Genomic DNA, 54,853 nt, shown 5'->3' on the forward strand with positions numbered 1-54,853 from the left:
GATGAAGTACAGCCCGCGGTAGCCGGTGGCGTGCTCGATCGCCAGGCGGTCGGCCGGCGACTCCACCGCGCACAGCTGCTGGCGGTCGCGGCCGGCGCTGGCGCAGATCGCGCAGGTTTCGGTCTCGCTGAAGTCGCGGCACTGCACGCAATGGCCGACGCGCTCGATCGCCTCGCGCAAGGCCTCGGCCAGGCGCTGCCCGCCCTCGCGCTCGCGCTCGAGCACGTGGTAGGCCATCCGCTGCGCGGTCTTCTGGCCCACCCCCGGCAACACGCGGAAGGCGTCGATCAGTTGTTCGAGCAGGGAAGACATGGGACGGGAATTCGGGATTGGGGATTGGGGATTCGGAAGAAGCGGCCTCGCTGTTGCGATCCCCAATCCCGAATCCCGAATCCCGGCTCCTCAGAACGGCAGCTTCATGCCCGGCGGCAGCTGCATGCCGGCCGTGGCCGAGCCCATGCGCTGCTTGGATTCGGCATCGATCTTGTTGGACGCGTCGTTGAAGGCGGCGGCGATCAGGTCCTCGGCCATCTCCTGGTCGGAGAGGATGCTCGGGTCGATCCGCACCTTGCGGCACTCCTTGGCGCCGGTCAGGGTCACGCTGACCATGCCGCCGCCGGCGGTGCCGGTGACTTCCAGCTGGGCCAGTTCTTCCTGCGCGCGCTGCAGGTTTTCCTGCATCTTCTGCGCCTGTTGCATCAATTGGGCGATGTTGCCACGCATGCGTTCTACTCTTCGTAAGGGCGGATGGAATCGGGGACGACCCGCGCGCCTTGCTGCTGGATCAGCGCTTGCACCGCCGGGTCGCGCATGAACGCAGTCTCGGCCGCGTTCTGGCGCTCGCCGCGTTGCCGGTGCGAGCGCTCGTGCAGGGTTTCGGCATCGACCGCGATGCCGCTTTCGATCACGATCTTCGGCTTGCTGCCCAGCGCATCGGCCAGCGCCGTCGCCAGTTCGCCGAGCGAGCGTTCGGACTGCAGGTATTCGAAGCCCGGCGACAGCGACAGCCGCAGCACGCCGTCGGCATGGCTGACGAAGGCCGCGTTGGCGGCGAGCTGCCGCGACGGCCCGGTCAGGCCGCAATCGGCGACCAGTTCCAGCCAGTCCTCGGCCGCGTGCAGCGCGCGCGGCGCGCCGTTTCCGGGCGGCGTGCGCACAGCGTCCGCGAGCGGCGGCACCATCGCCATTTCCGGCTCGGCCGTGGGCATGGGGGCGGACGCGGACGGCGCGGCATGCGCCGCCGGCACCGGCTGCGCAGGTGCCGGAGCCGCGGTCTCCCATGGCGGGTCCAGCACCGCGGCAGCGGCCGGCGCCGGCGCGGGTGCCGGCCTGGCGGCAGCCGGTATCGGCGCCATCATCGGTGCGGCCGGGGCCGCCACCGTGGCGACGGACGGCGCGGCGGCGGGTGCGGCCGCGGCGGCCGGTGTCGCGGCCACCGGCGCGGCAGGCGTGCGGCCTTGCGCCGTCGTGCCCGGCCCGGACGCGGCCGGCAACGCCGCCGCGCCGGCCGGACGGAACGCCAGCATGCGCAGCACCGCCATCTCGAACCCGGCGCGCGGGCTCGGCGCCAGGTACAGGTCGCGGCGCCCGTTCAGCGCCATCTGGTACCACAGCTGCACGATCTCCGGGCGCAGGCGCTCGGCGAACGGCGCCGGGTCCAGGCCGTCGAGAGCGGCCGCGGCCGCGCCAGGCACCAGCTGCCGCACCTGGATCCGGTGCAGCGCCTCGGCCAGCGCCTCCAGCACCCCGCCCCAGTCCGGCGAGAACTCGGCCAGCGCCGCGACCACCTGCAGCAGCCGCTGCCCGTCGCCATCGGCCAGCGCCTCCAGCATCGCCCCGACCTGGGTGCGGTCGACCGTGCCCAGCATCGCCCGCACCACGTCGTCGCGCAGCGCGCCGCCGGCGTAGGCGATGGCCTGGTCGAGCAGCGACAGGCCGTCGCGCAGGCTGCCGTCGGCGGCCTTGGCCAGCTGCACGATCGCCGAGGCATCGACCTCGATTTGCTCGGCGGCCAGGATCTTGGTCATCTGCCCCTGGATCTGCTCCTCGTCCAGGCGCTTGAGGTTGAACTGCAGGCAGCGCGACAGCACCGTCACCGGCAGCTTCTGCGGGTCGGTGGTGGCGAGCAGGAACTTCACGTGCTCCGGCGGCTCCTCCAGCGTCTTCAGCAGCGCGTTGAACGCGGCCTTGGACAGCATGTGCACCTCGTCGATCAGGTACACCTTGAACTTGCCGCGCGAGGGCATGTACTGCGCGTTCTCGATCACCTCGCGCACGTCGTCCACGCCGGTGTTGGACGCGGCGTCGATCTCCAGCAGGTCGATGTAGCGGCCGGCGTCGATGTCCAGGCACGCCGGGCACTGCCCGCACGGATCGGCGCTGGTGCCCTGCTCGCAGTTCAGCGACTTGGCGAAGATGCGCGCGATGGTGGTCTTGCCGACGCCGCGGGTGCCGGTGAACAGGAACGCATGGTGCACGCGCCCGCTGTCCAGCGCATTGCTGAGCGCGCGGACCACGTGCTCCTGCCCCACCAGCTCGGCAAAACGCTTGGGGCGCCACTTGCGGGCGAGAACGAGATAGGACATCAGGCAACCGTCTTCATCTGAACCGCCATTGTGCCACGCCGGGCCATCCTGATCGTTCAGCGGCCGCGGCCGGCGGTGACCGCCCGCCGCCGGGCCGGGCGCCGACGGGCCGGCGCTTTTTCGCGATCGGGACCGGGCGCGGGCCGGCAAGTTCCCGTCCCGGCAGACCCCTCGCCTTGTTAACGGCGCCCGCGACGGCTAGAATCCCGCCCCTGCCGTCGGCTAGTCGCGCCGGCAGGCCCGGAGAGGTGTCCGAGTGGTTGAAGGAGCACGCCTGGAAAGTGTGTAAGCGTCTAAACCGCGCTTCGGGGGTTCGAATCCCCCTCTCTCCGCCAGATTCGAATTGCGCTTCCCTCGCAGGGTTCCTTCGCCGCCGGCGCAAGAACTCGATGGGAAAGACCGCGCCGCTGGCGCGGTTTCGTCTCTATGGTGGCCCCGTCGGCCCCTCGCGACGCTAGGTCGAAAACCCCGCCAGGGCCGGAAGGCAGCAACGGTATCGATCGACGCGGGCGCCGAGGTCAGCCGGCGGGGTCGCCACCCTAATCTCCCTGAAGCACCGCCGCATCGGCCAATGCGTGCGCTTGTCGCACGCGCTTTGCCTTTCGACGTCACATCATCGCCACGCGGAATCGGCGCTCCCGCTGATGCCCAGCATCCGGGCCAACGCTACGTCTCCGGATGCAGCCAGCCCGCATCGCCCTCGCGATAGCGCTCGTGCTTCCAGATCGGCACGCGCGCCTTGACCTCGTCGATGACGTAGCGGCAGGCGTCGAACGCCGCGCCGCGGTGCGCGGCGACCACGCCGACCCACACCGCCAGGTCGCCGATCGCCAGGTCGCCCACACGGTGCACGCAGCGCAGGTCGAGGATGTCGAAGCGGGCCAGGGCTTCGTCGGCGATGCGCCGGCCCTCGGCCTCGGCCAGCGCCGCGTAGGCTTCGTAGCGTAGACCGTCGACCGCGCGGCCGTCGTTGTGGTCGCGCACCCAGCCTTCGAAGCTGGCATAGGCGCCGGCCTGCGCATGCGCCAGCGGCGCGCGCAGCGCGGCGATGTCCAGGGCGCTGTCGGCCAGGTGGAAACGCTGCGGCATGGACATCGCTCAGCCTCCCGAGACCGGCGGGATGAACACCACTTCGCTGCCATCGCGCAGCGGCGCGTCCCAGCCCACGAAGGCGCCGTCCACGGCCACGCGCAGGCGCTGCGACGGCCAGCGCAGGCCGTGCCGCGCGTCCAGTTCGGCGTACAGCGCGCGCAGGTCGGCGGCCGCGCTGTGCACCTGCTCGCGCTCGATGCCGGCCGCCTCGCGCAGGCTGGCGAAATACAGCACGGTCACCCGCGCGCTCATGCCGCACTCCCGACGTCGCGCTTGCCGCCGCGCTTGCCGAGCAGCCGCACCGGGCCGATCGTCATCGCGTGGGTCAGCGCCTTGCACATGTCGTAGACGGTCAGCGCGGCGACGCTGGCGCCGGTCAGCGCCTCCATCTCCACGCCGGTGCGGTGCACGGTGCGCACCGTGCATTCGATGCGCAGCACCTGCGCCGAGGCCCAGTCGATCGCGAAGCGGCAGCCGTCGATCGGCAGCGGATGGCAGAACGGGATCAGCTCGTGGGTGCGCTTGACCGCCATGGTGCCGGCGATCACCGCGGTGTCGACGATGCCGCCCTTGGCGCTGCGCAGCGCGTCGGCGCGCAGTTGCGCGGCCACCGCGGCGGGAAAGCGCACGCATGCCTCGGCCACGGCGACGCGCGCGGTGACCGCCTTAGCCGAGACGTCGACCATCGTCGGCACGCCCTGCGGGTCGAGATGGGTCAGCGCCGGCGGCGCCTGCTTGGCCACGTTCTTGTTCATGCGTTGCGATGCCGCTCCCACGGCTGGAATCTCATGCGTCGGCGACGCTGGGCGTGCCCTGGTGGAACAGCATCCGCCAGCGATCGTCGCGGCGCCGCCACAGCGAACTGCGCAATGCGCAATGGTGGCCACCGTCGCCGCTGCGCTCGCTGCGATAGGTCAGGTGCAGCAGGTCCGGCGCCAGCCACCGCGCCTGCATGTCGCTGGCACGATGGCGGACCTGGGACGCGCCCGGCAGTTCGGCCAGCACCTCGCGCTTGCCGAAACGCCGGCCGGAGGCGCCGAACTCGACGAAGGCGTCGTCGAGCAGGCGGTCGAGGCGTTCGGCCGACGCGCGCACCGACGCGTCCAGCAGGCTCAGTTCCAGCGCGATCACGTGCTGTGCGGTGGCGTCGTCCATGCCGCTCATCCGCCGATCAGGAACATCTCGACGTGCTTGCCGCGCGCCGCGCGCGCATCGCCGCGCAGTTCGCTGTAGCGATCGCCGCGCTGGCCCCACAACGCCTGCACGCGCTCGGCCAGCGCGTCCTCGCCGCCGCCCAGCGCCGGCTTCAGGTCGGTGCCGGCGGCGGCGAACAGGCAGGTATAGAGCTGGCCGTCGGCCGAGACCCGGGCGCGGTGGCAATCGCCGCAGAACGGCGCACTGACCGAGCTGACGAAGCCGATCTCGCCGCCGCCGTCGACGAAGGCATGGCGCGCGGCGACTTCGCCGGCATAGTGCGGATCCAGCGCGCGCAGCGGCCAGCGCGCGGCGATGCGCTCGCGCAGTTCGGCCGACGGCACCACCCGCTCGCGCTGCCAGGCGTTGCAGGTGCCCACGTCCATGTACTCGATGAAGCGCAGCACGTGGCCGCTGCCGCGGAAATGCGCCAGCAGCGGCAGCACCTGGTCGTCGTTGACGCCGCGCTGGACCACGCAGTTGATCTTGACCGGCCCCAGCCCGGCCGCCACCGCCGCGTCGATGCCGGCCAGCACCTGCGCCACCTCGCCGCGGCCGCCGGACATGCGCCGGAAGGTCGCCGGATCGATCGCGTCCAGGCTCACCGTGACCCGGCGCAAGCCGGCCTCGCGCAAGGCCTGCGCGTGCCGCGCCAGCAGCGAGCCGTTGGTGGTCATCGCCAGGTCGTCCAGGCCGGGGATGCGCGCCAGCCGCCGCACCAGGTCGGGCAGGTCGCGGCGCAGCAGCGGCTCGCCGCCGGTCAGGCGCAGCTTGCTGACGCCGTTGCGCACGAACGCGCGCACCAGGGTCTCGAGCTGCTCGAACGACAGCCGCGAGGCCGCATCGAAACCGTAGTCGTCGGGCACCTTGTCGGCCGGCATGCAGTAGCCGCAGCGGAAGTTGCAGGCCTCGATCACCGACAGGCGCAGGTCGCGCAGCGGCCGCCCCAGGCGGTCCACCGGGGTGGCCGGCAGCGGCGGCAACGGCGGGCGCAGCACCGCGCTCATGGCGCCGGCACCTGCGGCGCGCGCGGCGCGTCCAGGGCCACGCATTCGCCCGGCCGCGCCACGCGGTGGCCGCGTGCGCGCAGGGCCTCGGCATCTTCGGCGCTGGCATAGTGGTACAGCATGGTGCGTTGCAGCAGCTCGGCGGGATATTCCCGTTCCAGGTCGTCCACGCCAGTATGCGACGGATTGCCGTGAAGGCCGCAGTCGTGCGCGACTAGTTCGCCGTCGTCGGCGTAACGGCTCAGCATTTCCGGGATCGGCCGGGTGTCGCCGCTCCACACCAGCGCGCCCGGCAGGCGCAGCCCGTAGGCGGTTTCCGGCCAGTGGTGGCGCACCGGGAACACTTCCAGCCGCACCCCGTCGTGCCAGAACGCCGCGCCGACCGGGATCAGCTGGAACGCGTCCCAGAAGTTGGCGCCGCCCTCGGCCAGCGCGTTCGGGTAGTCGCCGACCCGCCGGTGCAGCAGCGGCACCACCGGCGCCGGCACGTACACCCGCACCTTGCCGCGCCGCGCGGAGAAATACGCGTCCACGAACAGCCGCTCGAACCCGGCCACGTGGTCCAGGTGCACATGGGTCACGAACAGCGCCTGCGGCATCGCCCGGTAGTGCGCCTGGTAGGCGCTCAGGCCCTCGCCGCCGCAGTCGATGGTCAGCCACGGCGCGCCGTCGCGCTCGATGGTGGCCATCGGCGAGCCCAGCTCCACCGCCGACGCGTTGCCGACGCCCTGGAAACGCAGCGCCCAGGCCATCAGTAGCCCCGGTTCCAGGCCAGGTCGTAGGCGCGGCGCAGGCGCGCGTAGTCCTTGTCGACCTCGTCGACGCTGCGCTCGCCGCGCAGCTTCAGCAGCGAGCGGTGCAGGCGCTTGAGGTTGCGCTCGCGCCAGCGCGTGGCCGGGATGCGCAGCACGCCGCGGTCGAAATCGATCAGCCAGCCGCGGCCGTTGCCGTCGAACAGGATGTTGTGCGCGTTGAGATCGGCATGGTCCAGCCCGGCGCGGTGGAAGCGCGCGATCAGCCGCCCGGCCTCCTCCCACGGCGCGCCGCGGCCGGCGACGTGGGCGCGATCGGCCAGCGAGCGCACGCCCTCCAGCCGCTCCATCAGGATCGCCGCGCGGTAGCGCAGCCCCTGGCGCAGGTAGCAGGCGGCCAGCGGCCGCGGCACCGGCAGCTTGCGCGCGATCAGCGCGCGCATCAGCCGGAACTCGGCGAAGCTGCGGGTGCGGTCGGCGCCGGACCACAGGTAGCGGTCGCGGCTCACCTTGGCGGCCAGGCCGCCGCGCCTGTACTGGCGCAGCACGCAGGCGCCGAACGGGGCGTCGACGAACCAGGCGCCGCCGCGGCCGCCCTCGTCCACCGGCCGCGCGCGCTCGGCCCAGTGCGCGGCCGAGAACAGCGCCGGCTCGGCTTGCCGCAGTCGTTGGCGGTCGAACAGAATGGCGCCATAGCCGCGGCCCTCGCGGTACGGCGTCAGCGCTTCGGTGGCGTCGAATGCAACCATTCAGCGAGTCTAACAACACCATGGCAGCAACGCTCCCTTCGCTGTGCCTGTTGCGCCTGTCGGCGCTGGGGGACGTGACCCACGTGGTGCCGCTGGTGCGCACCCTGCAGCGCGCCTGGCCCGCCGCGCCGCCGCTGCACTGGATCATCGACAAGGCCGGGCACAAGCTGCTCGACGGCCTGCCCGGGGTGGTGTTCCACGCCTACGACAAGCGCAGCGGCGTGGCCGGCATGCGCGCGCTGCGCCGCGAACTGCCGCCGCAGCGCTTCGACGCGCTGCTGCAGATGCAGGTGGCGCTGCGCGCCAACGCGCTGTCGGCGTTCGTGCGCGCGCGCCGCCGCATCGGCTACGACCGCAGCCGCTCCAAGGACCTGCACGGCCTGTTCGTCAACGAACGCATCCCCGACCGCCCCGGCATCCACGTGCTCGATGCGATCGGCAGCTTCTGCGAGCCGCTGGGCCTGCGCCAGACCGAGGTGCGCTGGGACCTGCCGATCCCCGAGGACGCGCACGCCTGGGCCCGCGCGCAATGGCCCGACGACGGCCGCCCGGCGCTGCTGATCTCGCCCTGCTCCAGCCATGTGCGCCGCAACTGGTACGCCGACCGCTACGCCGCGGTCGCCGACCATGCCGCCGCGCAGGGCTGGCGGGTGGTGCTGTGCGGCGGGCGCAGCGAGCTGGAGCGCCGCACCGCCGACGCCATCGTCGCGGCCATGCGCGCGCCGGTCCTGGACCTGGTCGGCCGCGACACGCTCAAGCAGCTGCCGGCGCTGTTGCAGCGCGCGGCGCTGGTGATGACTCCCGACTCGGGCCCGATGCACATCGCCAACGCAGTGGGCAGCAAGGTGCTGGGCCTGCATGCGGCCAGCAACCCGCGCCGCAGCGGCCCGTACTCGGACATCCGCTACTGCGTGGACAAGTACGACGCGGCGGCGCGCAAGTTCCTCGGCAAGCCGGCCGAGCAGCTGAAGTGGGGCAGCAAGATCGAATTCGACGCGGTGATGGCGCTGATCGGCGTGGACGACGCCATCGCCGCATTCGAGCGCTACCGCGCCGACCACGGCAGGTAGCGCCGCCGCGCGGCGCGCCGGCAGGCCGTGGCCCTACGGCGTGCCGCGGTAGTCCTGGTAGGACTTCTCTTCCACGTAGCTGGAGCCCAGCGCCAGGTTGATCTCCTTCTTGATCCGCGCGCGCTCGTCGTTCTCGTAGTACACGCTGCGCGCGAGCTTGATGAATTCCTCGTCGAAGGCCTGCGCCTTCTCCTTGACCCGGATCTCGTCCTCGATCACCCACAGGCGCTCGTTGACCGCCTTGAGGTCGGCGCGCAGGCGCGCGATGTCGCCGCCGGCGGCCGGGTGCGCCATCCAGATCTTCTCCAGCGCCGACAGTTCCGTGCGCACGTTGGCCAGCTTGGCCGCATCCTCGATGCGCTCGGACTTGATCTGCAGGATGGCGATCTTGTCGAGCAGTTCGCCGAAGGAAACGGGGGCCAGAATTTCGGACATGGGCACATCCAAGCGATAGGTGGAAGGAAGTGTAGCGGGCGGGCCTTAAAGCCGTGTCGGCGCGCTGCGGCCGGGTTCTCGAAAAGACAAAAGGCCCCTGACGGGGCCTTCTGCGAAACTGGCGGGAAGGGGGGGATTCGAACCCCCGAGGCGCTATAAACGCCTGCCTGATTTCGAGTCAGGTACATTCAACCGCTCTGCCACCTTCCCGGGTGGTCCCCGGCGGACCGGGGGCGTGCATCATACGGTTCCCGCCGCGCGCGGACAAGCGCCGCGTCGCCCGTCGGCATGGCGCCGCCCCTGTCCCGCCATGAACCCCGCCTGCCCTGCGCCGCCGCGGACGATTGCCTGATGTCCGCCCGACCGCGATGATGCCGTTTGAATGACAGGAAGCCGGGCCAGCCGCGGGCGCGCAATGATCGAATTCGGACACCTCACCCACGTCGGCCTGCGCCGCGACCTCAACGAGGACACCTATTACGGCGACAACGAACTCGGCCTGTGGCTGGTCGCCGACGGCATGGGCGGCCATGCCTGCGGCGAGGTCGCCAGCGCGCTGGCGCGCGAGGCCATCGTCCGCGAGGTGCGCGGCGGCACGCCGCTGGCGCAGGCGATCCGCATCGCCGACGAGGAGATCATCCGCGCCTCGCGCCGGCGCAACGACAGCTTGCCGATGGGTACCACCGTGGTCGCCGCGCGCGTGCAGGGCAACCGTTTCGAGGTGGCCTGGGTCGGCGACAGCCGCGCCTACCTGTGGCGCGACGGCAAGCTGGCCCAGCTCAGCCAGGACCACAGCTACGTGCAGGAACTGATCGCCCAGGGCGCGCTGACCGCCGAACAGGCGCGCGCGCACCCGCACCGCAACGTGGTCACCCAGGCGCTGGGCGTCACCGATCCGCTGCATCTCAACGTGGCCACGATGACCGGCGAACTGCGCCCGGGCATGCAGCTGCTGCTGTGCAGCGATGGGCTGACCGAGGAAGTGGACGACCCCGGCATCGCCGCCACCCTCGGCCACGACGACTGCAGCGCGCAGGAATGCGTGGACACGCTGGTGGCTGCGGCGCTGGACGGCGGCGGCTCGGACAACATCACCGCGATCCTGGTGCGCTGCCACTGAGGCGCAGCGCTGCGCGAGCGGCGCGGTGATGTCGCCGGCTGCGGCGACGGGTCATCCACCCTGGCGGCACTGGCGCGCCCACGTCGCGGTTTTCGCGGACCTGCGCAGGTCGCCGCTGCGCGAGCGCGCCTTTTCGATGCTGGCCGCGCCGCGCGGCGCAGGCTGACCGGACCCTCTCCTGCGCGGTGTTGCGGCCAAGCGCGGCGCCGGCACCGCCATCACGCAACCCGCAGCGCGCGCCAGCGAGCGCCGCCGCCGGCGCCGCGACCGCTCAGCCGGCCACGGCCTCCGCCAGCACCGGCTCGGCCGCGTCCCACAGCGCGCGCCCGGCCTTCTTGCGCAGCTTCTCCAGCCGCGCCTCGTGCGCTTCCAGTTCCGAGGCGGTGGGCAGCACCCGCGGCCGCGGCAGCAGCGTCGCCATGTCGAACACCGGGCGCTGGCCGCCGGCATGGTCGCCGGCGCGGTCGTCGGCCAGGGCGAAGCCGATCTCTTCCTGGCCCGAAGTCAGCGCGATGTAGACGTCGCTGAGGATCTGCGCATCGAGCAGCGCGCCGTGCAGTTGCCGGTGCGAGTTGTCCACGCCCAGCCGCTTGCACAGCGCGTCCAGCGAATTGCGCTGGCCCGGGAAGCGCTCGCGCGCCAGCAGCAGCGTATCGACGACCGTGGCGCGGTCGAGGATGCGCCCGTACGTCGCGCCCAGCCGCGACAGTTCGTAGTCGAGGAAGCCCAGGTCGAACGAGGCGTTGTGGATGATCAGTTCGGCGCCGTCGATGAACGCCAGGAACTCGTCCACCACCTCGTGGAATTCCGGCTTGTCGGCCAGGAACTCCAGGGTCAGGCCGGTGACTTCCTGCGCGCCGGGCTCGAAGTCGCAGTCCGGGCGCAGGTAGCGGTGGAAGTTGCGCCCGCTCGGGCGCCGCTCGAGCAGTTCCACCGCGCCGATTTCGACGACGCGGTTGCCCTTCTTCCATTCCAGGCCGGTGGTTTCGGTATCGAGGATGATCTGACGCATGTCGCTCGCTGCAGGATGGGGCGTGGAAAGGATCAGGACGCGACCGCGGCGCCGCCGGCGCGCACCCGCAGCGCCTGGTTGCGCGCCAGCACGTCCACCCGCTCGTTGTCCGGGTCGCCGTTGTGGCCCTTGACCCAGCGCCAGTCGATCGTGTGCCGCTGCGCGGCGGCATGCAGCCGCTCCCATAGGTCGCGGTTCTTGACCGGATCGCCGCCGGCGGTCTTCCACTGCCGCCGCACCCAGCCGGGCATCCATTCGGTGATGCCCTGGCGCACATACTGCGAGTCGGTGTGCAGCACGATCTGGCACGGCTCATTGAGCGTCTCCAGCGCCATGATCGCGGCCATCAGCTCCATGCGGTTGTTGGTGGTGTGCGCCTCGGCGCCGGCCACCTCGCGTTCCAGGCCCTTGTAGCGCAGCAGCGCGGCCCAGCCGCCGGGGCCGGGATTGCCGAGGCAGGCGCCGTCGGTATGGATGTCTACAGTCTTCATGTACGTCCAGGAATCAGATGGAGGCGGCCGAGCCGCGCCAGCGGACCGGCGCGCGCAGCGGAATGGGGCCGATGCCGGCGGCGGTGCGCTTCTCCGCCTGCAGCAGGCACACCGCGCGCAGCGGCGCGCCGGAGGTCGCCGAGCCGACGCCGCCGCGGGTCGGCCAGACCGGCCCGAGATAGCGCAGGTGCTCCACGCACGGCAGCCCGGCCTGCTCCAGCAGTCCGCGCCAGCTGCCCGGCGGCCGCGCCACCAGGCCCTGCCGGCGCCAGCGCAGCCGGTACGGACTCATCGCGTTCAGCGCGAACAGCCACAGCCGCCCGCCCGGCAGCAGCACCCGCTCGCATTCCTCCAGCAGCGCCGCGGCGTCGGCGCCCAGCACGTGCTGCAGCACGATCGCGTTGACGCTCTCCGACGGCAACGGCAGCGGCAGCGTGCACACCAAGTCGCCGGCATAGCCGCGCGCGGTGCGGTGCAGGCGCACGCCGCGCCCCGGCAGCTCGCGCGCCAGCGGCGCGAACGGCACCGGCGCCAGCCACAACCAGGGCTGCGCGGGGCGCCCGAGCAGGGCGTCGAGGATCAGCGGTTGCTCGGCCTGGAGCAGTTGCTGCGCCACCACCGTATCAAACCAGGATGAGACAGCGGCTTGACGGGGGAATGGGGCGGCAGGCATGGTGCCAATTCTATGCGACTGATCGCCCTGCCCGCATTCCAGGATAATTACATCTGGGCGATCGCCGCCGCGGACGGCCGCGCCGTGCTGGTCGACCCGGGCCAGGCCGAACCGGTGTTCGAGGCGGCAGCGCAAGGGCTGCAACCGGCCGCCGTGCTGCTGACCCACCATCACGACGACCACATCGGCGGCGTGGCGGCCCTGCGCGAGCGCTGGCCGGACCTGCCCGTGTACGCCCCGGACGAGCCGCGGATCCCCTTCGCCAGCCAGCGCGTGGGCGACGGCGACAGCGTCCGGGCGCTGGAATGGGAGTGGCGGACCCTCGCCGTGCCCGGGCACACCCGCTCGCACGTGGCCTATGTCGGCCACGGCCACCTGTTCAGCGGCGATACGCTGTTCAGCCTGGGCTGTGGGCGGATGTTCGAAGGTACGCCCTCCCAGATGTTGGGTTCGCTGCAACGGCTGGCCGCCCTCCCGGGCGCCACGCTGGTGTGTTGCGGACACGAATACACCCTGGCCAATGCGGCATTCGCCGTCACGGTCGATCCCACCAACGCTGCCCTGCGGCAGCGCCATCAGGAAGTCCAGGCCATGCGTCATGCTGCCCGTCCCACTGTTCCCGTCACGCTCGCCGGCGAAATGGCGACCAATCCGTTCCTGCGCACCGCCTCGGCGGCGATCCAGCAGGCGGTCGCTGCCCGGCTCGGCCGCAGCGCGCGCGACGAAGTGGAGGTATTCGCCGAATTGAGGCGCTGGAAAGACGATTTCCGCGCATGAGGTCGCTGCTGTTGACGGCGGCGCTGACGCTGGCCATCGCGTCGGCGTCCCCTTCCGCGAGCGCCGCGGCGCCGGTCGGCGCCGCACTGGAGCAGACCGTTGCCGGGCTGAACGCGCTGCCGACGGACCCCGCGGCGCTGCCGCCGGCGACCACCCGTAACGGCCATACCATCCTGGCCAGCTTCCGCGACGGCCTGGCCGACGCGCAATGCGACAACGGCGCCACCGACGCGCGCTGGAAGCAGCAGTTCTCGCGCGCGCCGGCGCGCCTGGCCAACGAGGACGAGGACGTGTTGCCGCTGTTCGGCTACGTGGTCGACGAACTGCGCGCCGCCGACTTGCCGACCGAATTCGCGCTGATCCCGTTCGTCGAGAGCGGCTACCGCCCCGCCGCGCGCAACAGCAGCGGCCCGGCCGGGCTGTGGCAGTTCATCGCCGACACCGCCCGCAACCACGACGTGCCGGTCGAAGGCGGCTACGACGGGCGCCTGTCGGCGGTGGACTCCACCCGCGCCGCGGTGCGCTACCTGAAGACCCTGCACGGCATGTTCGGCGGCGACTGGCGCCTGGCGATCATGGCCTACAACGCCGGCGAGTACCGCGTGCTGCAGTCGATGCGCCGCGCCGGCATGAACGCGCAGAACGCGAAGCCTGACAAGTTGCCCGGGCTGTCGCCGATCACCTACGCCTACGTCGAGAAGCTGCATGCGCTGGCCTGCGTGCTGGAGCAGGCGCAGACCCGCGACGAGTGGATGGCCTCGCTGGACCGCGAGGTGCCGATCCTGCAGGCGCGCACCCTGCCCGCCGGCATGGCGCTGGACGACTGGGCGCGGCAGCAGGCGCTGCAGGGCAATCAGGTCGCCCGCCTGAACCCGGCGCTGGGCAGCGCGCGCAACAGCAGGCGCGCGCTGCCGGTGCTGGCGCCGGTCGGCAGCGGCGGCAGCGCCGCCACGGCCGCCGCCGACGCGCTGGCGGCGGCGCAGGCGCCGATCGCGGCGCCGGCGGCCAGGACCGTTGCCAGCGCCAGCGAGGCCACGCCGCCGCGGATCCGCTCGCGCACCGCGTCGGCGCGCCGCACCCACACGGTCCGCGACGGCGACACCGCCTGGACCATCGCCAAGCGCTACGGCATCACCGTGCAGACCCTGCTGGCGAAGAACGGCCTGTCCGCACGCAGCGTGCTGCGCCCGGGCATGGTGCTGAGCTACGAGGAATAGCGCGGCGTCCTGCGGCAGCGGGACCCACCGACATCCGCGCGGCGCCAGGTTCGACTCCAGCGATACACTTGTAGGAGCGACTTCAGTCGCGACGGGCTTTCCCGGGAAAGCCCGTCGCGACTGAAGTCGCTCCTACAGGATGGCGAGCCGCTGATGGAAGAGCTCCGGCCGTGCGGCCCTGCCACAGCGGCCGCGTCACGCCGCGACCGCGTCGCCCACCCGCCGCGCATCCGAATGCCCCAAATGCCCGGCGCAGGTGCCGGAAACGAACAAGCCCGGCAGGACCGGGCTTGTTCGCATCACGCGTCGGCGCAAGCGGCGCTTACAGCTGCGCTTCCTGCACGCTGACCTTGTAGCGCTTGCGCATCGCGTCGATATAGGCCTTCGCCGCGGCGGCGCCCTCGATCTGGCCCAGCTGCTGCTTGAGCGTGGCCTGCTGCTCGGCCGGCACCTTGCTCAGGTCGCCCGGGTTCACCTTGTTGACCACGAACAGCGCGTAGCGCTTGGCGCCGCCCGGCACACCGTTCGCCGACAGCTCGACCTTGCCCACCGACGGCTTGCCTTCGGCCGGCGGCGGCGCGCTGAAGATCGCGCGGTTGGCTTCCGGGCTCGGCATCGGCACGGTGCGCGGCAGCCCCGGCATCGGGTTGAGCTGCAGTTGCTCCGGGCCGGCCAGCGCCTGCAGCGTCTCGCCCTTGCGCAGCTTCTCCAGCAGCGCATCGGCCTTGGCTGCGGCGGCCTTGGCGGTGCGATCGGCGTGCACCGCGGCGACCACCTGCTCGCGGACCTTGGCCAGCGGCTGGGTCTGTTCCGGCAGGTGCTGGGTGACGCGGATCATCACGTTGTGGTTCGGGCCCAGGGTGATCGGGTCGCTGACCGTGCCGTCCTGCACCAGCGTGTCGGAGAACGCCGCGCGCAGCACCGCCGGCTGCGCGGCGACGCCGCTGGCGTCGGCGCGCGAGAACGGGCCCAGGGTCTGCACCGGCAGGCCGACGTCCTTGGCTGCCGGCGCCAGCGCGGTCGGGTTCTTGTAGACCAGGTCCACCAGCCGTCCGCTCAGTTCGCTGAAGGCCTTCTCGTTGTCGGCCTGCAGCTGCTCGCCGGCGAGCTGGTCGCGCACCTGCTCGAAGCTCTTGCCCTGGCCGCCCTTGATCTCGCGCAGCTGGATCACGTGGTAGCCGAACTCGCTCTTGACCGGGCCGACGATGTCGCCGGCCTTCATCGCGAACAACGCGTCCTCGAACGGCTTGACCATCACGCCCTTCTCGACCCAACCCAGGTCGCCGCCGGCATTCTTGGAACCGGGATCTTCGGAATTGGCGCGGGCCAGCGCGGCGAAGTCGGCGCCGGGCTGCTTGGCCTCGGCGGCCAGCTTGGCGGCCTTGGCCTCGGCCGCCTTCTGCGCGGCGGCGTCCTTGCCGGCGTTGATCAGGATGTGCGAGGCCAAGCGCTGGTCGGGTTCGACGAAGCGCGCCTTCTCGTCCTCGTAGCGCTTGCGCAGCGTCGCCTCGTCGGCCGGCTTGGCCGGCGGCAGCTTGGACGCGTCCAGTTCGACGTATTCGATCGACACGCGCTCGGGCTGCTTGAAGTCGGCCTGGTGCGCGTCGTACCACTGCTGCACCTGCGCGTCGCTGACCGGCGTGGTGTCGGCCGGCTGCTCCGGCAGCAGCGCCAGCTCCACGTCGCGGGTCTCGCTCAGCATCTTCAGCAGGCGCTCGGTTTCCTGCTGGGTCGCGAAAGCCGATTCGCCCAGCGCCGTCGGGATCAACGACTGCTGCAGGCCGTCGCGCACCAGCTGGTCGAACATGGCCGGCGTGCGCGGCGGCGTGCCCGAGGCCAGCGCCAGGCGGTAGCGTTCCGGATCGAACTTGCCGTCGTTCTGGAAGGCCGGGATGGTGCTGATGTAGTCGCGCACCGCGGCATCGCCGATGACCACGCCGGCCTGCTCGGAAGCCAGCTTCACCACCTGCTCGTCGATCAGCTGGTCGAGCACCTTGCGCTTGTTGTCGGCGCTCTCGAACTCGCGCGGATCGAAGTTCTCGCCCTGCCGCTGCCGCTCCTGCTGCCGCTCTTCCTCGAAGCGCGCGCGGAACTGCTCCGTGCTCACCTCGTGATGCTTCCACAGCAACGAGACCGGCCACCACGACGGCGCCGACGACCACCACGACGGCGGCGCCTGCACCTTGGCGACGTTGTTGGCACCGACGCCACCGAGGTAGCTGCTGTCGATGACGAACAGGAACGGAATCATCAACAGGCCGATGATCGCGGTGGCGATCCAGCCCGAGGTCTTTTCGCGGAGTTTCTGCAGCATTGGTTGGGAACCGAGGCCTGTTGGCGAGCCGCGCAGTTTAACCCGCTTCACGCCCCGTCGCGGAATGGCTTGCCGCGCGGACGGCGCCGGCGCCTGGCGCAAAGAAACCCCCGATCGCTCGGGGGTTTCGCGTACAAAACTGGCGGAGTGGACGGGACTCGAACCCGCGACCTCCGGCGTGACAGGCCAGCATTCTAACCGACTGAACTACCACTCCGCTTTTTGAACGGAGGCAGGCGCCAAGGCCCGCGATCTCTTCGTATCTGCGCAGCGCGAGGCGCGGCGGATGCTTCGAGAAACGAAACCCCCGATTTCTCAGGGGCTTCGGTACAACTGGCGGAGTGGACGGGACTCGAACCCGCGACCTCCGGCGTGACAGGCCAGCATTCTAACCGACTGAACTACCACTCCGCTTTTGAAACTTGTCGCTCGGTGCTCTGGTGGGTGCTGAGGGTTTCGAACCCCCGACCCTCTCCGTGTAAAGGAGACGCTCTACCGCTGAGCTAAGCACCCTAGCGAGTCGATTAGTTTACGGCATCCTTCAGCGCTTTGCCAGCCTTGAAGGTCGGATTCTTCGACGCGGCGATCTTGATCGAGTCGCCGGTCTTCGGGTTGCGGCCGGTGCGCTCGGCACGGTCGCGCACCTGGAAGGTGCCGAAGCCCACGAGGGTCACGCTGTCGCCCTTCTTGAGCGCCTTGGTGACTTCGGACACGAAGGCGTCGACGGCGCGACCGGCTTCGGCCTTGGAGATATCCGCAGCGGCGGCGATAGCGTCGTTCAGTTCGGCTTTATTCATTTCTTGATGACTCCATGTGCGGCAGAAAACCGCGGAATTGAGGATCGGATGGCGGCATGGCCTGCCTCGTCCGGGACGAGGCCCCCGATTGATGTTTCACTACCAAGCACGCCCGTTCGCGGTGCTCGCAAGTCGTGCATTTATACCAGCGGCCTCCCACCCGCGCAAGCCGAAAAGCCAGCAACGGCGCGGGTTTCGGCCGCTCGGGCGGGTGCGGTTCAGCGCCTTTCAGTGCTTGACGCGCGCGTTGGAGGATGCTTTCGGCTTGGGCTTGCGCCGCACCGGCGGCGCCTCGCCGTCGGCGGCGGCCTTCGGCTTCAGCGGCGTCTCCAGCGCCAGGTCCAGCACTTCGTCGATCCACTTGACCGGCACGATCTTCAGATCGCGGGTCACGTTGTCCGGGATGTCGGCCAGATCCTTGCGGTTCTCCTCGGGGATGATCACGGTGCGGATGCCGCCGCGCAGCGCCGCCAGCAGTTTCTCCTTGAGCCCGCCGATCGCCGAGACGCGGCCGCGCAGGGTGATCTCGCCGGTCATCGCCACGTCGGCCTTGACCGGCACCTTGGTCAGCATCGACACCAGCGAGGTCACCATCGCGATGCCGGCGCTGGGGCCGTCCTTCGGCGTGGCGCCATCGGGCACGTGCAGATGCACGTCGTGCTTCTGCAGGAAGTCGACCTCGATGCCGAGCCGCTCGGCGCGCGAACGCACCACCGACAGCGCCGCCGACGCCGATTCCTTCATCACGTCGCCGAGCTGGCCGGTCAGGATCACCGCGCCCTTGCCCGGGACCAGGGTCGATTCGATCTGCAGCAGGTCGCCGCCGACCTCGGTCCAGGCCAGGCCGGTGACCAGGCCGACCTCGTTCTGCTCCTCGGCGCGGCCGAAATCGAAGCGGCGCACGCCCAGGTACTTGTCCAGGTTCTTCGAGCCGACGCTGACCCGCGGCTTGTCCTTGCGCGCCGCCGCGCCCTTCTTCGCCGCCGCCTTCTTGGCGACCGGCGCCTGCGGGCCGGCCAGCGCGATTTCCTTGACCACCTTGCGGCAGATCTTGGCCACTTCGCGTTCGAGGTTGCGCACGCCGGACTCGCGCGTGTAGTAGCGCACGATGTCGCGGATCGCGTCGGCGGCGATCTCCAGCTCATCGCCCTTCAGGCCGTTGGCCTTCAGCTGCTTGGGCACCAGGTAGCGCATGGCGATGTTGAGCTTCTCGTCCTCGGTGTAGCCGGGGATGCGGATCACCTCCATGCGGTCGAGCAGCGGGCCGGGGATGTTGAGCGAGTTGGAGGTCGCCACGAACATCACTTCCGACAGGTCCAGGTCCACTTCCAGGTAGTGGTCGTTGAACGCGTTGTTCTGTTCCGGATCGAGCACTTCCAGCAGCGCCGAGGACGGATCGCCGCGGAAGTCCATCGACATCTTGTCGATCTCGTCGAGCACGAACAGCGGGTTCTTGCTGCCGACCTTGTTGAGGTTCTGCACGATGCGGCCCGGCATCGAGCCGACGTAGGTGCGGCGGTGCCCGCGGATCTCGGCCTCGTCGCGCACGCCGCCGAGCGACATGCGCACGAACTTGCGGTTGGTCGCCTTGGCGATGGACTGGCCGAGCGAGGTCTTGCCGACGCCGGGCGGACCGACCAGGCACAGGATCGGGCCCTTCATCTGCTTCACCCGCGACTGCACCGCGAGGTATTCGAGGATGCGGTCCTTGACCTTCTCCAGGCCGTAGTGGTCGGCGTCCAGCGTTTCCTGCGCGACCTTCAGGTCCTTGCGCACCTTGCTGCGCTTCTTCCACGGCACGCCCAGCAGCCAGTCCAGATAGTTGCGCACCACCGCCGCCTCGGCGGACATCGGCGACATCTGCTTGAGCTTGTTGAGCTCGGCCTTGGCCTTGGTCTCCACCGGCTTGGGCATGCCCGCCTCGGCGATCTTGCGCGCCAGTTCCTCCAGCTCGCCCGGCGCGTCGTCCAGATCGCCCAGTTCCTTCTGGATCGCCTTCATCTGCTCGTTGAGGTAGTACTCGCGCTGGCTCTTCTCCATCTGCGACTTGACCCGGCCGCGGATGCGCTTCTCCAGCTGCTGCACGTCGATCTCGCCGTCGACCAGGCCGACCAGCATCTCCAGGCGCTCGCCCACTTCCAGGGTTTCCAGCAGGCGCTGCTTGTCGGACAGACGCACGCCGATGTGCGCGGCGATGGTGTCGGCCAGGCGGCCCGGCTCGTCGATGCCCGACAGGGTCTGCAGCAGCTCCGGCGGCAGCTTGCGGTTGGTCTTGACGTACTGCTCGAACAGCGCCATCAGCGAGCGCGCGATCGCCTCGACCTCGCGCTCCTCGCGCGACTCGGCGGCATCGATCTCGCTGCCTTCGCCCTGCAGCGCGCCGTCGCGCTCGACCACCTTGTCGACGCTGACCCGCGACAGGCCTTCGACCAGCACCTTGATGGTGCCGTCGGGCAGCTTCAGCAGTTGCAGCACCTGCGCCAGGGTGCCGACGTTGTACAGGTCGGCGGCCACCGGGTCGTCGGTCTCGGCGGATTTCTGCGCGACCAGCAGGATGCGCTTGTCGGCCTCCATCGCGTGCTCGAGCGCGCGCATCGACTTGTCGCGGCCGACGAACAGCGGGATGACCATGTGCGGGAAGACCACGACGTCGCGCAACGGCAGGACCGGCAGGTCGAGGACTTCGGATTTGGACTGGGCCATGAGGGTTCCGATGTGGGAGACGGGAATGCGGAAAAGGCGGGCATAAAAATGCCGATGGCCCCGTTATGGGGCCATCGGCTGGATGATGCAAGGGCAGCGGAAAAGCCCCTTTTCTTTCAACCGCTTAGCCGGTCGCGAAGGCCGCGGCAGGACAGCGCCGCGGCCTCACCCGGGCCTCACTCGGCGGAGGCCACCTTCGGCGCCGGCGGCGGGGTCTGGTAGATCAGGTACGGCTCGGACTTGTGCTCGATCACCGACTCGTCTACGACCACCTTGCTGACGTTCTCCTGCGACGGCAGCTCGTACATCGTGTCCAGCAGCACCGACTCGACGATGGTGCGCAGGCCGCGCGCGCCGGTCTTGCGCTTGAGCGCCTTCTTGGCGATGGCCAGCAGCGCGTCGGGCCGGAATTCCAGCTCCACGCCTTCCATCTCGAACAGCTTCTTGAACTGCTTGGTGATCGCGTTCTTCGGCTCGGTGAGGATCTTGATCAGCGCCGGCTCGTCCAGTTCCTCGAGCGTGGCGACCACCGGCAGGCGGCCGACGAACTCGGGGATCAGGCCGAACTTGATCAGGTCTTCCGGCTCCACTTCCGCCAGGATCTTGCCGACTTCGCGCTTGCGCTCGGAGCTCTTCACCTTGGCGCCGAAGCCGATGCCGCCGACGTCGTTGGAGCGCTGCTGGATCACCTTGTCCAGCCCGGCGAAGGCGCCGCCGCAGATGAACAGGATGTTCTTGGTGTCCACCTGCAGGAATTCCTGCTGCGGATGCTTGCGCCCGCCCTGCGGCGGCACCGAGGCCACCGTGCCTTCGATCAGCTTCAGCAGCGCCTGCTGTACGCCTTCGCCGGACACGTCGCGGGTGATCGACGGGTTTTCGCTCTTGCGCGAGATCTTGTCGATCTCGTCGATGTAGACGATGCCCTGCTGCGCCTTGTCGACGTCGTAGTCGCACTTCTGCAGCAGCTTCTGGATGATGTTCTCCACGTCCTCGCCGACGTAGCCCGCCTCGGTCAGCGTGGTCGCATCGGCGATCGTGAACGGTACGTTGAGCAGCCGCGCCAGCGTCTCGGCCAGCAGCGTCTTGCCCGAACCGGTCGGGCCGACCAGCAGGATGTTGGACTTGGCCAGTTCGACTTCGTCGTTCTTCTGGCGGCTCTCGATGCGCTTGTAGTGGTTGTACACGGCCACGGCGAGCGTGCGCTTGGCGCGCAGCTGCCCGATCACGTACTGGTCCAGCACCTCGAGGATTTCCTTGGGCTTGGGCAGGCTGCTGCGTGCGGACTGCGCCTTCTCCTCCAGCTCCTCGCGAATGATGTCGTTGCACAGCTCGACGCATTCGTCGCAGATGAACACGCTCGGCCCGGCGATCAGCTTACGGACCTCGTGTTGACTCTTGCCGCAGAACGAGCAGTACAGAATCTTGTTGCTGTCGCCGGAACGGCCTTGCCGGTCTTCGCTCATTGCTTCGCTTACCCAGTTACCCCACCCGATGAACGGGGGTTCGATTTCGAGAATAGCACAGGGCCGGGAGGACGCTAGCCCGACCCCGGCCCTGCGGAATACGCTGCGTTTTGCAGTACATGCAAGCCTTATGCCGGCTGGATCGACTCTTCCGGACGACGCTCCAGCACCTGGTCGACCAGGCCGTAGGCCTGCGCGTCGACGGCGCTCTTGAAGTTGTCGCGCTCGGTATCGCGGGCGATGGTTTCCAGCGACTGGCCGGTGTGCTTGGCCAGGATCTCGTTCAGCCGCGCGCGCAGGGTCAGGATCTCGCGCGCGTGGATGTCGATGTCGGTGGCCTGGCCCTGGAAGCCGCCCAGCGGCTGGTGGATCATCACCCGCGAATTCGGCAGCGCATAGCGCTTGCCGGCCGCGCCCGAGGCCAGCAGCAGCGCGCCCATCGAGGCGGCCTGGCCGACGCAGATGGTGCTCACGTCCGGCTTGATGTACTGCATGGTGTCGTAGATCGCCATGCCGGCGGTGACCACGCCGCCCGGCGAGTTGATGTAGATGCTGATGTCCTTTTCCGGATTGTCCGCTTCCAGGAACAGCATCTGCGCCACGATCACGTTGGCCATGTGGTCGTCGATCGGGCCGACCAGGAAGATCAGCCGCTCCTTCAGCAGGCGCGAATAGATGTCGTAGGCACGCTCGCCGCGACTGGTCTGCTCGACCACCATCGGAACCAGATTCAAGGCCTTGGTCACATTGTCCACGCGGGAACTCCTGCTTTTGTGTAATCCCTGCACGGGGATGTGCAGGGTTTCGCATCGTGTCGCGCCCCCACGGCTGCGGGGGCTTGGATTGCGTCTCCAACCCACATGCAACATGCGGGCCGCCGCGAAGCGGCGCCTTACTGGCGGATCGCTTCCTGGAACGTCATCGCCTGCTCGGTGTGCTGGGCGCGCTCGGCGATCCAGTCGATCACCTGCTCTTCCATCACACGGCTCTGCAGTCCCCCCATCAATTGGGGGTCGTTGCGGTACATCTCAATGACCTGTTCCGGCTCTTCGTAGGTCGAGGCGATCAGGCGCAGCGTCTCGGAGACCCGCTTCGGGTCCAGGCGCAGTTCGTTGCGGCGGGCGACCTCGCCGACCAGCAGGCCGACCAGCACGCGCTTGCGCGCGGCATCGACGAAGCCCTGGTGGGCGTCGTCCGGCACCTGGCCCGGGTCGCGGCCGGAGCGGCGCAGCTGCTCCACCTGCTGCGCCAGCATCGAGCGCGCCTCGTTCTCGACCAGCCGCGGCGGCATTTCCACCGAGGCGTAGGCGGCGATCAGCTGCTCGCCGACCTCGCGCCGCAGCCGGTTCATCAGGGCGCCCTTGAGCTCGCGCTCCAGGTTGATGCGGATATCCTTGCGGAACTGCTCGGCGTCGCCGCTCTTCACGCCGAAGCTCTTGATGAACTCCTTGTCCACCTCCGGCAGCACCGGCGCGGCGACGTCGGCCGCCTTCACGTGCACCTGGACCTGCTTGCCGGCGAACTGCGGCACGCGCCAGTCGGCGGGGAAATCGACGGTCAGGGTCTTTTCCTCGTCCTTGGACAGGCCGACCAGGCCCTGCTCGATCGCCGGGAACATGACGCCCGAGCCGATCACGCTGCTGCCCTTCTCCACGCCCTCGGCGGGCAGGCGCTCGTCGCCGGCCTGCGACCAGGTCTCCAGGGTCACCAGGTCGCCGTCCTGCGCCGGACGCCCGGCGGGCTGCCAGGTGCGGCGCTGCAGGCGCAGGTTCTCGATCATCTGCTCGATGTCCGCGTCGGTGACCTCGGCGGTGTGGCGCACCACCTGCAGCTTGGCCACGTCGATGTCGCCGAAGTCCGGCACCACTTCGAAGGTGGCCACGAACTGCAGTTCGTTGTCGCCGGCGCGGTCGATGCGCGGATTGCCGGCCAGGCGCAGTTCGTGCTCGCGCACCGCCGAGTCGAAGGTCTCGCGCAGCAGGCCGTCCAGCGCCTCGGCGCGGATCTGCGGCCCGAAGCGCTGCTCGATCACCTTCGGCGGGATCTTGCCGGGACGGAAGCCCTTGATCCGCGCGGTCCGCGCGACTTCGCGCAGGCGGCCGCCGATATGGGTTTCCAGGCGCTCCTCCGGCAGGGTGAAGGTCAGACGCCGTTCCAGGGTACCGGTGGTTTCGATCGAAGCTTGCATGTGGACTCCTGCCACCGGGAGCCCGCGGCTTCCGGCACGATGTAGAGAAATACGGGTTGACGCGGGCACGGGACGGCCGCCGCAGCCGGATAGTTTCGCCTATTCCCGCGATGCCTGCCAGCACAGGCCGGAACGGTCGCGGCCAGACCCTGCGTGGCCACCCGCAATGCGCAGGACGGATGGACCGCGCCCGATGCGCCGGGATGGTGCGAAAGAGGGGACTCGAACCCCTACGCCTTGCGGCACTGGTACCTAAAACCAGGGCGTCTACCAATTCCGCCACTTTCGCGCTGCGGCGCCGGAACGCTCGCCTGGGCATTGTTGCAGGCCTGCCGGCAAAGAAAAAGGCACCTGCCGGAGCAGATGCCTTTTTGTTTTGGTGGGCCGTCAAGGATTCGAACCTTGGACCTATTGATTAAGAGTCAACTGCTCTACCAACTGAGCTAACGGCCCTGAAACTGAGTCGCGCATTTTATGCGCTTTTTTGCTTCGTTGCAACACCCCGCGAAGCAGCGGGTCACGCGATCAATGGGGTGGCTGAGGGGACTCGAACCCCCGACATCTGGAATCACAATCCAGTACTCTAACCAGCTGAGCTACAGCCACCATTGAAACTCTTGCATCTCCCGCCCGGCGCCGGTGTTGGCGCGCCCGACAGGAATCGAACCTGTAACCCCCGACTTAGAAGGTCGGTGCTCTATCCGGTTGAGCTACGGGCGCCCGGGCCGGATTGTCGCATTCCTCTCCGCCGTTGGACATCGGATTGGTCGGGGTAGAGGGATTCGAACCCCCGACATCCTGCTCCCAAAGCAGGCGCGCTACCAGACTGCGCTATACCCCGGCGGAACATCCCTCGCGGCCGAGGCCGGAAAGGTCGGCTATTGTGGGAAGCTCGCGGCCCGGTGTCAACGGCACATTCGCGCCACCGCCGCCTGCGCTATGCTCGTGGCTTGCGGCCGGCACGGGCCAATCGTCTTTATTACAGGGAGAAACAGCAATGATCCGCAGCGGCAACCCCGCCTTGAAGGAATCCACCTTCCTCGACCTCGGCAGCGGCGCGGTCGTCTCGCGCGACGGCGAGGCGATGACGCTGAACGGCACCATCCACAAGACCGGCGCGCTGTTGCTGCTGACCGTGCTCACCGCCGTGTTCGCCTGGAGCCAGTCGATCACGGTCGACGCCGCCGGCAACGAAGCGGTCGCGCCGGGCATCATCGGCTACGTGCTGGGCGGTGCCATCGGCGGCTTCGTCCTGGCCATGATCACCACCTTCAAGAAGACCTGGGCGCCGATCACCGCGCCGCTGTATGCGCTGGTGGAAGGCTTCTTCCTGGGTTCGATCTCGGCGCTGTACGAACACCGCTTCAACGGCATCGTGCTGCAGGCGGTGCTGCTGACCTTCGGCACCCTGTTCGCGCTGCTGTTCGCCTACCGCAGCGGAATGATCAAGGCCACCGAGAACTTCAAGCTCGGCGTGGTCGCGGCCACCGGCGGCATCGCGCTGGTATACCTGGCGACCATCGTACTGGGGTTCTTCAACATCCAGATCCCCTTCATCCACGCCTCCGGCACGGTCGGGATCCTGTTCAGCCTGTTCGTGGTGGTGGTGGCGGCGCTGAACCTGGTGCTGGACTTCGACTTCATCGAGAGCGGCGTGGAACAGGGCGCGCCCAAGTACATGGAGTGGTACGGCGCGTTCGGACTGATGGTCACGCTGGTGTGGCTGTACATCGAGTTCCTGCGGCTGCTGTCGAAGTTGCAGTCGCGCAATTGATGGAAGGCCGGGATTGGCGATTCGGGAGTGGGATTCGTTGAAGCCCGTTCCCTGGGCCGCCAGCTTCAGCACAAGAAAAAGGGCGCCGCGAGGCGCCCTTTTTCGTTGCTGCGGTCGTCGCTGCGCTCAGAGGCGACTGGCGATGGCCTTGGCGAAGCCCATGGTGTTGCCGCTGCCGCCCAGGTCCGGGGTCAGCCCGTCCTTGGCTTCCAGCGTGGCGACGATGGCGTTGCGCAGGCGCTCGGCGTTCTGCGGCTGGCCGACGTGGTCCAGCAACTGCGCCGCGCCCAGCAGCAGCGCGCACGGGTTGGCCTTGCCCTGCCCGGCGATGTCCGGGGCCGAGCCGTGCACCGCTTCGAAGATCGCCGCGTCCACGCCGATGTTGGCGCCCGGGGCCAGGCCCAGGCCGCCGACCAGGCCGGCGCACAGGTCCGACAGGATGTCGCCGAACAGGTTGGTGGTGACGATGACGTCGAACTGCTCCGGACGCATCACCAGCTGCATGCAGGCGTTGTCGACGATCATTTCCTGGAATTCGATCTCCGGGTAGTTCGCCGCCACTTCGCGCGCCACCTTCAGGAACAGGCCCGAGGTCGACTTGATGATGTTGGCCTTGTGCACCGCGGTGACCTTCTTGCGGCCGGTGGCGCGGGCCAGGTCGAAGGCGTAGCGGACGATGCGCTCGGAGCCCTTGCGGGTCACCTTGGCCATCGACACCGCGGTCTCGCCGTCGGCCGACACTTCCTGGCCTTCGCTCAGGTAGGCGCCTTCGGTGTTCTCGCGCACGGTGATCAGGTCCACGCCGGCGCCGAAGCGCGACTTGGTATTCGGGAACGACTTGGCCGGGCGCACGTTGGCGTACAGGTCGAACTGGCGGCGCATGACCACGTTGATCGAGCTGAAGCCCTCGCCCACCGGCGTGGTCAGCGGGCTCTTCAGCGCGATCCGGTTCTTGCGGATCGAGTCCAGCGTGGCGGCCGGCAACAGGTCGCCGTGCTTTTCCAGGGCGACCAGGCCGGCGTCGGCGTATTCGTAGGTGAGGCCGGCGTTCAGCGCGTCGAGCACGAACAGCGTGGCGTCCATGATCTCGGGGCCGATGCCATCGCCACGGATGACCGTGATTGTCTGCGTCATAGGGGTGCGGTTTCCGTACAGAGGGGGAGCGCGCCGACCGGAAGCCCGGGCTGCAGGCGCAAGGAGGTTTCACTGGTAATTATGCCCGAAGCCGGTGAAGGGCCCCAAACCGCCACGGGCCGAAACGCAGCGCGCCGCCCGCAGGCGGCGCGCATCAGCCGATCCGGCAGTGCTCAGGCGTGCGCGTGCTCCGACGGCGCGGCCGCTGCCCCTTCCTCGAGCCTGTCGAGGAAATCCACCGCCCGGCGCAGGTGCGGAATCACGATCGAGCCGCCGACCACCAGGCCGACCGAGAAGGTCTCGAAGAACTCGTCGCGCTGCACCCCGGCCTCCTTGCACTGGGCCACGTGGTAGCTGATGCAGTCGTCGCAGCGCAGCACCAGCGAGGCGACCAGGCCGAGCAGCTCCTTGGTCTTCACGTCCAGCGCGCCGGCCTGGTAGGTCTGGGTGTCGAGCGCGAAGAAACGCCGCACCACCTGGTTCGGCTCGGCCAGGATGCGCTGGTTCATGCGCTGGCGGAACTCGGTGAACTCGCGTACCCGGTCCTGCTGGCCGTCGCCCTCGCCGCCGCTGCCAGCAGCGCTCACGCCCGGGCCTCCGGGGCCTGGCCGTCGAGCAAAGGCTCCAGCTTGCCGGCGCGATGCAGCGCCATCATGTCGTCGTAGCCGCCGACGTGGGTATCGCCGACGAAGATCTGCGGCACGCTGGTGCGGCGCGCCAGGGCCACCATCTTCTCGCGCTCGGCCGGATCCAGGTCGATGCGCACCTCGGTCCAGCTGCGGCCCTTGCTCTTGAGGAAGTTCTTGGCCGCCACGCAGTACGGGCAGATCGCGGTGGAATACATGGTGATCGGCGGGCCGCCGGCCTGGCCGTTGTCGGCCTGTTGCTTGTCCATGGGAAACTCCGGGCGCTGTAAGAGGTCCAAGCCACTATGGTAGCGGGCCGGTGGATTTTCGAGTCCGCTGCCGCAACACTGCGGATTACCCTGGATTCACCCGTCGTTCCCGGACGCCGCCCTGCGGCGCCCCGCCCTTCCCTGGAGCCTGCCTTGCGCCCGCTGCCGCTTGCCTTCGCAATCACCCTGGCGACCGCGCTCGCCGTCGCGCCGGCGCCGGCGCAGGAGAACAAGCTGCCGGACATCGGCTCCTCGGCCGGCGAGCTGCTGACCCCGGCGCGCCAGGCCGAGTACGGCAAGATGATGCTGGCCGAGCTGCGCAACTACGACTACGTGCTCGAGGACCCGCTGATCGGCGACTGGCTGCAGACCATGGGCACCCGGCTCGGCGCCAACAGCGACCAGCCGCAGCAGAAGTACACCTTCTTCATGCTGCGCGACCGCCAGATCAACGCCTTCGCCACGCTGGGCGGCTACGTGGCGGTCAACGCCGGCCTGGTGCTGACCGCCGAGCGCGAGGACGAGGTGGCCGCGGTGCTGTCGCACGAGATCGCGCACGTCACCCAGCAGCACGTGCTGCGCGGGGTGGAGCGGGCGCAGCGCGACCAGGTGCCGATCCTGCTGGGCATGCTCGCCGCGGTGGTCGCCGCGCAGCAGGCCGGCGGCCGCTCCAGCGGCGACGCCACCCAGGCGGCGATCGCCAGCGGCCTGGGGCTGATGCAGCAGCGCCAGATCGACTACACCCGCTCCAACGAATCGGAGGCCGACCGCCTGGGCATCCGCACCCTGGCGCGCAGCGGCTACGACGTGGACGCGATGGCCGGCTTCTTCGAGCGCATGTCGCTGGCGATGCGCGGCAACCAGGGCGGCTACAGCACCCCCGACTACCTGATGACCCACCCGGTCACCACCACCCGCATCAGCGAGGCGCGGCAGCGCGCCGAGCAGATGAAGAAGAACACGGTGACCCTGACCACCCGCGTGCCCGGCGGCACCTTGCAGGAGCGGGTCGATCCCAACGACGTGTCGCTGAGCCAGCCGCTGGGCGCGCCCAGCAACCCGCTGCTGCCCGGCAGCCTGCAGCTGCCGTTCGACACCTACGCGCGCGGCGGCAGCGGCCAGTTCGAATGGGCCCGCGAGCGCCTGCGCGTGCTCAGCGCCAATACCCCGGCCGATGCGGTGCGCGAATACGAGGGCCTGCGCCAGGGCAGCAAGCAGGGCCTCAGCGACGCCCAGCGCTACGGCCTGGCGCTGGCCCGGCTACGCGGCGGCGGCAGCGCGCAGGAGGCGACCAAGACCCTGGAGGAACTGCTGCAGGCGCACCCGGACAGCTGGTGGCTGGGCCTGGCGGTGGCCGAGGCCGAGTCGCGCAACGGCCGCGTCCAGCAGGCCAACCAGCGCTTCGACGCCCTGCTCAAGCGCCTGCCGAGCAACCGCGCGGTGGCGCTGACCTATGCCACGGCGCTGAACGAGCAAGGCGGGCGCGACGCCGGCCAGCGCGCGCAGGCGGTGCTGCGGCCGCTGCTGGCCGCGGCGGCCGACGACCCGGTGTTCCAGCGCACCTTCGCCCGCGCCTGCGAGCTGGCCGGGGACGGCAACCGCGCCGGCGAGGCCTATGCCGAAGCCGCCTACCTGAACGGACGCCCGGAACAGGCCCTGATCCAGCTGAACAACCTGAAGAAGCGCCCGGACCTGGATTACGTCGCCCGCGCCCGCATCGACGCCCGTATCGCCGCGATCACCCCCACGGTGCTGGAGCTGCGCCGTCAGGGCGTGCAGGATCCGGACGTGAAACAACCCTGAAACGCGGTACGGCGGCAGTCACCGAATCGTAATAAAACCGTAGTCTACTGGCGGCCTCTCCTCCCAGTCCCACGGTGCCGTCGTGCAGAAACGCATCCTGATCGTCGACGACGAACCCGCCATCCGCGACATGGTGGCCTTCGCCCTGCGCAAGGGCGACTTCGAACCGGTCCACGCCGGCGACGCGAGGGAAGCGCAGACCTCCATCGCCGACCGCGTCCCCGACCTGATCCTGCTGGACTGGATGCTGCCCGGCACCAGCGGCCTGGAACTGGCCCGGCGCTGGCGCAAGGACGCGATGACCCGCGAGGTGCCGATCATCATGCTCACCGCGCGCGGCGAGGAGAACGACCGGGTCGGCGGCCTGGAAGCCGGGGTCGACGACTACGTGGTCAAGCCGTTCTCCGCGCGCGAGCTGCTGGCGCGGATCCGCGCGGTGATGCGCCGCACCCGCGACGACGACGAGGACGGCAGCGTCTCGGTCGGCAGCCTGCGCATCGACGGCGCGGCGCACCGCGTGTTCGCCGGCGACGCGCCGGTGCCGATCGGCCCCACCGAGTACCGCCTGCTGCATTTCTTCATGACCCACCCCGAGCGCGTCTACAGCCGCGCGCAGCTGCTCGACCACGTGTGGGGCGGCAGCGTCTACGTCGAGGAGCGCACCATCGACGTGCACATCCGCCGGTTGCGCAAGACCCTGGAGCCGTTCGCGGTGGAGAACATGGTGCAGACCGTGCGCGGCTCCGGCTACCGCTTCTCGTCGTCCATCTGATTGCCGCCTTCGCCTGCTATAAACGGCGGACGGACAGATCCATTGCGACAGAGCGCGCCCCCGATGCCCCGCCACATCCGTTCCGCCTGGTTCAAGACCCTCGGCACCCTGGCCGCGCTATTGCTGCTGGCGGTGCTGGTCGGCTGGCTCGGCGGCCATGTGTGGATGGCGCTGACCCTGATGTCGCTGGCGGTGATGGCCTGGCACTACTGGCGCCTGCGCCGGGTGCTGCGCCGGCTGACCGCGCGCCAGCGCTGGGAACCGCCGGCCGGCACCGGCGTGTGGAACGAGCTGGACCGGCTGCTGTACCGCAGCCAGGCGGAAATGCGCACGCGCAAGCGGCGCCTGCTGGACATGCTGCGCGCCTACCGCGCCGCCGCCGCCGCGCTGCCCGATGCGGTGGTGGTGGTGGACCGCAACAGCCAGCGCATCCAGTGGTTCAACGAAGCCGCCGGCACCCTGCTCGGCCTGCGCCATCCCGGCGACCTCAACGTGCCGGTGGTCGAACGCCTGCAGCCGATGCCGCTGGCGCACTGGCTGGCCGGCGGCCGCAACGCCGAGCCGATGCTGGACACGCCCTCGCCGATCGACGACCGGCTGCGCCTGAACCTGCGCCTGATCCCCTATTCGGACGACTACTGGCTGCTGGTCGCGCGCGACGTCAGCAAGCTGCTGCAGCTGGAGCAGGTGCGCCGCGATTTCGTCGCCAACGTCTCGCACGAACTGCGCACGCCGCTGACCGTGGTGCACGGCTACCTGGACATGCTCGACCCGGAGGATTTCCCCGATTCCGGGCCGATGATCGCCGAGATGCGCAAGCAGTCGCAGCGCATGACCCAGCTGGTCGAGGACCTGCTGACCCTGTCGCGGCTGGAATCGCAGGAACACGCCAACGAGGAGACCATCGCGATGGCGCCGATGCTGGCCACGCTGCGCCGCGAGGCCGAGGCGCACAGCCAGGGCCGGCACCGCATCGAGGTGCACGACGAGGCCGACATCGACCTGATCGGCTCCAACAAGGAACTGCACAGCGCGTTCTCCAACCTGGTCACCAACGCGGTGCGCTACACCCCTGCCGGCGGCGCGGTCAGCATCATCTTCGCCCGCGAAGGCGACGGCGCGGTGCTGTCGGTGCGCGACAGCGGCTACGGCATCCCCTCGCACCACCTGCCGCGCATCACCGAACGCTTCTACCGCGTCTCCAGCAGCCGTTCGCGCGAGAGCGGCGGCACCGGGCTGGGGCTGTCGATCGTCAAGCACGTGCTGGGCCTGCACCAGGCGCGGCTGGACATCGAAAGCGAAGTCGGCAAGGGCAGCACGTTCTCCTGCCACTTCGGCGCCGGACGCGTCCATCCGCGGCACGACCATGCCACCCTGACCTCCGCCTAACGAGTACCGCCATGCCACGCGCCGCCGCCCTGCCGCCCACGCCGCCACCGGACGTTCCCAGCGACCCGCTGCGCGACCCCTCGCTGTACCTCAACCGCGAACTGTCGCAGCTGGACTTCAATTTCCGCGTGCTGGCGCAGGCGCAGGACCCGAGCGTGCCGCTGCTGGAGCGGCTGCGCTTCCTGTGCATCTCCTGCACCAATCTCGACGAATTCTTCGAGATCCGCGCCGCCACCGTGCGCCATGCGCTGGAATTCGGCCTGCCGCCGGCGCCGGACGGGCTGAGCTCGAGCGCGATCCTCAACTCCATCCACGACCGCGCCGCGCAGCTGGTGGACCACCAGTACCGCTGCTGGAACGAAGTGCTGCGCCCGGCGCTGAAGGACGCCGGCATCGGCGTGCTCGGCCGCAACAGCTGGAACGCCCGGCAGAAGCGCTGGCTGCGCGCCTACTTCCGCAACGAGATCATGCCGGTGCTGTCGCCGCTGGGCCTGGATCCGGCGCATCCGTTCCCGAAGATCCTCAACAAGTCGCTGAACATCGTGGTGGTGCTGAAGGGCACCGACGCGTTCGGCCGCATCGGCCACCTGGCGATCGTGCGCGCGCCGCGCTCGCTGCCGCGCATCATCCAGCTGCCGGAAAGCCTGTCCGAAGGCGGGCAGAGCTTCGTGTTCCTGTCCTCGGTGCTGTCCACCTTCGTCGACGAACTGTTCCCGGGCATGGAGGTGATGGGCTCCTACCAGTTCCGCGTGACGCGCAATTCCGAACTGGTGGTGGACGAGGAGGAAGTGGAGAACCTGGCGCTGGCGCTGCGCGACGAACTGGTCAACCGCGGCTACCGGCCGGCGGTGCGGCTGGAGATCGCCGAGGACTGCCCGAAGCCGATCGTGCGCACGCTGCTGCAGAACTTCGCGCTGCCGGAGAACGCGGTCTACCGCATCAACGGCCCGGTCAACCTGAGCCGGGTCAACCAGGTCTACGACCTGGTGCAGCGCCCGGACCTGAAGTACCCGCCGATGAATCCGCGCACGCTGCGCGACAACGACGGCATCTTCGAGATCGCCGCCGCCGGCGACGTGCTGCTGCACCATCCGTTCGACGCGTTCACCGCGGTGCTGGACCTGATCAAGCAGGCCGCGGTGGACCCGCAGGTGCTGGCGATCAAGCAGACCCTGTACCGCACCGGCAAGGACTCGGGCATCGTCGATGCGCTGGTGCTGGCCGCGCGCAACGGCAAGGACGTGACCGTGGTGGTCGAACTGCGCGCGCGCTTCGACGAGGAAGCCAACCTGGGCCTGGCCGATCGCCTGCAGGAAGCCGGGGTGCAGGTGGTGTACGGCGTGGTCGGCTACAAGACCCATGCCAAGATGCTGCTGATCGTGCGCCGCGAAGGGCGCAAGCTGCGCCGCTACGTGCACCTGGGCACCGGCAACTACCACAGCGGCACCGCGCGCGCCTACACCGACCTGAGCCTGATCACCGCCGATGCGGACATCTGCAACGACGTGCACCTGCTGTTCCAGCAGCTGTCCGGGCTGGCGCCGAAGATCCGCCTCAAGCGCCTGCTGCAATCGCCGTTCACCCTGCACCCGGGCGTGCTGCACCGGATCGAGCGCGAGACCAAGCTGGCCCTGGCCGGGCGCCCGGGACGCATCATCGCCAAGATGAACGCGCTCAACGAGCCGCAGGTGATCCGCGCGCTGTACGTGGCTTCGCAGGCCGGGGTCAAGATCGACCTGATCGTGCGCGGCGCATGCACGCTGCGCCCCGGCGTGCCGGGCGTGTCGGACAACATCCGGGTGCGCTCGATCGTCGGTCGCTTCCTCGAGCACAGCCGCGTCTACTGGTTCGGCAACGACGGCGCGCCGGAGCTGTTCTGCGCCAGCGCCGACTGGCTCGAGCGCAACCTGCTGCGCCGGGTGGAAACCTGCTTCCCGATCCTGGATCCGAAGCTGATCCAGCGCATCCACCGCGAAGTGCTGAAGAACTACCTGGACGACAATCTCAACGCGTGGGAACTGGACGCCAGCGGCGACTACCGCAAGCTGGAACCGGGCAAGGACCAGCCGCCGCATTCGGCGCAGCTGGCGCTGCTCGACGGACTCTGACCACGCCACCTGCGCGCCGATGCACGGCATCCACCGTGCATCGGCTACCATTCCGCCCATGCCTCCCATCTCCCCGTACACGCCGCTGCGCGATGGCGACCTGCTGGCCGCTGTCGATCTGGGTTCCAACAGTTTCCACATGGTGGTGGCGCGGTATCAGCTCGGGCAGCTGCGGGTAGTGGACCGCCTGCGCGAGACCGTGCGCATGGCCGACGGCCTGGACAACAAGGGCGGGCTCTCGGCCGAGGCGCGGCAGCGCGCGCTGGAATGCCTGGCGCGCTTCGGCCAGCGCATCCGCGACGTGCCGTCGCTGCGCGTGCGCGCGCTGGCCACCAACACCGTGCGCCAGCTGCGCTCGCCGCAGGCGTTCCTGATTCCCGGCGAGACCGCGCTCGGCCATCCGATCGAAGTGGTCAGCGGGCGCGAGGAAGCGCGCCTGATCTACCTGGGCGTGGCGCATGCGCAGCCGCCCAAGCCGGACCAGCGGCGGCTGGTGATCGACATCGGCGGCGGCTCCACCGAATTCATCATCGGCCGCGGTTTCCAGACCCTGGAGCGCGAGAGCCTGCAGGCCGGCTGCATCGCCAGCACGCGGCGCTTCTTCCCCGGCGGCAAGCTGTCGAAGAAGAAATGGAAGGACGCGCTGACCGAGATCGGCGCCGAGTTCCAGCAGTTCGCCGGGCTGTACCGCGCGCTGGGCTGGCACGAGGCGCTGGGTTCGTCGGGCACGCACAAGGCGATCGGCGAGATCTGCGCGGCGATGAAGCTGACCAAGGGCGCGATCACCGCCGAGGCGCTGCCGCAGCTGCGCGACCGCCTGCTGCTGGCCAAGCGCATCGAGGACATCGACCTGCCCGGCCTGTCCGCCGACCGCCGCCCGATCATCGCCGGCGGCGTGCTGGTGCTGGAAGCGGCCTTCCAGGCGCTGGGCCTGCAGCGCCTGATGGTGAGCAAGGCGGCCATGCGCGAGGGCATCCTGTACGACATGCTCGGCCGCGGCGGCGAGAACGATCCGCGCGAGACCGCGATCGCCGCGCTCACCCAGCGCTACGGCATCGACGAGGCGCAGGCCGCGCGCGTGGAAGGCACCGCGATGGCGCTGTTCGAGCAGGTCGCCTCGGCCTGGGCGCTGGATGCCGACGACGGGCGCATGCTCGGCTGGGCCGCGCGCCTGCACGAGCTCGGCCAGGTCATCGCCCACAGCCAGTACCACGTCCACGGCGCCTACGTGCTCGAACACTCCGACATCGCCGGTTTCTCGCGGCAGGAACAGCAGGTGCTGGCGACGCTGGTGCGCACCCATCGCCGCAACGTGCCCAAGACCGCGTTCGACGCCCTGCCCGACCGCCTGCTGCTCAGCGCCAAGCGCAAGGCCGCGCTGCTGCGGCTGGCGGTGCTGCTGCATCGCGCGCACGAGTCCGAACCCATCCCGTCGCTGGAATTGAAGGCCGACGGCGACAACCTGCACCTGATCCTGTCGCAGCCGTGGATCGAATCGCGGCCGCTGCAGCGCGCCGACCTGATCGGCGAGGTCGAGGGCATGGCCGGGCTGGGGATCAGTTTCCGGCCGTTCGTGGCCTGAAGCGCCGGGATTCGGGATTCGGGATCGGGGATTGGGGATTCGTAAAAGCGGGAGGCGGCGCGTCTTTAACGCCGTCTCGCGCTCGCTGGGGTCGCCGGTGAAAGCGCGGCTAAATGGCCTGGGCCGGCGTCATCATTCCTACATGCTCCGGACATGTTCGCTTCACCGCTGCGCGCGAAGCTTTGGCAAACCGGAGCCTGAAGCATGCGCTACGCGATCGTCACCGAAACGTACCCCCCCGAGGTCAACGGTGTCGCGCTGACCGTGCAGGGGCTGGAACTGGGATTGCGCGCGCTCGGCCACCAGGTCGACGTGGTGCGCCCGCGCCAGGTCGGCGACCATGCCGACGATGCGCACCTGGTGCGCGGCGCGGCGCTGCCGCGCTATCCCGGCCTGAAGTTCGGCCTGCCGGCGCCGCGGCGCCTGGCCCGGCTGTGGCAGGCCGCGCCGCCGGACGCGGTCTACATCGCCACCGAGGGCCCGCTCGGCTGGTCGGCGCTGCGCACCGCGCGGCGCCTGGGCATCCCGATCGCCACCGGCTTCCACACCCGCTTCGACGAATACCTGCCGCAGTACGGCGCCGCCTGGCTGCAGTCGACCGCGCTGCGCTGGATGCGGCGCTTCCACAACCAGGCCGACGCGACCCTGGTGCCGACCCGCGAACTGCTCGGGTTCCTCGCTGGGCAGGGCTTCGAGCGCGTGCGCCTGCTGGCGCGCGCGGTGGACGCCCGCCAGTTCGAACCGCAGCGCCGCGACGCGCAGCTGCGCCGCGAATGGGGCCTGGGCGAGGACGGCTGCGCGGCCCTGTACGTCGGCCGCATCGCCTCGGAGAAGAATCTGCCGCTGGCGGTGCGCGCGTTCCGCCAGCTGCAGCAGGTGCGGCCGGACGCGCGCTTCGTGTGGGTCGGCGACGGCCCGATGCGCGAGCGCCTGGCGCAGGAGAATCCCGACTTCATCTTCTGCGGCGTGCAGCGCGGCGACGCGCTGGCGCGGCACTTCGCCAGCGGCGACCTGTTCCTGTTCCCCAGCCGCAGCGAGACCTTCGGCAACGTGACCCTGGAAGCGATGGCCAGCGGCGTGGCCACGGTGGCCTTCGACTACGGCGCGGCGCGCGAATACCTGCGCGACGGCGTCAACGGCGCGGCGGTGGCCGACGACGAAGGCTTCGTCGCCGCGGCGCTGCGCCTGGCCGGCGACGACGCGCTGCGCCGGCGCCTGGGCGAGGCCGCCTGCGCGACCATGCAGCAGCTGCGCCCGGAACGGGTGGTGGCCGATTTCGATGCGCTACTCGGCGAACTGGCGTCCGCCAGGAGGACACATGTCAACGCGGCTTGAGATCTTGCGCGGGCACGAGGCCCGTTGGTGCCGGCAGGCCAACCACTGGTGCCGGCGGCGTTCGGTGCGGCGCTTCTTCGCGATGATCAGCCGGCTCGGCGACGGCGTGTTCTGGTATGCGCTGATGACCCTGCTGGTGGTCTGCGACGGCATGGACGGGGTGTTCGCGTCCGCGCACATGTCCGCCACCGGGGTGGTCGCGCTGAGCCTGTACAAGGGCCTCAAGCGCTGGACCCGGCGCCCGCGCCCCTACGCCGCCGACCTGCGCATCCGCGCCTGGGTGGCGCCGCTGGATGAGTTCAGCTTCCCGTCCGGGCACACCCTGCACGCGGTGTCCTTCGGCATCGTCGCGCTGGCGTACTACCCGTGGCTGGCGCCGCTGCTGATTCCGTTCATCGCCTGCGTGGCGCTGTCGCGGGTGGTGCTGGGCCTGCACTATCCCAGCGACGTGCTCGCCGCCACCGGTATCGGCGCGCTGCTGGCCGGGGTGTCGCTGTGGCTGGTCTTGTAGCCGGGATTGGGGATTGGGGATTGGGGATTGGCAACAGCGATCGTGCCAAGGCGTCCGCTCCCGCTTCTACGAATCCCCAATCCCCAATCCCCATTCCCGGCTCCATTACAATGCGTCAATGACGACGCTGTTCATCTCCGACCTGCACCTGGATCCGGCCCGGCCGGCGATCACCGACCTGTTCCTGGGCTTCCTGCGCGGCGAAGCGCGTGGCGCCGAGGCGCTGTACATCCTCGGCGACCTGTTCGAGGCCTGGATCGGCGACGACACGCCGTCGGAGGCGGCCGATGCGGTGGCGCTCGAGCTGCGCGCGCTGGGCGATGCCGGCGTACCGGTGTCCTTCATGCACGGCAACCGCGATTTCCTGCTCGGCGCCGACTACGCGCGCCGCGCCGGCATGCGCCTGCTGCCCGACCCATGCGTGATCGACCTGTACGGCGAGCCCACGCTGCTGCTGCACGGCGACCTGCTGTGCACCGACGACACCGCCTACCAGGCGTTCCGCGCGCAGACCCGCGACCCGGCGTTCCAGCAGCAGTTCCTGGCGCAGCCGCTGGCCGCGCGCATCGCCTATGCGCAGCAGGCGCGCGCCGCCAGCCAGGCGCGGCAGGCGCAGATGAAACAAGGCGACCAGGCGCAGTTCGAGACCGTCACCGACGTGGCGCCGGCCGAGGTCGTGGCCAGCTTCGCGCGCTACGGCGTGGCGCGGATGATCCACGGCCATACCCATCGCCCCGCGGTGCATGCGCTGGAAGTGAACGGCCGCGCCTGCACCCGCATCGTGCTCGGCGACTGGTACGAACAGGGCTCGGTGCTGCGGGTGGACGCGCAGGGCTGCCGGCTGCAGCAGCTGTAAGCGGCAGCGGGGAAGCGCGCGGGCGAAGCGTCGCGGCTTACAGCATGCCGCCGGCGCTGCCGCGCGCACGCTGCGCATAGCCGACGAAATCGCCCTCGGCGACGTCGTACCACAGGATCGCGCCGGAGCGTTCGACCCGGTAGCGGTCGCGCACCGGCGCGGTCTGCGGGTCCCCCGGACAGCCGTCGCCATGCTTCTCGCGCACCGCGAATTCGATCGCGGCGGCGTCGGTCGCAGCGGATGCGGTTGCCGCAGGCGCCGCCTGCGGTGCCTCGGCGGTGTCCGCGGGCTCTGCGTCGGTTTCGGCGTCGTACTGCAGGCACTGCGCGTCGGCATAGACATGGTCGGCCGCCAAGCGCGTCTCCAGCATGTCCAGCGCGCGGGCTTCGTCGAACGCCGCCGCCGGCGCATTGCCCGCAACGGGTGCAGCGGCCGGTGCCGCCGCGGTCGCCGGCGCCTGCGCTGGCGCGGCGGGCGGGTCCGCCGCCGGACCGCAGCCCAGGCTCACGATCGCCAGCGCCAAGGCGGCTGGCACGCCGATGCTCTTCAACTGCATTGCCGATTCCAGGAGAGGTGAACGGTGCACGCCCGGCGCTGCCGGAGGCGTCGTCGCGCAGCATAGCCGAAGGCCGGACGCCGCGGCGTCCGGCCACCTGGACCGGCCATCGAATGTCCCGTGCAGGCCTGGCCGGCCTGCACGGAAGGGGACGCCCAGACTCAGCGGAACGCGGCGACCGTCGCCTTGGTGTTGACCAGCACGCGCTGGTTGTCGGCGCTGCTGGCATTGCCCATCGGCACGCCGCCGTAGGAAATGTTCGGGTTGGACCAGTAGTTCAGGCGCGGGCAGCTGACCGCGCAGTTGTAGGCCATGATCGTGCGCCAGTTGTTGCCGTAGCGGTAGCCATGGCCGTAGGCGTACGGCGAGGTGCTGGGGTCGGTGGCGATGTCGTGGCGCGCGCTCTGCAGGTGGCCGATCTCGTGGGCGAAGCTGTAGTAGCCGGTGGCGCAGTCCCAGTACACCGCGGCGAACGCGGTGGCCGCGGTCGAGCCGATGCCCGAGGCCAGACCGCAGTAGCTGGCGTTGTCGATGATCAGCACGCCGACGTCGGCGGCCACGCTGTTGCGCGTGGTGTGGATGCTGTCCATGTAGCCGTCGCTGGTGCCGCGGAAGCGGCTCAGGTCGGTGGTGAAATCGCCCGACTCGGCATAGCTGGTGGTCTGGTAGCCGGCCAGCACCATGTTGATGCCGACGTTGCTGTTGACGTAGCCCTGGTTGGACTCGGCGACCGCCAGCTGCACCAGCGACTGCATGTTGCCGCCGTAGCTGGTGACCGCCTGGTTGGTGGCCACCACCAGCACGCGGATGGTCGCGGTCGGGCCGGCGGAGGGGGACGCGATGGTCGCGCGGTCGTCGTCGACCACGGCCTGCGGCATGCGGATGGTCGGCAGCAGCGCGTACTCGGCCGGATGCTCGGCCGGCATGCGGCTTTCGTCGACCTCGACCAGCACGTGGCCGCCGCCGGCGATCGGGCGCAGGTGGAACAGGGTGCCGTTGCTGCGGATGCTGCCGGTGATGGTGTCGCCGCTGCGCACCAGGATCGCCGAGTTCAGCGGATCCAGGCCGGAGCGCGCGCGCGCCTTGGCCGCGGCGGCGTTGCCCAGGTTGCCGTACCAGATGCTGTTGCCGCCTTCCAGCTGCTCGGTCTTCAGTTGCGTGGCGGTGATGCGCTGGCCCAGCAGGTCCAGCTCCAGCTGCGCCTGCGTGGCATCGACCGCGGCGGCGTCCACGCGCACGCTCTGCACCGCGCCGGTGGCGGGATTGGCCAGCACGCGGCTCAACGCCGGCTCGCCGGGAATGGCCTTGGAAATGTACTGGCTGCTCTGGAACAGGGGTTTTCCGGCCGCGGAGGCGGAACCGGCGACACACAGGGCAAGCATCGCGGTGAGGCAGCAGATCGGCTTCATGTCGTACTCCCAGGGTGGTGAGAAGAGACGGCGCGGCGTCCCTCGCGCTGTCGGCGTCAGGCGCAGCGCTTGGGGGATTCCGATTAGCCGCTCGGCCGCGAGGCAGTGCAAGCGACAAATGCGCGGCGTTTCCACTCAGAGATAGCCATTCCAGAAGGCGTCGTGATCGCCATCAACGCGAACGCCGCCGCGGTTCGCGGGTCCGACTGCGGCATGGACGTCGCTTCATCGCGCAGCGACCGCGCAGGCGCCGCCCGCACGCGATGCCGTGCGCGACGACCCGCGCAGCGGCGCACGCCGCTGCGTCGCCGTCGCCGCGGCGTGGGCGCGTCAGCCGGCCTGGTGCTGCAAGGCCAGCAGCTCGTCCTCGTCGAAGCCGGCCAGCAGCCGCGCCGGCAGGTTGAACGGGCCGTGCAGATAGCCGCCGGCGTATTCGCGCAGCAGCTCGGCGAACCGCGCGCGCGGCTCGATGTCGGCGCGTTCGCAGTACCAGCGGTACCAGCGCGAACCGGCGGCGACATGCGCCACTTCCTCGCGCAGGATCAATTCCAGTATCTCGGCGGTGGCCTCGTCGCCGAGCGCGCGCAGCTTGACGATCATCCCCGGGGTCACGTCCAGTCCGCGCGCCTCCAGCACGCGCGGCACCAGCGCCATGCGCGCCAGGCCGTCGTGCGCGGTCTTCTCGCACATCTCCCACAGCCCGTTGTGCGCGGCGAAATCGCCGTAGTCGTGGCCCAGCGCGCGCAGGCGGTCGCGCAGCAGCACGAAATGGCGCGACTCGTCGGCGGCCACCGCCACCCAGTCGGCATGGAACGCCTCGGGCAGCCCGCGGAAACGGTAGACCGCGTCCCAGGCCAGGTCGATCGCATTGAGTTCGATGTGCGCGATCGCATGGATGAACGCCGCGCGGCCTTCGGCGCTGCCGAGCCCGCGCCGCGGCAGTTCGCGCGGATGCACCAGCACCGGCCGCGGCGGGCGCCCCGGCATGCGGATCGGTTCGGGGTCGCCGGGATCGGCCGGCACGCGCAGCTCGCCGGCGGCGAACGCGGCGGCGTAGCGCTGGGTCAGCGCGACCTTGTCCTCGGGCGCGCTGGCGGCCAGGCACAACCGCGCGGCTTGCAGCAGATCCCCGCCGGCATCAGCGTCCTGCATCTTTGCGCCGCGCAGCGCCGCCTCAGGCGCGGCGCTTCTTCTTCGCTTCGTCCGAGCGCAACTGCAGGATGCGCTCGAAGTAGCCGGGCTCGATGCCGGTGGTGTACTCGCCGTTGAAGCACGAGGAATCGAAGGTCTTCAGTTCCGGGTTGCCCTCGCGCACCGCGGTCTCCAGGTCTTCCAGGTCCTGGTAGATCAGCCAGTCGCAACCCAGGAACTCCTGGATCTCCTGCTCGCTGCGGCCATGCGCGACCAGCTCGTCGGCGGCCGGCATGTCGATGCCGTAGATGTTCGGGTAGCGCACCGGCGGCGCGGCGCTGGCCAGGTAAACCTTGCGCGCGCCGGCCTCGCGCGCCATCTGCACGATCTGGCGGCTGGTGGTGCCGCGCACGATCGAATCGTCGACCAGCAGCACCACGCGGTTGCGGAATTCCAGGTGGATCGGGTTGAGCTTGCGGCGCACCGACTTCACCCGCTCGCCCTGCCCCGGCATGATGAAGGTGCGGCCGACGTAGCGGTTCTTGACGAAGCCCTCGCGGTACTTCACCCCGAGCACGTTGGACATCTCCAGCGCGGCGTCGCGCGAGGTGTCCGGGATCGGGATGATGGTGTCGATGTCGTGGTCCGGGCGCAGGCGCAGGATCTTCTCGCCCAGCTTCATGCCCATGCGCATGCGCGCCTTGTGCACCGAGACGTTGTCGATCATCGAGTCAGGGCGCGCGAAGTACACGTACTCGAAGATGCACGGGGTGTGGTCGGTCGGCGAGGCGCAGACCTCGGAGAACAGCTCGCCGCGGCCGGTGATGACCAGCGCCTCGCCTGGGCGCACGTCGCGCAGGCGGGTGAAGCCGAGGATGTCCAGCGCCGACGACTCGGAGGCGACGATGTACTCGTCGCCTTCCGCGCTCTCGCGCTTGCCCAGCACCAGCGGGCGGATGCCGTGCGGGTCGCGGAACGCCACCAGGCCCAGGCCCAGCACCACGCTGACCACCGCGTAGCCGCCCTTGCAGCGGCGGTGCACGCCGGCCACCGCGCGGATCGCCGCTTCCGGGGTCAGCATGCGCTGCGCGTCCAGCTCGTAGGCGAACACGTTCAGCAGCACTTCGCTGTCCGAATCGGTGTTGATGTTGCGGCGGTCGGCCTCGAACACCTGCTGCCGCAGCGCCTCGGTGTTGATCAGGTTGCCGTTGTGCGCCAGCGCGATGCCGTAGGGCGAATTGACGTAGAACGGCTGCGCCTCGTCCATGCCTTCCGAGCCGGCGGTGGGGTAGCGGCAGTGGGCGATGCCGACCCGGCCCTCCAGCACGCCCATGCGCTTCTCGTCGAAGACGTCGCGGACCAGGCCGTTGGCCTTCTGCACGCGCAGGCGGGTGCCATCGGCGGTGGCGATGCCTGCGGCATCCTGCCCGCGGTGCTGCAGCACGGCCAGGCCGTCATACAGTTGCGCAGCGACATTCTGGTTGCCGACGATTCCGACGATGCCACACATTTGAGCGCTCTCCGCGGCGATTGCGCCGCTATTGGGAAGGTGGCCGTGCCTGGCCGTTGGATTCGACCCGTGCCGGGTCGTTTGTTGCCGGACGCGCCTGCGCCGGATCGATGTTCGCAGGCAGGACCTGCGCCGGATCGCCACCGGGCTGCGCGGATCGGGCACCCGGACGCCCCAGGGCCTTGGACATCACGTCCTGCAGGCCGCTGGCCGACAGGGCATCGCCCAGGGCGCCATTATCGCCTGCCGCGGGCAACTTGCCCAAATCCATCTGCTGCATGTTCATCTGCGACATGTTCAGCTGCGGCATCTGCGGCATGCGCCAGTCCGGCAACTGCGCGCGCATCCAGTGCACGCCGGGGTTCAGCACCGGCAGCACCACCGACTGGCGCCAGGCCGGCTCGCGGGTCAGCGGGGTGAAACTCATCAGCAGCACCAGCACCGCGGCGAAGAACCCGCCGCGCAACGTGCCCAGGCCGAAGCCCAGCGCGCGGTCGGTGCCGGACAGCGCGGTGGCGCGCACCGCGCTGCGGATCACCATGCCGGTGATGCCGACCACCGCCATCGTCACCACGAAGGTCAGCGCATAGCCGCCCAGGTAGTAGGTCATGCTCGGGCGCGCGCCGTCGGCCAGCCAGCGCCCGGCATCGCCGCCGAACTGGAAGGTGGCCCAGCCGGACAGCAGCCACGACAGCGTGCCGACCACGATGCCGACGAAGCCGCGCAGGGCGCCGAGCAGCGCCGAGAGCAGGATCACCGCCAGCAGCACCATGTCGATCATGCGCGCCTCCTGCGGCCAGGCCGCCGCACCGTGGCGACGGCGACGCGCCGCGCTTCCCTTCCCTGGTACATGCTTGCGACTCCGCGGGCCGGGGCCCGGTTCAAGGGTGTGGACGTACCATACCGCTGATGCCGACCTTGGCCGCGACCTGCGCGCGCAGCTGCTCGGCTTCGGCGCGATTGGCGACAGGGCCGACCCGCACCCGGTTCAGCGCGCCCTTGTCGGTGCGCACCTGTTCGACGAAGGCGCTGAAGCCGGCGGCGCGGACCTTGTCGCGCATCGCGTTGGCGTCCTCGGCCTTGCCGAAGGCGCCCAGCTGCACGGCGAAGCCGGTGCCGGCCGCGGCCGGTGCGGCCGGCACGCTCGGCGCGGGCTTGGCCGCGGCCACCGGGGCCGGCGCCGGCTTGGCCGGCTCGGGCTTGGCGGGTTCGGGCTTGGGCGCCGCGGCGACCGGCGGCTTGGCCGCGGGCACCGGCTTGGCCGGTTCCGGCGGCAGGGCCTCGGTCTTGACCGGCGCGGCGGTCGCGGCCGGCGCCGCGGCGGCCACCGAACTTGCGCTCGGCGCGTCCAGGGTCACTACCTGCGCGTTGACGTCGTTGCGCACCTTCACCGCCTGCAGGCGTACCGATTCGGCCTGGGCCCGGTCGGCATACGGGCCGATCCGCACCCGCCAGGCCTGGCGCCCGCCGATCGTGGCCGCCTCGCGGAAGCCCGGCAGCTGCGCCTGCTTGAGCCGCGCGATCACCGCATCGGCGTCGGCCGGGGTCGAATAGGCGCCGAAATTGACCGCGTAGTTGCCGGCCGCCGCGGTCGGCGGCAGCGGCTGCGCGGCGCTGCTGGCGGCCGGCGCGGCCAGGTCGGCGGCATCGGGGTTGTCCTGCACCGGCGCCGGCGCCGCGGCCGGCGCGCTGGCCATGCCCACGGCGCCGCCGCTGGGCGCGTCGCCCGGCGTCACCAGCGGCAGCTCGCGGGTCTGGAACTGGCCGTCGGCCGGCGCGTCCGGGGCCTTCAGCGGGACATTGGCGACGCCGCTGTCGGGCGCGGGGCCCTTGACCAGCATCGGCAGGAAGATCACGGCGAGCGCCACCAGGACGAGGGCGCCAATCAGTCGCTGTTTCAGGACGGTATCCACGGAAAGCTTGAGGGGGCGGCATGGCGGAGTGCCGCCGCGATTATAAGGTCGGGCCGGCGGCGGGCGGGGTCAGCCGGCTGAATGCAGCCAGTGCAAGGCGTCGGCCGCGGTGTGGAACGAGCCGAAGACCAGCACCCGGTCGCCCGGCCGCGCCTGCGCCAGGGCCTGCTGCAGCGCCTGCGCCACGCTGTCGGCGACCATGCCGACGGCCGCGTCGGTGCCGGCCAGGCGCGCCTGCAGCTGCGCGCCGCTCTGCCCGCGCGGGCCGGGCAGCCCGGCCAGATGCCAGGCGGCGACCTGCCCGGCCAGCGCCTGCACCACGCCGGCCGCGTCCTTGTCGGCCAGCGCGGCGAACACCGCGCGGGTGCTGCCGGCGCACGGCGTCGCCTGCAGCGCCGCGGCCAGCTCGCGCGCGGCCTGCGGGTTGTGGCCGACGTCGACCAGCAATTCCACCCCGTCGCGCGCGAACGGCTGCAGGCGCCCGCGCAGCCGCGCCGCGGCGATGCCCTCGGCGTAGGCGGTGCGCGGCAAGGCCTTGCGCAGCGCGCGCAGCGCGGCGATGGCGGTGGCGGCATTGGCGCGCTGCACCGGCGCGCGCAGCTGCGGCCACGGCAGCTCCAGTTCGGTGCCGACGTCGCGCCAGCGCCACTGCTCGGCGTCGATCGGCTCGTGGAAGAAATCGCTGCCGGCGCGGATCGCGTTGGCGCCGATCGCATAGGCGCGGCGCAGCACGCTCGACGGCGGATCGATCTCCCCCAGCACCAGCGGCTTCCACGGCCGCGCGATGCCGGCCTTCTCCGCGCCGATCGCCTCGCGGTCGGTGCCCAGCCAGTCGGTGTGGTCGATGTCGACGGTGGTGATCACCGCCACGTCGGCGTCGATCAGGTTCACCGCGTCCAGGCGCCCGCCCAGCCCCACTTCCAGCACCGCCAGGTCCAGCCCGGCCTGCTCGAACAGCCACAGCGCCGCCAGCGTGCCGTACTCGAAATAGGTCAGCGGCGTATCGCCGCGCGCGGCGTCCACCGCTTCGAAGCCCGCCACCAGTTGCGCATCGCTGGCCTCTTCGCCGCCGATGCGCACGCGCTCGTTGTAGCGCAGCAGGTGCGGCGAGGTGTAGCTGCCCACCGTCCAGCCGCCGGCACGCGCGATCGCCTCGACGAAGGCCACGGTCGAGCCCTTGCCGTTGGTGCCGCCGACGGTGATGACTTTCTTCGCCGGCCGGGTCAGGCGCATGCGCTCGGCCACCGCGCGCACGCGCTCCAGGCCCATCGCGATGTCCTGCGGGTGTTGCTGCTCGATGTAGGCGAGCCATTCGTGGAGGGTTTTCATCTGTGTATTTCCAGCCTTTCGATGAGGTGTGTTCCGATCACACGCCTCGAAGAAGCAAAGCTTTCGCGCTGACGCGCGAGTCACTTTTCTTTGCTTGTGCAAAGAAAAGTAACCAAAAGAAAGCACACCCGGGCGCCGCGCCCTCCGCGCTTCGCGCTCCGGGTTCGCACTTGGCCTGGGCATTTTTCGAAGGCACATCCTTGTGCCATCGAAAAACGGCGCGCATCGTGCGCGCCGCCCCTTCGGGGTTTTCGCCCAGACCAAGTGCCGCGGCTCACGGGACCCGAGAAGCAAAAGCAAAGAAGCAAAGCAACACCATGCACGAGGCTGGACTCGGAACTGCAATCCAGATCGCGGATTTCGTCGTACCTACAGCGCCCGGTGCTTGGCCTCGCCGAAGAACGGCGTGTGGTGCGCGCAGTCGTTCAGGCGCACCACTTCCAGGTGTTCCACGTCCGGGCCTTCGAGCAGGTTCAGCGTGGTCGGCGCCTGGCGGAAGCTCCACAGCTTGGCGATCGGCAGGCCCAGCACCCGGCACAGGATCACCCGGTTGACCGCGTCGTGCGCCACCACCAGCAAGGTGTCGTCCTCGCCCAGGCCCTCGGCGGCGCGGGTCAGGCCGCGCCAGGAACGGTCCAGCACCTGGCGCAGCGATTCGCCGCCCGGCATCAGCACCGTGTCCGGCTCCTCGCGCCAGGCGCGCAGCCGCGCCGGATCCTTGTCGTTGATCTCGCTGGCGAGCAGGCCTTCCCATTCGCCGTGGGCGATTTCCTGCAGGTCCGGATCGGTCAGCAGCATCGCTTCGCGTTGCGCGCCCAGCGCGTAGCGGGCCGTGCTCTGCGCGCGCGACAGCGGCGAGGCCACCGCGCGGGTCAGCGGTACCTCGCGCAAGCGTGCGCCCAGCGCCTGCGCCTGCGCTTCGCCGACTGGCGACAACGCGATGTCGATCTGGCCCTGGTAGCGGCCTTCGGCGTTCCACGGGGTTTCGCCGTGGCGAGCGAGCAGGATGCGCATGCGCTGGAATTCCGTTGGGGGAGAGGTCCGTCTCGCGAACGAAAACGGAGCGGCATGATACCTGCTCCGTCGCCGGAAACCCCCGAACCGCATCCCGCTCCGCGACCGCCATCGCCGCCGTTTAGCGGCGGGCAGGCCGCGCGGTGGCGGCGACCGCACGCCGCCGCCCTGCCCTGCGCCTACTGCTTCAGGTTCAGCTCTTTCAGCAGCCGCGGCGACGGCGCCACTTCCTGCATGATCCAGTGCAGGTAGCGCGCATCGACCGCGATCATCCGGGTCATCGCCGGGTCGAACACCCAGTTGGAGCTCACCGACTCCCAGTTGCCGTCGAACGCCAGGCCGACCAGCTTGCCCTGCGCGTCGAGCACCGGCGAACCGGAGTTGCCGCCGGTGATGTCCAGGTCGGACAGGAAGTTGACCGGCACCGAGCCCAGCCGCTTGTCCTCCAGTCCGCCGTAGCGCTTGGCCTTGGCCGCGTCGAGCAGGGCCTTGGGCGAATCGAACGGATCGGCACCGGTGTCCTTGGCCAGCACGCCTTCGAGCGTGGTGAACGGGGTGTAGGCCACGCCGTCCTTGGGCGCGTAGCCCTTGACGTTGCCGAAGGTGATGCGCAGCGAGGAGTTGGCGTCCGGGTACACCGACTCGCCCTGGCTCTTCTTGTAGTCGGCCAGCGCCTGCAGGTAACGCGGACGCGCCAGCAGTTCCTCGCCCTCGCGGCGCTTTTCCTCGCGCTCGATCTGCAGCAGCGCCGGCATCAGCGCGACCGCGTAGCGCAGCGCCGGATCGTCGCTGGATTCGAACGCGGCGCGATCGGCGCGCAGCCACTTCAGGCGTTCCTCGGTGCTGCCCAGCCCGGTGCCGGCCAGGCGCGCCGCGGCGGCCTGCGCGTCGGCGCCGGCCAGCCACTGGTCCAGGGCGGGCAGGCGCTGCGCCTTCGGCAGCTTCAGGTACTGGTCGAACCAGTAGCGCTGCAGTTGCCCGTCCATCGACGCGACGTAGCGGCGCTCCATCTGCTTCAGCGCGCCCTCGATCTCCGGCAGGTCGCGCTCCTGGTAGCCGGGCTCGCGCTCGGCATCGGGCTTGGCGCGCTCGATCGCCAGGCGGTACAGCGACACCGCGCTGCCGAGCACGCCGGTGCGGCGCAGCTGGCGCAGCACCAGGTCGCGGTCGCGGGTGGCCTTGGCCTGCTCGCCCAGCGTCAGCAGCTGCGCATGCGCCTGCAGCGCCGCCTTGCCGTCGCGGCCCTGGCGCTTGAGCCAGGCCAGCACCGCGCGTTCCTCGGCCTGCTTCTGCGCGGCCGCGTCGATGCGCTTGAAACCCTCCAGTTGCCCTTCGTAGTTCTTGGCGACGTTGTTCCAGCTGGCCACCGTCGCCGCGTACTTCACCTGGATGTCCGGGTCCTGCTTGCCGGCCTGCTGCACCAGCGCGATCACGTCGCGATACTGGCGCGCGGCGGTCGGATAGGCCCAGTTGGCGGTGGCGTCGAATTCGGAGGCCAATGCGTAGCGGTTGGTGCGGCCCGGATAGCCGGCCACCATCACGAAGTCGCCGGCGCCCAGCGGCTGGTCGGCGAACTTGAGGAAATGCCTGGGCTGGTACGGCACGTTGTCCTTGGCGTAGGCGGCCGGCTTGCCATCCTTGCCGACATAGGCGCGGTAGAACGAGAAATCGCCGGTGTGGCGCGGCCACATCCAGTTGTCGACGTCGCCGCCGAACTTGCCGATCCCCGACGGCGGCGCGTACGCCAGGCGCACGTCGCGGATCTCCAGGGTGCGGAACAGGCGGTAGGTGTTGCCACCGGAGAAGCTGTACAGCTCGCAGCGGTAGCCGGCCTCGGCTTCGCAGGCCGCGACCTGGGCCTTGTCGAAGGCCTCCAGCGCCTGCGTGCGCTTGAGCGCGTCGGTGCCGGCGGCGGCCATCGCCGCCCTGGCCTGCCCGGTGACGTCGGTGATGCGGTCGAGCACGTAGATGCGCGCGTTCGGCCCGGCGCTGAGCTCGGCGCCGTTGCTGGCCGCGCTGAAGCCGTCGCGGATCAGGTTCTTCTGCGGCGTGGAGTTGAGCTGGATCGCGCCGTAGGCGCAGTGGTGATTGGTCACCACCAGGCCTTGCGGGGACACGAAGCTGGCGGTGCAGCCGCCCAGCGACACCACCGCGCCCATCGGATCGCCGGTCAGGTCGGCCAGCTGCTGCGGCGACAGCTTCAGGCCGGCCTGCTGCAACGGGCCGGCGATCTCCGGCAATTGCTGCGGCACCCACATGCCTTCGCCGGCACGGGCGGCCGGGGCACAGGCCAGGGTAGCGACAACGGCGACAGCCAACAGGTTCGAGCGCATCGAGTGGATTCCTTCGCGACTAACGTTAGACAGACGTTAGATTGTAACAAATGCAACCGGCGCCGCGGCCGTGACCAACGGCACCCCGCCCGCGCCGCAACATTGGCGCGCCTGCGGGCGGCTTATACTTCGCGCCCTCTCAACCCCGAGTCTTGCACCGCCATGGCGCAAACAATGAAGGCGCTGGTCAAGCGCGACGCAGCCAAGGGCATCTGGCTGGAACAGGTGCCGGTGCCGGTGCCCGGCCCCAACGAAGTGCTGATCAAGCTGGAGAAGACCGCGATCTGCGGCACCGACCTGCACATCTACCTGTGGGACGAATGGAGCCAGCGCACGATCAAGCCCGGCCTGACCATCGGCCACGAGTTCGTCGGCCGCATCGCCGAGCTCGGCTCGGCGGTCAGCGGCTATCAGGTCGGCCAGCGCGTGTCGGCCGAAGGCCACATCGTCTGCGGCCATTGCCGCAACTGCCGCGGCGGCCGCCCGCACCTGTGCCCGAACACGGTCGGCATCGGCGTCAACGTCAACGGCGCCTTCGCCGAGTACATGGTGATGCCGGCTTCCAACCTGTGGCCGATCCCGGACCAGATCCCGTCCGAGCTGGCCGCCTTCTTCGACCCGTACGGCAACGCCGCGCATTGCGCGCTGGAATTCGACGTGATCGGCGAGGACGTGCTGATCACCGGCGCCGGCCCGATCGGCATCATCGCCGCCGGCATCTGCAAGCACATCGGCGCGCGAAACGTGGTGGTCACCGACGTCAACGACTTCCGCCTCAAGCTCGCCGCCGACATGGGCGCCACCCGCGTGGTCAACGTCGCCAACCAGTCGCTCAAGGACGTGATGGCCGACCTGCACATGGAAGGCTTCGACGTGGGCCTGGAGATGAGCGGCAACCCGCGCGCGTTCAACGACATGCTCGACTGCATGTACCACGGCGGCAAGATCGCCATGCTCGGCATCATGCCGCGCGGCGCCGGCGCCGACTGGGACAAGATCATCTTCAAGGGCCTGACCGTGCAGGGCATCTACGGCCGCAAGATGTACGAGACCTGGTACAAGATGACCCAGCTGGTGCTGTCCGGCTTCCCGCTCGGCAAGGTGCTCACCCACCAGCTGACCATCGACGAATTCCAGAAGGGCTTCGACCTGATGGAGGAAGGCAAGGCCGGCAAGGTGGTACTGAGCTGGTGATGCCTGGCGCGGCGGCGATGTCGCCGCCTCGCCGCCCGGGTCTGCGTCGTCGTCCTGGCCATCGCACAAAAAAGAAGGGCGCCATGGGCGCCCTTCTTCGTTCGCGACGATGCGGTGCGGATCAGAACGCGATCGTGCCCGACACCACGACGCGGTGGTCGGCCAGCTTCTCGCCGAAGTTCTGGTTGCCCTTGTCGTCGGTGTCGTAGTAGCCCACGCTCAGCGCCAGCGGGCCGAGCGCCTTGCCGACGCTGACGCTGTAGTCGGTGTAGTCCTGGTAATCGACCAGCGCGCTGGCATAGGTGGTGCGGCCGACGTGCGCGCCGATGGTGAAGTCGTGCGGCAGGGTCCAGTTCCCGTCCAGCGCGTAGTAGAAGCTGTCCTCGTCCAGGCCGTAGACGTCGTCGGTGTAGGCGACGGTCAGCGCGTAGGTGTCCAGGAACTTGGTCTTGGTGATCAGCTCGTTGTAGTTGGAACCGCCTGCGCCGGGGTAGCCGTAGCGGTTGAGCATCACGTCGAAGTTCCAGTTCTCGGCGAAGTCGACGTTGTAGCCGATGAAGCCGTCCACTTCCCAGTCCGGATCGCCTTCGCCGAAATCGACGTTGGAGCCCCAGGTGCCGACGTACAGGCCGAACGGCGAGGTGTAGGTGAGGCCGGCCTGGAACGCGACGCCTTCGTCGGTCTGCGAGACGCCGCGGAACACGTAGTCGCTGACCACGCCGTAGGAACCGGTGATCGGCGAGGCAGGCGCCTCGTCCTGGGCCAGGGCACTCAGCGGGGAGGCGGCCAGCACCACGGCCAGGGCGACACCAAGCTTGATCTTGTTCACCGGTCATTCTCCTGCGGTTTGTCGAGGGGTGGTTCCAGCGCCTTGCCCCTGCACTGGCTTCACACTTTTTTAACCGCTTTTTTCTTGCAGTGCAACACTTTCAAGACAAACCAGTCATTGCAGGCCCGGCGCCGGCGTGCGTGAGGTCAAAGCTTGTCTACGTCATGCCCCACGCTCGGCGCTGGCCAGACCTGCCGGCAACTGCTCCCTGTAGGAGCGACTTCAGTCGCGACAGGGCCTTTCCCGGGAGAGCCCCGTCGCGGCCGAAGTCGCTCCCACAACCAGCCGCTTGGCGACAAACTCGGTCGAAAACGCGCAAGCGCCGCTGCCCCGCGGATCCGGACGGATCCTAGCCGCGCTGCGCGAACAGGCCGAAGCGGCGCGCGCTCAGCTGCAGCACCTGGCCCGGCGCATAGCGCGCCGTGCCCTCGCCGGCCGGCAGTTCCACTTCCACTTCGTCCTGGCCGTGCGCCAGTTGCGCGCGCAGGCGCAGGCGCGAGCCGCTGCGCTGCGAGGACAGCACCGTCGCCGCCCAGCCGCTGTCGCCGGGGGCCAGGTCCTCCGGGCGCACGTACAGGTCGACCGGGCCGCTGGACAAGGGCGTGTCCGGCGCCGGCAGCGCCAGCCCGGCGACCTGCAGCTGGCCGTCGTGCAGCTGCGCCGGCAGCCGGTTGACCGCGCCGACGAAGCCGTACACGAACGGCGACACCGGGCGGTCGTAGACATCGGCCGGGCTGCCGAGCTGCTCGATGCGCCCGCGGTTGAGGATCGCCACGCGGTCGGCCAGTTCCAGCGCCTCTTCCTGGTCGTGGGTGACGAACACGGTGGTCAGCCCGGTGCGGTCGTGCAGTTCGCGCAGCCAGCGCCGCAGGTCGCGCCGCACCTGCGCGTCGAGCGCGCCGAACGGTTCGTCCAGCAGCAGCACGCGCGGCTCGATCGCCAGCGCGCGGGCCAGCGCCACGCGCTGGCGCTGGCCGCCGGACAGCTGCGTGGGATAGCGCGATTCCAGCCCGTCGAGCTGCACCAGCGCCAGCAACTCGCTGACCCGTTCGCGGATCCGCGGCTCGGCCAGGCGCTCGGCGCCGCGGCGCACGCGCAGGCCGAAGGCGATGTTGTCGCGCACGTTCATGTGCCGGAACAGCGCGTAGTGCTGGAACACGAAGCCGACCCGGCGCGACTGCACCGGCAGGCCGGTCGCGTCCTCGCCGTCGATCAGCACGCGCCCGGCGTCGGCGTGTTCGAGCCCGGCAATGACCCGCAGCAGCGTGGTCTTGCCCGAGCCCGACGGCCCGAGCAGCGCCAGCAGCTCGCCCTGGTGGATGTCCAGGCTGACGTCGTCGAGCGCGACGAACGCGTCGAATCGCTTGCCCAGGTGCTGTACGCGGATGGTCATCGCAACCTCAGTGTCGGTGATTGGCGGCCAGCGATTCGCCGTGGCGCCATTCCAGGTAGGACTTCAGCGCCAACGTCAGCAGCGCGGTCAGCGCCAGCAGGCTGGCGCAGGCGAACGCGGCGCTGTAGGCGTATTCGTTGTAGAGGATTTCCACATGCAGCGGCAGCGTGTTGGTGCGGCCGCGGATGTGCCCGGACACCACCGACACCGCGCCGAACTCGCCCATCGCCCGCGCACTGCACAGCAGCACGCCGTACAGCAGGCCCCAGCGGATGTTGGGCATGGTCACCCGCCAGAACATCTGCCAGCCGCTGGCGCCCAGGCTCAGCGCCGCCAGTTCCTCGTCGCTGCCCTGCTGCTCCATCAGCGGCATCAGCTCGCGGGCGATGAACGGGAAGGTGACGAAGGTCGTCGCCAGCACGATGCCGGGCAGCGCGAACACGATCCGCGGCAGCTGCAGCAGCACCTCGCCGAACACCGGCAGGTGCAGCCGCCAGCCCTCGTCGATCAACGGCCAGGCCCAACCGTTGCGGCCGAAGATCAGGATGAAGACCAGGCCGGCGACCACCGGCGACACCGAGAACGGCAGGTCGATCAGGCTCACCAGCAGGCGCTTGCCGGGAAAGCGGTGCTTGCTCACCGCCCACGCCGCGGCCACGCCGAACACCAGGTTCAACGGCACCACGATCGCGGTCACCAGCAGGGTCAGGCGGATCGCGGCCAGCGCATCGGGATCGGACACCGCCCGCCAGAACACGCCCAGCCCGCCGCGCAACGCTTCGACGAACACCAGCAGCAGCGGCAGGAACAGGAACGCCAGCAGGAAGCCCAACGCGCCGAGGATCAGCAGCGCCTGCACCCACCACGGCTCGGTGGTGACCGACGCGGCGCGGCGGCGGACGGGCGGCGATGCGCTCAACGCATTCTCCGAAAACGGCAGGGTCAACGTGGACACGGTATCGCTCATCTCAGTGCGCCGCCAGGCCGCGCCGCGCGAACCGCGCCTGCACGCCGTTGACCAGCAACAGCATCAGCAACGACAGCAGCAGCATCGCCGCGGCGATCGCGGTGGCGCCGGCATAGTCGAACTCCTCCAGGCGGATGGTGATCAGCAGCGGCGCGATCTCGGTGGCGTTGGGCAGGTTGCCGGCGATGAAGATCACCGAGCCGTACTCGCCGACGCCGCGCGCGAAGGCCAGCGCGAAGCCGGTCAGCACCGCCGGCCACAGCCCCGGCAATACCACGCGGCGGATGGTCTGCCAGCGACCGGCGCCGAGCGTGGCCGCGGCCTCTTCCAGTTCGCGCTCGGCCTCGGCCAGCACCGGCTGCACGATCCGCACCACGAACGGCAGGCCGACGAACACCAGCGCCACCACGATGCCGAGCTGGGTGTAGGCGATCTTCAGCCCCAACGGTTCCAGCCAGCGGCCGACCCAGCCGTTGCCGCCGTACAGCGCGGTCAGCGCGATGCCGGCCACCGCGGTCGGCAGCGCGAACGGCAGGTCGATCATCGCGTCGAACAGGCGCTTGCCGGGGAAGCGGTAGCGCACGAACACCCAGGCCACCCAGGTGCCCATCACCGCGTTGAACGCGGCGGCGGCGAACGCGGTGCCGAAGCTGACCCGCAGCGCCGACAGCACCCGCGGTTCGCTCCACACCTGCCACACCCCGTGCCAGCCCAGGCCGCTGGTCTTGAGCACCACGCCCAGCAGCGGGATCAGCACCACCAGCCCCAGCCAGGCCAGGGTGATCCCCAGGCTCAGGCCGAGCCCGGGGATCACCCTGCGCCGCGAGCGGGGGCGTGCGACCGCGGCGGCGTTCACTGCCATGCGTTCACTGCCATTGCGTCACTTGCTCGCCTGGATCTGGTCGAACAGGCCGCCATCGTTGAAATGCTCGGCCTGGGCCTTGGCCCAGGACCCGAACTGCTGGTCGATGGTCACCAGCTGCACCTTCGGCAGGCGTGCGACGTCGGCGCGGTCGGCGTACTCGGGGTGGCGCGGGCGGTAGTAGTGCCTGGCCGCGATCTTCTGCCCTTCCGGCGAGTACAGGTACTTCAGGTACTCCTCGGCGACGGCGCGGGTGCCGTGCTTGTCCACGTTCTTGTCGACCACCGCCACCGACGGCTCGGCCAGGATCGACAGCTTCGGCACCACGATCTCGAACTTGTCCTTGCCCAGTTCCTCCTGGGCCAGGAACGCCTCGTTCTCCCAGGCCAGCAGCACGTCGCCGATGCCGCGCTGGACGAAGGTGGTGGTGGCGCCGCGCGCGCCGGTGTCCAGCACCGGCACGTTGCGGAACAGCGCGCGCATGTAGCCGAGGATGCGCTCGCGGTCGCCCTTGAAGATGTGGTCGGCGTAGGCCCAGGCGGCCAGGTAGTTCCAGCGCGCGCCGCCGGAGGTCTTCGGGTTCGGGGTGATCACCGACACGCCGGTGCGCAGCAG

51 protein-coding genes, 10 tRNA genes and 1 other RNA gene (2 of these 62 running past the window's edge) are annotated in these 54,853 nt (G+C 69.8%); 16 read left to right on the forward strand and 46 right to left on the reverse strand.

Annotation, left to right across the window (positions count from 1 at the left end; all coding sequences use genetic code 11):
• The 3 genes from recR to dnaX form a co-directional block, all read right to left on the reverse strand.
• On the reverse strand, positions 1-312 hold the 5' portion of the coding sequence (gene recR / locus OCJ37_RS15440) for a recombination mediator RecR (protein ID WP_263110613.1). Its footprint begins 300 nt before the window's first position; only the first 312 of its 612 coding nucleotides appear in the window; it begins with the start codon at positions 310-312; the stop codon falls past the left edge of the window.
• A gap of 90 nt (positions 313-402) precedes the next feature.
• Positions 403-723, reverse strand: coding sequence for a YbaB/EbfC family nucleoid-associated protein (locus tag OCJ37_RS15445; protein ID WP_263110614.1), 321 nt, complete (start codon positions 721-723; stop codon positions 403-405).
• 5 nt (positions 724-728) lie between these two features.
• The gene (dnaX, locus tag OCJ37_RS15450) at positions 729-2,585 is read right to left on the reverse strand and encodes a DNA polymerase III subunit gamma/tau (protein WP_263110615.1); all 1,857 of its coding nucleotides are present in this window, start codon (positions 2,583-2,585) and stop codon (positions 729-731) included.
• Between the two features lie 242 nt (positions 2,586-2,827).
• Here dnaX and OCJ37_RS15455 point away from each other — a divergent pair.
• Together OCJ37_RS15455 and ffs are read left to right on the forward strand one after the other, a co-directional pair.
• Positions 2,828-2,920 (forward strand) — tRNA-Ser (locus OCJ37_RS15455).
• A gap of 100 nt (positions 2,921-3,020) precedes the next feature.
• An RNA gene (gene ffs, locus OCJ37_RS15460) (signal recognition particle sRNA small type) lies at positions 3,021-3,117 on the forward strand.
• A gap of 134 nt (positions 3,118-3,251) precedes the next feature.
• Here the strand turns inward: ffs and OCJ37_RS15465 are convergent.
• From OCJ37_RS15465 to OCJ37_RS15495, 7 genes are read right to left on the reverse strand one after another with little or no spacing between them, the layout of a single operon-like run.
• The gene (locus OCJ37_RS15465; RefSeq protein WP_263110616.1) at positions 3,252-3,680 is read right to left on the reverse strand and encodes a molybdenum cofactor biosynthesis protein MoaE; all 429 of its coding nucleotides are present in this window, start codon (positions 3,678-3,680) and stop codon (positions 3,252-3,254) included.
• A 3-nt stretch (positions 3,681-3,683) separates the two neighbouring features.
• Complete coding sequence (locus OCJ37_RS15470) at positions 3,684-3,929, reverse strand: MoaD/ThiS family protein (protein WP_263110617.1); 246 nt, start codon at positions 3,927-3,929, stop codon at positions 3,684-3,686.
• On the reverse strand, positions 3,926-4,432 hold the full coding sequence (gene moaC / locus OCJ37_RS15475; protein ID WP_263110618.1) for a cyclic pyranopterin monophosphate synthase MoaC: 507 nt from the start codon (positions 4,430-4,432) through the stop codon (positions 3,926-3,928). The genes OCJ37_RS15470 and moaC overlap by 4 nt, the downstream gene beginning before the upstream one ends.
• A gap of 31 nt (positions 4,433-4,463) precedes the next feature.
• Positions 4,464-4,832 carry a nuclear transport factor 2 family protein gene (locus OCJ37_RS15480; protein WP_263110619.1) on the reverse strand — a complete coding sequence of 123 codons (369 nt, stop codon included), beginning with the start codon at positions 4,830-4,832 and terminating at the stop codon, positions 4,464-4,466.
• Between the two features lie 5 nt (positions 4,833-4,837).
• A complete protein-coding gene (gene moaA / locus OCJ37_RS15485; protein WP_263110620.1) occupies positions 4,838-5,878 on the reverse strand; it encodes a GTP 3',8-cyclase MoaA in 1,041 nt (346 codons plus the stop codon).
• Positions 5,875-6,630 (reverse strand): MBL fold metallo-hydrolase, encoded by a 756-nt coding sequence (locus OCJ37_RS15490; protein WP_263110621.1) that lies wholly within the window; start codon positions 6,628-6,630, stop codon positions 5,875-5,877. The genes moaA and OCJ37_RS15490 overlap by 4 nt, the downstream gene beginning before the upstream one ends.
• Positions 6,630-7,379, reverse strand: a complete 750-nt coding sequence (locus OCJ37_RS15495) for a 3-deoxy-D-manno-octulosonic acid kinase (RefSeq protein WP_263110622.1) — start codon at positions 7,377-7,379, stop codon at positions 6,630-6,632. The genes OCJ37_RS15490 and OCJ37_RS15495 overlap by 1 nt, the downstream gene beginning before the upstream one ends.
• 20 nt (positions 7,380-7,399) lie before the next feature.
• Between OCJ37_RS15495 and OCJ37_RS15500 the strand changes: the two genes are divergently transcribed.
• Positions 7,400-8,449, forward strand: a complete 1,050-nt coding sequence (locus OCJ37_RS15500; protein WP_263110623.1) for a glycosyltransferase family 9 protein — start codon at positions 7,400-7,402, stop codon at positions 8,447-8,449.
• Positions 8,450-8,482: 33 nt separating this feature from the next.
• On the opposite strand, the gene OCJ37_RS15505 is transcribed toward OCJ37_RS15500, so the two are convergent.
• Together OCJ37_RS15505 and OCJ37_RS15510 are read right to left on the reverse strand one after the other, a co-directional pair.
• Entirely contained in the window at positions 8,483-8,884 is a 402-nt protein-coding gene (locus tag OCJ37_RS15505) for a DUF6165 family protein (RefSeq protein WP_263110624.1), read from the reverse strand.
• A 119-nt stretch (positions 8,885-9,003) separates the two neighbouring features.
• Positions 9,004-9,094, reverse strand: a tRNA-Ser gene (locus tag OCJ37_RS15510).
• 205 nt (positions 9,095-9,299) lie between these two features.
• Between OCJ37_RS15510 and OCJ37_RS15515 the strand changes: the two genes are divergently transcribed.
• Positions 9,300-10,004 carry a PP2C family protein-serine/threonine phosphatase gene (locus tag OCJ37_RS15515; protein ID WP_263110625.1) on the forward strand — a complete coding sequence of 235 codons (705 nt, stop codon included), beginning with the start codon at positions 9,300-9,302 and terminating at the stop codon, positions 10,002-10,004.
• 271 nt (positions 10,005-10,275) lie between these two features.
• Here OCJ37_RS15515 and dnaQ read toward each other — a convergent pair whose 3' ends face one another.
• From dnaQ to OCJ37_RS15530, 3 genes are read right to left on the reverse strand one after another with little or no spacing between them, the layout of a single operon-like run.
• Positions 10,276-11,016, reverse strand: coding sequence for a DNA polymerase III subunit epsilon (gene dnaQ / locus OCJ37_RS15520; RefSeq protein WP_263110626.1), 741 nt, complete (start codon positions 11,014-11,016; stop codon positions 10,276-10,278).
• A 32-nt stretch (positions 11,017-11,048) separates the two neighbouring features.
• Positions 11,049-11,507 (reverse strand): ribonuclease HI, encoded by a 459-nt coding sequence (gene rnhA / locus OCJ37_RS15525; RefSeq protein ID WP_145701573.1) that lies wholly within the window; start codon positions 11,505-11,507, stop codon positions 11,049-11,051.
• Positions 11,508-11,520: 13 nt separating this feature from the next.
• The gene (locus OCJ37_RS15530) at positions 11,521-12,180 is read right to left on the reverse strand and encodes a methyltransferase domain-containing protein (RefSeq protein ID WP_263110627.1); all 660 of its coding nucleotides are present in this window, start codon (positions 12,178-12,180) and stop codon (positions 11,521-11,523) included.
• Between the two features lie 12 nt (positions 12,181-12,192).
• Between OCJ37_RS15530 and gloB the strand changes: the two genes are divergently transcribed.
• Positions 12,193-12,957: a hydroxyacylglutathione hydrolase gene (gene gloB, locus OCJ37_RS15535; RefSeq protein WP_263110628.1), complete on the forward strand. Its 765-nt coding sequence runs from the start codon at positions 12,193-12,195 to the stop codon at positions 12,955-12,957.
• Positions 12,954-14,174 carry a lytic transglycosylase domain-containing protein gene (locus OCJ37_RS15540; RefSeq protein WP_263110629.1) on the forward strand — a complete coding sequence of 407 codons (1,221 nt, stop codon included), beginning with the start codon at positions 12,954-12,956 and terminating at the stop codon, positions 14,172-14,174. The genes gloB and OCJ37_RS15540 overlap by 4 nt, the downstream gene beginning before the upstream one ends.
• Positions 14,175-14,496: 322 nt before the next feature.
• Here OCJ37_RS15540 and OCJ37_RS15545 read toward each other — a convergent pair whose 3' ends face one another.
• From OCJ37_RS15545 to OCJ37_RS15610, 14 genes are all read right to left on the reverse strand, one after another.
• Entirely contained in the window at positions 14,497-16,488 is a 1,992-nt protein-coding gene (locus OCJ37_RS15545; protein ID WP_263110630.1) for a peptidyl-prolyl cis-trans isomerase, read from the reverse strand.
• A gap of 140 nt (positions 16,489-16,628) precedes the next feature.
• Positions 16,629-16,705: transfer RNA gene (locus tag OCJ37_RS15550), tRNA-Asp, on the reverse strand.
• A gap of 117 nt (positions 16,706-16,822) precedes the next feature.
• Positions 16,823-16,899 (reverse strand) — tRNA-Asp (locus OCJ37_RS15555).
• Positions 16,900-16,926: 27 nt separating this feature from the next.
• Positions 16,927-17,001 (reverse strand) — tRNA-Val (locus OCJ37_RS15560).
• An 11-nt stretch (positions 17,002-17,012) separates the two neighbouring features.
• Positions 17,013-17,285 carry an HU family DNA-binding protein gene (locus OCJ37_RS15565; RefSeq protein WP_009607753.1) on the reverse strand — a complete coding sequence of 91 codons (273 nt, stop codon included), beginning with the start codon at positions 17,283-17,285 and terminating at the stop codon, positions 17,013-17,015.
• Between the two features lie 228 nt (positions 17,286-17,513).
• Positions 17,514-19,988: an endopeptidase La gene (gene lon / locus OCJ37_RS15570; RefSeq protein ID WP_263110633.1), complete on the reverse strand. Its 2,475-nt coding sequence runs from the start codon at positions 19,986-19,988 to the stop codon at positions 17,514-17,516.
• Positions 19,989-20,164: 176 nt separating this feature from the next.
• Entirely contained in the window at positions 20,165-21,451 is a 1,287-nt protein-coding gene (clpX, locus tag OCJ37_RS15575; protein ID WP_263110634.1) for an ATP-dependent Clp protease ATP-binding subunit ClpX, read from the reverse strand.
• A 128-nt stretch (positions 21,452-21,579) separates the two neighbouring features.
• Positions 21,580-22,206, reverse strand: a complete 627-nt coding sequence (gene clpP / locus OCJ37_RS15580) for an ATP-dependent Clp endopeptidase proteolytic subunit ClpP (protein ID WP_184411657.1) — start codon at positions 22,204-22,206, stop codon at positions 21,580-21,582.
• Between the two features lie 137 nt (positions 22,207-22,343).
• Positions 22,344-23,639, reverse strand: coding sequence for a trigger factor (gene tig / locus OCJ37_RS15585; protein WP_263110636.1), 1,296 nt, complete (start codon positions 23,637-23,639; stop codon positions 22,344-22,346).
• Positions 23,640-23,843: 204 nt separating this feature from the next.
• Positions 23,844-23,928 (reverse strand) — tRNA-Leu (locus OCJ37_RS15590).
• An 88-nt stretch (positions 23,929-24,016) separates the two neighbouring features.
• Positions 24,017-24,092, reverse strand: a tRNA-Lys gene (locus OCJ37_RS15595).
• Between the two features lie 76 nt (positions 24,093-24,168).
• Positions 24,169-24,245, reverse strand: a tRNA-His gene (locus OCJ37_RS15600).
• Between the two features lie 37 nt (positions 24,246-24,282).
• A tRNA-Arg gene (locus OCJ37_RS15605) sits at positions 24,283-24,359 on the reverse strand.
• Positions 24,360-24,403: 44 nt separating this feature from the next.
• Positions 24,404-24,480: transfer RNA gene (locus OCJ37_RS15610), tRNA-Pro, on the reverse strand.
• A gap of 156 nt (positions 24,481-24,636) precedes the next feature.
• Here OCJ37_RS15610 and OCJ37_RS15615 point away from each other — a divergent pair.
• Entirely contained in the window at positions 24,637-25,413 is a 777-nt protein-coding gene (locus OCJ37_RS15615; protein ID WP_263110637.1) for a Bax inhibitor-1/YccA family protein, read from the forward strand.
• Positions 25,414-25,539: 126 nt separating this feature from the next.
• Here OCJ37_RS15615 and OCJ37_RS15620 read toward each other — a convergent pair whose 3' ends face one another.
• From OCJ37_RS15620 to grxC, 3 genes are all read right to left on the reverse strand, one after another.
• The gene (locus OCJ37_RS15620) at positions 25,540-26,547 is read right to left on the reverse strand and encodes an isocitrate dehydrogenase (RefSeq protein WP_263110638.1); all 1,008 of its coding nucleotides are present in this window, start codon (positions 26,545-26,547) and stop codon (positions 25,540-25,542) included.
• Between the two features lie 173 nt (positions 26,548-26,720).
• The gene (locus OCJ37_RS15625) at positions 26,721-27,056 is read right to left on the reverse strand and encodes a carboxymuconolactone decarboxylase family protein (RefSeq protein ID WP_263113705.1); all 336 of its coding nucleotides are present in this window, start codon (positions 27,054-27,056) and stop codon (positions 26,721-26,723) included.
• A 74-nt stretch (positions 27,057-27,130) separates the two neighbouring features.
• Positions 27,131-27,442, reverse strand: a complete 312-nt coding sequence (grxC, locus tag OCJ37_RS15630; RefSeq protein ID WP_263110639.1) for a glutaredoxin 3 — start codon at positions 27,440-27,442, stop codon at positions 27,131-27,133.
• Between the two features lie 153 nt (positions 27,443-27,595).
• Here grxC and OCJ37_RS15635 point away from each other — a divergent pair, with 153 nt between their 5' ends.
• The 8 genes from OCJ37_RS15635 to lpxH all read left to right on the forward strand — a co-directional run bounded on the left by OCJ37_RS15635 (position 27,596) and on the right by lpxH (position 37,798).
• Entirely contained in the window at positions 27,596-29,245 is a 1,650-nt protein-coding gene (locus OCJ37_RS15635; RefSeq protein WP_263110640.1) for a M48 family metalloprotease, read from the forward strand.
• A gap of 82 nt (positions 29,246-29,327) precedes the next feature.
• Positions 29,328-30,017 (forward strand): phosphate regulon transcriptional regulator PhoB, encoded by a 690-nt coding sequence (gene phoB / locus OCJ37_RS15640; RefSeq protein WP_003468516.1) that lies wholly within the window; start codon positions 29,328-29,330, stop codon positions 30,015-30,017.
• Between the two features lie 63 nt (positions 30,018-30,080).
• Positions 30,081-31,406 (forward strand): phosphate regulon sensor histidine kinase PhoR, encoded by a 1,326-nt coding sequence (gene phoR, locus OCJ37_RS15645; RefSeq protein ID WP_263110641.1) that lies wholly within the window; start codon positions 30,081-30,083, stop codon positions 31,404-31,406.
• A gap of 11 nt (positions 31,407-31,417) precedes the next feature.
• Positions 31,418-33,514 carry a polyphosphate kinase 1 gene (gene ppk1, locus OCJ37_RS15650; protein ID WP_263110642.1) on the forward strand — a complete coding sequence of 699 codons (2,097 nt, stop codon included), beginning with the start codon at positions 31,418-31,420 and terminating at the stop codon, positions 33,512-33,514.
• A gap of 58 nt (positions 33,515-33,572) precedes the next feature.
• A complete protein-coding gene (gene ppx, locus OCJ37_RS15655) occupies positions 33,573-35,096 on the forward strand; it encodes an exopolyphosphatase (protein ID WP_263110643.1) in 1,524 nt (507 codons plus the stop codon).
• Between the two features lie 204 nt (positions 35,097-35,300).
• Positions 35,301-36,431: a glycosyltransferase family 4 protein gene (locus tag OCJ37_RS15660; protein WP_263110645.1), complete on the forward strand. Its 1,131-nt coding sequence runs from the start codon at positions 35,301-35,303 to the stop codon at positions 36,429-36,431.
• A complete protein-coding gene (locus tag OCJ37_RS15665; protein ID WP_263110646.1) occupies positions 36,415-36,942 on the forward strand; it encodes a phosphatase PAP2 family protein in 528 nt (175 codons plus the stop codon). The genes OCJ37_RS15660 and OCJ37_RS15665 overlap by 17 nt, the downstream gene beginning before the upstream one ends.
• Positions 36,943-37,060: 118 nt before the next feature.
• Complete coding sequence (lpxH, locus tag OCJ37_RS15670; protein WP_263110647.1) at positions 37,061-37,798, forward strand: UDP-2,3-diacylglucosamine diphosphatase; 738 nt, start codon at positions 37,061-37,063, stop codon at positions 37,796-37,798.
• Positions 37,799-37,835: 37 nt separating this feature from the next.
• Here lpxH and OCJ37_RS15675 read toward each other — a convergent pair whose 3' ends face one another.
• The 9 genes from OCJ37_RS15675 to OCJ37_RS15715 all read right to left on the reverse strand — a co-directional run bounded on the left by OCJ37_RS15675 (position 37,836) and on the right by OCJ37_RS15715 (position 48,993).
• Positions 37,836-38,354, reverse strand: coding sequence for a hypothetical protein (locus tag OCJ37_RS15675; protein ID WP_263110648.1), 519 nt, complete (start codon positions 38,352-38,354; stop codon positions 37,836-37,838).
• A gap of 161 nt (positions 38,355-38,515) precedes the next feature.
• Positions 38,516-39,763, reverse strand: a complete 1,248-nt coding sequence (locus tag OCJ37_RS15680; RefSeq protein WP_263110649.1) for a zinc-dependent metalloprotease — start codon at positions 39,761-39,763, stop codon at positions 38,516-38,518.
• A 330-nt stretch (positions 39,764-40,093) separates the two neighbouring features.
• On the reverse strand, positions 40,094-40,915 hold the full coding sequence (locus OCJ37_RS15685) for a ferritin-like domain-containing protein (protein ID WP_263110651.1): 822 nt from the start codon (positions 40,913-40,915) through the stop codon (positions 40,094-40,096).
• Positions 40,916-40,937: 22 nt separating this feature from the next.
• Positions 40,938-42,404 carry an amidophosphoribosyltransferase gene (gene purF / locus OCJ37_RS15690; protein WP_263110652.1) on the reverse strand — a complete coding sequence of 489 codons (1,467 nt, stop codon included), beginning with the start codon at positions 42,402-42,404 and terminating at the stop codon, positions 40,938-40,940.
• A 28-nt stretch (positions 42,405-42,432) separates the two neighbouring features.
• On the reverse strand, positions 42,433-43,185 hold the full coding sequence (locus OCJ37_RS15695; RefSeq protein WP_263110653.1) for a CvpA family protein: 753 nt from the start codon (positions 43,183-43,185) through the stop codon (positions 42,433-42,435).
• Positions 43,186-43,285: 100 nt separating this feature from the next.
• Positions 43,286-44,317: an SPOR domain-containing protein gene (locus tag OCJ37_RS15700; protein ID WP_263110655.1), complete on the reverse strand. Its 1,032-nt coding sequence runs from the start codon at positions 44,315-44,317 to the stop codon at positions 43,286-43,288.
• Positions 44,318-44,386: 69 nt separating this feature from the next.
• Positions 44,387-45,646, reverse strand: a complete 1,260-nt coding sequence (gene folC / locus OCJ37_RS15705; protein WP_263110656.1) for a bifunctional tetrahydrofolate synthase/dihydrofolate synthase — start codon at positions 45,644-45,646, stop codon at positions 44,387-44,389.
• 369 nt (positions 45,647-46,015) lie between these two features.
• Positions 46,016-46,660: a histidine phosphatase family protein gene (locus OCJ37_RS15710; protein WP_263110657.1), complete on the reverse strand. Its 645-nt coding sequence runs from the start codon at positions 46,658-46,660 to the stop codon at positions 46,016-46,018.
• Positions 46,661-46,839: 179 nt separating this feature from the next.
• Positions 46,840-48,993 carry a S46 family peptidase gene (locus tag OCJ37_RS15715; RefSeq protein ID WP_263110658.1) on the reverse strand — a complete coding sequence of 718 codons (2,154 nt, stop codon included), beginning with the start codon at positions 48,991-48,993 and terminating at the stop codon, positions 46,840-46,842.
• 162 nt (positions 48,994-49,155) lie between these two features.
• On the opposite strand from OCJ37_RS15715, the gene tdh reads away from it, so the two are divergent.
• Positions 49,156-50,187: an L-threonine 3-dehydrogenase gene (gene tdh, locus OCJ37_RS15720; RefSeq protein WP_263110659.1), complete on the forward strand. Its 1,032-nt coding sequence runs from the start codon at positions 49,156-49,158 to the stop codon at positions 50,185-50,187.
• Positions 50,188-50,308: 121 nt separating this feature from the next.
• On the opposite strand, the gene OCJ37_RS15725 is transcribed toward tdh, so the two are convergent.
• The 5 genes from OCJ37_RS15725 to OCJ37_RS15745 form a co-directional block, all read right to left on the reverse strand.
• On the reverse strand, positions 50,309-51,016 hold the full coding sequence (locus OCJ37_RS15725; protein ID WP_263110660.1) for a TorF family putative porin: 708 nt from the start codon (positions 51,014-51,016) through the stop codon (positions 50,309-50,311).
• 349 nt (positions 51,017-51,365) lie between these two features.
• Positions 51,366-52,409, reverse strand: coding sequence for a sulfate/molybdate ABC transporter ATP-binding protein (locus OCJ37_RS15730; RefSeq protein ID WP_263110661.1), 1,044 nt, complete (start codon positions 52,407-52,409; stop codon positions 51,366-51,368).
• 7 nt (positions 52,410-52,416) lie between these two features.
• Complete coding sequence (cysW, locus tag OCJ37_RS15735) at positions 52,417-53,376, reverse strand: sulfate ABC transporter permease subunit CysW (RefSeq protein ID WP_263110662.1); 960 nt, start codon at positions 53,374-53,376, stop codon at positions 52,417-52,419.
• A gap of 1 nt (position 53,377) precedes the next feature.
• Positions 53,378-54,238 carry a sulfate ABC transporter permease subunit CysT gene (cysT, locus tag OCJ37_RS15740; RefSeq protein ID WP_263110664.1) on the reverse strand — a complete coding sequence of 287 codons (861 nt, stop codon included), beginning with the start codon at positions 54,236-54,238 and terminating at the stop codon, positions 53,378-53,380.
• 18 nt (positions 54,239-54,256) lie between these two features.
• Positions 54,257-54,853, reverse strand: the 3' portion of a protein-coding gene (locus OCJ37_RS15745; RefSeq protein ID WP_263110665.1) for a sulfate ABC transporter substrate-binding protein. The gene runs 426 nt beyond the window's last position; only the last 597 of its 1,023 coding nucleotides appear in the window; its start codon lies beyond the right edge, outside the window; its stop codon occupies positions 54,257-54,259.

Source organism: Xanthomonas sp. AM6, from assembly GCF_025665335.1.
Lineage (GTDB): Bacteria > Pseudomonadota > Gammaproteobacteria > Xanthomonadales > Xanthomonadaceae > Xanthomonas_A.

What these genes read in the sequence shown, in the direction of transcription:
- rnhA (WP_145701573.1), bottom strand. Translation starts at nt 11,507, where the DNA reads ATGAAGACTGTAGACATCCATACCGACGGCGCCTGCCTCGGCAATCCC.
- OCJ37_RS15530 (WP_263110627.1), bottom strand. Translation starts at nt 12,180, where the DNA reads ATGCCTGCCGCCCCATTCCCCCGTCAAGCCGCTGTCTCATCCTGGTTT.
- ppx (WP_263110643.1), top strand. Translation starts at nt 33,573, where the DNA reads ATGCCTCCCATCTCCCCGTACACGCCGCTGCGCGATGGCGACCTGCTG.
- purF (WP_263110652.1), bottom strand. Translation starts at nt 42,404, where the DNA reads ATGTGTGGCATCGTCGGAATCGTCGGCAACCAGAATGTCGCTGCGCAA.
- OCJ37_RS15565 (WP_009607753.1), bottom strand. Translation starts at nt 17,285, where the DNA reads ATGAATAAAGCCGAACTGAACGACGCTATCGCCGCCGCTGCGGATATC.
- dnaX (WP_263110615.1), bottom strand. Translation starts at nt 2,585, where the DNA reads ATGTCCTATCTCGTTCTCGCCCGCAAGTGGCGCCCCAAGCGTTTTGCC.
- ppk1 (WP_263110642.1), top strand. Translation starts at nt 31,418, where the DNA reads ATGCCACGCGCCGCCGCCCTGCCGCCCACGCCGCCACCGGACGTTCCC.
- moaC (WP_263110618.1), bottom strand. Translation starts at nt 4,432, where the DNA reads ATGAACAAGAACGTGGCCAAGCAGGCGCCGCCGGCGCTGACCCATCTC.
- OCJ37_RS15495 (WP_263110622.1), bottom strand. Translation starts at nt 7,379, where the DNA reads ATGGTTGCATTCGACGCCACCGAAGCGCTGACGCCGTACCGCGAGGGC.
- OCJ37_RS15710 (WP_263110657.1), bottom strand. Translation starts at nt 46,660, where the DNA reads ATGCGCATCCTGCTCGCTCGCCACGGCGAAACCCCGTGGAACGCCGAA.
- grxC (WP_263110639.1), bottom strand. Translation starts at nt 27,442, where the DNA reads ATGGACAAGCAACAGGCCGACAACGGCCAGGCCGGCGGCCCGCCGATC.
- gloB (WP_263110628.1), top strand. Translation starts at nt 12,193, where the DNA reads ATGCGACTGATCGCCCTGCCCGCATTCCAGGATAATTACATCTGGGCG.
- OCJ37_RS15730 (WP_263110661.1), bottom strand. Translation starts at nt 52,409, where the DNA reads ATGACCATCCGCGTACAGCACCTGGGCAAGCGATTCGACGCGTTCGTC.
- moaA (WP_263110620.1), bottom strand. Translation starts at nt 5,878, where the DNA reads ATGAGCGCGGTGCTGCGCCCGCCGTTGCCGCCGCTGCCGGCCACCCCG.
- OCJ37_RS15505 (WP_263110624.1), bottom strand. Translation starts at nt 8,884, where the DNA reads ATGTCCGAAATTCTGGCCCCCGTTTCCTTCGGCGAACTGCTCGACAAG.
- OCJ37_RS15515 (WP_263110625.1), top strand. Translation starts at nt 9,300, where the DNA reads ATGATCGAATTCGGACACCTCACCCACGTCGGCCTGCGCCGCGACCTC.
- lon (WP_263110633.1), bottom strand. Translation starts at nt 19,988, where the DNA reads ATGGCCCAGTCCAAATCCGAAGTCCTCGACCTGCCGGTCCTGCCGTTG.
- OCJ37_RS15480 (WP_263110619.1), bottom strand. Translation starts at nt 4,832, where the DNA reads ATGGACGACGCCACCGCACAGCACGTGATCGCGCTGGAACTGAGCCTG.
- tig (WP_263110636.1), bottom strand. Translation starts at nt 23,639, where the DNA reads ATGCAAGCTTCGATCGAAACCACCGGTACCCTGGAACGGCGTCTGACC.
- OCJ37_RS15625 (WP_263113705.1), bottom strand. Translation starts at nt 27,056, where the DNA reads ATGAACCAGCGCATCCTGGCCGAGCCGAACCAGGTGGTGCGGCGTTTC.
- OCJ37_RS15620 (WP_263110638.1), bottom strand. Translation starts at nt 26,547, where the DNA reads ATGACGCAGACAATCACGGTCATCCGTGGCGATGGCATCGGCCCCGAG.
- OCJ37_RS15680 (WP_263110649.1), bottom strand. Translation starts at nt 39,763, where the DNA reads ATGAAGCCGATCTGCTGCCTCACCGCGATGCTTGCCCTGTGTGTCGCC.
- OCJ37_RS15675 (WP_263110648.1), bottom strand. Translation starts at nt 38,354, where the DNA reads ATGCAGTTGAAGAGCATCGGCGTGCCAGCCGCCTTGGCGCTGGCGATC.
- OCJ37_RS15685 (WP_263110651.1), bottom strand. Translation starts at nt 40,915, where the DNA reads ATGCAGGACGCTGATGCCGGCGGGGATCTGCTGCAAGCCGCGCGGTTG.
- folC (WP_263110656.1), bottom strand. Translation starts at nt 45,646, where the DNA reads ATGAAAACCCTCCACGAATGGCTCGCCTACATCGAGCAGCAACACCCG.
- cysW (WP_263110662.1), bottom strand. Translation starts at nt 53,376, where the DNA reads ATGAGCGATACCGTGTCCACGTTGACCCTGCCGTTTTCGGAGAATGCG.
- OCJ37_RS15540 (WP_263110629.1), top strand. Translation starts at nt 12,954, where the DNA reads ATGAGGTCGCTGCTGTTGACGGCGGCGCTGACGCTGGCCATCGCGTCG.
- OCJ37_RS15490 (WP_263110621.1), bottom strand. Translation starts at nt 6,630, where the DNA reads ATGGCCTGGGCGCTGCGTTTCCAGGGCGTCGGCAACGCGTCGGCGGTG.
- OCJ37_RS15665 (WP_263110646.1), top strand. Translation starts at nt 36,415, where the DNA reads ATGTCAACGCGGCTTGAGATCTTGCGCGGGCACGAGGCCCGTTGGTGC.
- OCJ37_RS15445 (WP_263110614.1), bottom strand. Translation starts at nt 723, where the DNA reads ATGCGTGGCAACATCGCCCAATTGATGCAACAGGCGCAGAAGATGCAG.
- phoR (WP_263110641.1), top strand. Translation starts at nt 30,081, where the DNA reads ATGCCCCGCCACATCCGTTCCGCCTGGTTCAAGACCCTCGGCACCCTG.
- OCJ37_RS15660 (WP_263110645.1), top strand. Translation starts at nt 35,301, where the DNA reads ATGCGCTACGCGATCGTCACCGAAACGTACCCCCCCGAGGTCAACGGT.
- OCJ37_RS15695 (WP_263110653.1), bottom strand. Translation starts at nt 43,185, where the DNA reads ATGATCGACATGGTGCTGCTGGCGGTGATCCTGCTCTCGGCGCTGCTC.
- lpxH (WP_263110647.1), top strand. Translation starts at nt 37,061, where the DNA reads ATGACGACGCTGTTCATCTCCGACCTGCACCTGGATCCGGCCCGGCCG.
- OCJ37_RS15500 (WP_263110623.1), top strand. Translation starts at nt 7,400, where the DNA reads ATGGCAGCAACGCTCCCTTCGCTGTGCCTGTTGCGCCTGTCGGCGCTG.
- clpX (WP_263110634.1), bottom strand. Translation starts at nt 21,451, where the DNA reads ATGAGCGAAGACCGGCAAGGCCGTTCCGGCGACAGCAACAAGATTCTG.
- tdh (WP_263110659.1), top strand. Translation starts at nt 49,156, where the DNA reads ATGGCGCAAACAATGAAGGCGCTGGTCAAGCGCGACGCAGCCAAGGGC.
- dnaQ (WP_263110626.1), bottom strand. Translation starts at nt 11,016, where the DNA reads ATGCGTCAGATCATCCTCGATACCGAAACCACCGGCCTGGAATGGAAG.
- OCJ37_RS15545 (WP_263110630.1), bottom strand. Translation starts at nt 16,488, where the DNA reads ATGCTGCAGAAACTCCGCGAAAAGACCTCGGGCTGGATCGCCACCGCG.
- OCJ37_RS15470 (WP_263110617.1), bottom strand. Translation starts at nt 3,929, where the DNA reads ATGAGCGCGCGGGTGACCGTGCTGTATTTCGCCAGCCTGCGCGAGGCG.
- OCJ37_RS15615 (WP_263110637.1), top strand. Translation starts at nt 24,637, where the DNA reads ATGATCCGCAGCGGCAACCCCGCCTTGAAGGAATCCACCTTCCTCGAC.
- OCJ37_RS15715 (WP_263110658.1), bottom strand. Translation starts at nt 48,993, where the DNA reads ATGCGCTCGAACCTGTTGGCTGTCGCCGTTGTCGCTACCCTGGCCTGT.
- OCJ37_RS15465 (WP_263110616.1), bottom strand. Translation starts at nt 3,680, where the DNA reads ATGTCCATGCCGCAGCGTTTCCACCTGGCCGACAGCGCCCTGGACATC.
- cysT (WP_263110664.1), bottom strand. Translation starts at nt 54,238, where the DNA reads ATGGCAGTGAACGCCGCCGCGGTCGCACGCCCCCGCTCGCGGCGCAGG.